This is a genomic window from Brevundimonas sp., from assembly GCF_036963785.1.
Taxonomy (GTDB): domain Bacteria; phylum Pseudomonadota; class Alphaproteobacteria; order Caulobacterales; family Caulobacteraceae; genus Brevundimonas.
Window position 1 is genome coordinate 59371 of sequence record NZ_JBALUS010000009.1, and the last position, 42481, is coordinate 101851.

Annotated in this window: 48 protein-coding genes and 1 tRNA gene (1 of these 49 cut by a window edge); 17 read left to right on the forward strand and 32 right to left on the reverse strand. The window is 66.4% G+C overall.

Features of this window, described 5'->3' with window-relative positions; translation table 11 throughout:
* Positions 1–612 carry the start of an Asp-tRNA(Asn)/Glu-tRNA(Gln) amidotransferase subunit GatB gene (gatB, locus tag V7672_RS14865; RefSeq protein ID WP_335625349.1) on the reverse strand. The gene continues 894 nt to the left of window position 1, outside the view, so 612 of the gene's 1506 nt are visible here — the first part of the coding sequence; the start codon lies at positions 610–612; its stop codon lies off the left edge, out of view.
* Positions 613–739: 127 nt separating this feature from the next.
* Here gatB and V7672_RS14870 point away from each other — a divergent pair, with 127 nt between their 5' ends.
* Positions 740–1063, forward strand: coding sequence for a hypothetical protein (locus tag V7672_RS14870; RefSeq protein ID WP_335625350.1), 324 nt, complete (start codon positions 740–742; stop codon positions 1061–1063).
* A gap of 234 nt (positions 1064–1297) precedes the next feature.
* Here V7672_RS14870 and V7672_RS14875 read toward each other — a convergent pair whose 3' ends face one another.
* The 4 genes from V7672_RS14875 to V7672_RS14890 all read right to left on the reverse strand — a co-directional run bounded on the left by V7672_RS14875 (position 1298) and on the right by V7672_RS14890 (position 4061).
* The gene (locus V7672_RS14875) at positions 1298–1537 is read right to left on the reverse strand and encodes a hypothetical protein (protein ID WP_335625351.1); all 240 of its coding nucleotides are present in this window, start codon (positions 1535–1537) and stop codon (positions 1298–1300) included.
* Positions 1538–1635: 98 nt separating this feature from the next.
* Entirely contained in the window at positions 1636–3114 is a 1479-nt protein-coding gene (gene gatA, locus V7672_RS14880) for an Asp-tRNA(Asn)/Glu-tRNA(Gln) amidotransferase subunit GatA (RefSeq protein ID WP_335625352.1), read from the reverse strand.
* A 1-nt stretch (position 3115) separates the two neighbouring features.
* Positions 3116–3403, reverse strand: a complete 288-nt coding sequence (gatC, locus tag V7672_RS14885; protein WP_123286599.1) for an Asp-tRNA(Asn)/Glu-tRNA(Gln) amidotransferase subunit GatC — start codon at positions 3401–3403, stop codon at positions 3116–3118.
* A gap of 94 nt (positions 3404–3497) precedes the next feature.
* Positions 3498–4061, reverse strand: a complete 564-nt coding sequence (locus V7672_RS14890; protein WP_335625353.1) for a hypothetical protein — start codon at positions 4059–4061, stop codon at positions 3498–3500.
* 71 nt (positions 4062–4132) lie between these two features.
* On the opposite strand from V7672_RS14890, the gene ruvX reads away from it, so the two are divergent.
* Genes ruvX through dprA form a run of 5 tightly spaced genes read left to right on the forward strand, consistent with a single transcriptional unit; the run spans position 4133 to position 8699 of the window.
* The gene (gene ruvX, locus V7672_RS14895; protein ID WP_335625354.1) at positions 4133–4597 is read left to right on the forward strand and encodes a Holliday junction resolvase RuvX; all 465 of its coding nucleotides are present in this window, start codon (positions 4133–4135) and stop codon (positions 4595–4597) included.
* Positions 4598–4648: 51 nt separating this feature from the next.
* Positions 4649–5635 carry an aspartate carbamoyltransferase catalytic subunit gene (locus V7672_RS14900; RefSeq protein ID WP_335625355.1) on the forward strand — a complete coding sequence of 329 codons (987 nt, stop codon included), beginning with the start codon at positions 4649–4651 and terminating at the stop codon, positions 5633–5635.
* Positions 5632–6918 carry a dihydroorotase gene (gene pyrC, locus V7672_RS14905; RefSeq protein WP_335625356.1) on the forward strand — a complete coding sequence of 429 codons (1287 nt, stop codon included), beginning with the start codon at positions 5632–5634 and terminating at the stop codon, positions 6916–6918. The genes V7672_RS14900 and pyrC overlap by 4 nt, the downstream gene beginning before the upstream one ends.
* Before the next feature lie 60 nt (positions 6919–6978).
* The gene (gene plsY / locus V7672_RS14910) at positions 6979–7617 is read left to right on the forward strand and encodes a glycerol-3-phosphate 1-O-acyltransferase PlsY (RefSeq protein WP_335625357.1); all 639 of its coding nucleotides are present in this window, start codon (positions 6979–6981) and stop codon (positions 7615–7617) included.
* Positions 7617–8699, forward strand: coding sequence for a DNA-processing protein DprA (dprA, locus tag V7672_RS14915; protein ID WP_335625358.1), 1083 nt, complete (start codon positions 7617–7619; stop codon positions 8697–8699). Before plsY ends, dprA begins: the two co-directional genes overlap by 1 nt.
* Here the strand turns inward: dprA and V7672_RS14920 are convergent.
* Positions 8647–8910: a hypothetical protein gene (locus V7672_RS14920; protein ID WP_335625359.1), complete on the reverse strand. Its 264-nt coding sequence runs from the start codon at positions 8908–8910 to the stop codon at positions 8647–8649. The genes dprA and V7672_RS14920 overlap by 53 nt on opposite strands.
* Positions 8911–9084: 174 nt before the next feature.
* Here V7672_RS14920 and topA point away from each other — a divergent pair, with 174 nt between their 5' ends.
* A complete protein-coding gene (gene topA, locus V7672_RS14925; protein ID WP_335625360.1) occupies positions 9085–11706 on the forward strand; it encodes a type I DNA topoisomerase in 2622 nt (873 codons plus the stop codon).
* Here the strand turns inward: topA and V7672_RS14930 are convergent.
* Positions 11693–12532 (reverse strand): NAD(P)H-hydrate dehydratase, encoded by an 840-nt coding sequence (locus tag V7672_RS14930; RefSeq protein ID WP_335625361.1) that lies wholly within the window; start codon positions 12530–12532, stop codon positions 11693–11695. The two genes, topA and V7672_RS14930, sit on opposite strands and share 14 nt — an antisense overlap.
* A 127-nt stretch (positions 12533–12659) precedes the next feature.
* Between V7672_RS14930 and V7672_RS14935 the strand changes: the two genes are divergently transcribed.
* Both V7672_RS14935 and glnA read left to right on the forward strand, forming a co-directional pair.
* Complete coding sequence (locus tag V7672_RS14935; RefSeq protein WP_322260019.1) at positions 12660–12998, forward strand: P-II family nitrogen regulator; 339 nt, start codon at positions 12660–12662, stop codon at positions 12996–12998.
* A gap of 69 nt (positions 12999–13067) precedes the next feature.
* Positions 13068–14474, forward strand: a complete 1407-nt coding sequence (gene glnA / locus V7672_RS14940) for a type I glutamate--ammonia ligase (protein WP_335625362.1) — start codon at positions 13068–13070, stop codon at positions 14472–14474.
* Positions 14475–14543: 69 nt separating this feature from the next.
* On the opposite strand, the gene V7672_RS14945 is transcribed toward glnA, so the two are convergent.
* Genes V7672_RS14945 through V7672_RS14960 form a run of 4 tightly spaced genes read right to left on the reverse strand, consistent with a single transcriptional unit; the run spans position 14544 to position 16472 of the window.
* Positions 14544–14792, reverse strand: coding sequence for a hypothetical protein (locus tag V7672_RS14945; protein WP_335625363.1), 249 nt, complete (start codon positions 14790–14792; stop codon positions 14544–14546).
* A gap of 59 nt (positions 14793–14851) precedes the next feature.
* Positions 14852–15739 (reverse strand): twin-arginine translocase subunit TatC, encoded by an 888-nt coding sequence (tatC, locus tag V7672_RS14950; protein ID WP_335625364.1) that lies wholly within the window; start codon positions 15737–15739, stop codon positions 14852–14854.
* Complete coding sequence (gene tatB, locus V7672_RS14955; protein ID WP_442889576.1) at positions 15736–16236, reverse strand: Sec-independent protein translocase protein TatB; 501 nt, start codon at positions 16234–16236, stop codon at positions 15736–15738. Before tatB ends, tatC begins: the two co-directional genes overlap by 4 nt.
* Positions 16237–16265: 29 nt before the next feature.
* Positions 16266–16472 (reverse strand): twin-arginine translocase TatA/TatE family subunit, encoded by a 207-nt coding sequence (locus V7672_RS14960; protein WP_322258847.1) that lies wholly within the window; start codon positions 16470–16472, stop codon positions 16266–16268.
* Positions 16473–16580: 108 nt separating this feature from the next.
* Between V7672_RS14960 and rnhA the strand changes: the two genes are divergently transcribed.
* A complete protein-coding gene (gene rnhA / locus V7672_RS14965; protein WP_335625365.1) occupies positions 16581–17036 on the forward strand; it encodes a ribonuclease HI in 456 nt (151 codons plus the stop codon).
* A gap of 209 nt (positions 17037–17245) precedes the next feature.
* On the opposite strand, the gene hutI is transcribed toward rnhA, so the two are convergent.
* Positions 17246–18472, reverse strand: a complete 1227-nt coding sequence (gene hutI / locus V7672_RS14970) for an imidazolonepropionase (protein WP_335625366.1) — start codon at positions 18470–18472, stop codon at positions 17246–17248.
* A complete protein-coding gene (locus V7672_RS14975) occupies positions 18469–19362 on the reverse strand; it encodes an arginase family protein (RefSeq protein WP_335625367.1) in 894 nt (297 codons plus the stop codon). Before V7672_RS14975 ends, hutI begins: the two co-directional genes overlap by 4 nt.
* A gap of 24 nt (positions 19363–19386) precedes the next feature.
* On the opposite strand from V7672_RS14975, the gene hutU reads away from it, so the two are divergent.
* The 3 genes from hutU to hutH are packed head-to-tail and all read left to right on the forward strand — an operon-like array spanning position 19387 to position 23486.
* Positions 19387–21057, forward strand: a complete 1671-nt coding sequence (gene hutU, locus V7672_RS14980) for a urocanate hydratase (RefSeq protein ID WP_335625368.1) — start codon at positions 19387–19389, stop codon at positions 21055–21057.
* Between the two features lie 33 nt (positions 21058–21090).
* Positions 21091–21963: a bile acid:sodium symporter family protein gene (locus V7672_RS14985; RefSeq protein WP_335625369.1), complete on the forward strand. Its 873-nt coding sequence runs from the start codon at positions 21091–21093 to the stop codon at positions 21961–21963.
* Positions 21960–23486, forward strand: coding sequence for a histidine ammonia-lyase (hutH, locus tag V7672_RS14990; protein WP_335625370.1), 1527 nt, complete (start codon positions 21960–21962; stop codon positions 23484–23486). The genes V7672_RS14985 and hutH overlap by 4 nt, the downstream gene beginning before the upstream one ends.
* Here the strand turns inward: hutH and V7672_RS14995 are convergent.
* The 4 genes from V7672_RS14995 to tig all read right to left on the reverse strand — a co-directional run bounded on the left by V7672_RS14995 (position 23483) and on the right by tig (position 27205).
* Complete coding sequence (locus V7672_RS14995) at positions 23483–24241, reverse strand: hypothetical protein (RefSeq protein ID WP_335625371.1); 759 nt, start codon at positions 24239–24241, stop codon at positions 23483–23485. The two genes, hutH and V7672_RS14995, sit on opposite strands and share 4 nt — an antisense overlap.
* 153 nt (positions 24242–24394) lie before the next feature.
* The gene (locus V7672_RS15000; RefSeq protein ID WP_335625372.1) at positions 24395–24814 is read right to left on the reverse strand and encodes a hypothetical protein; all 420 of its coding nucleotides are present in this window, start codon (positions 24812–24814) and stop codon (positions 24395–24397) included.
* Positions 24815–24863: 49 nt separating this feature from the next.
* A complete protein-coding gene (locus V7672_RS15005; protein WP_335625373.1) occupies positions 24864–25628 on the reverse strand; it encodes a hypothetical protein in 765 nt (254 codons plus the stop codon).
* 233 nt (positions 25629–25861) lie between these two features.
* Positions 25862–27205, reverse strand: coding sequence for a trigger factor (tig, locus tag V7672_RS15010; RefSeq protein ID WP_335625374.1), 1344 nt, complete (start codon positions 27203–27205; stop codon positions 25862–25864).
* 188 nt (positions 27206–27393) lie between these two features.
* On the opposite strand from tig, the gene V7672_RS15015 reads away from it, so the two are divergent.
* A complete protein-coding gene (locus V7672_RS15015; protein ID WP_335625375.1) occupies positions 27394–28107 on the forward strand; it encodes an MBL fold metallo-hydrolase in 714 nt (237 codons plus the stop codon).
* Positions 28108–28174: 67 nt separating this feature from the next.
* Positions 28175–28408 (forward strand): general stress protein, encoded by a 234-nt coding sequence (locus V7672_RS15020; RefSeq protein ID WP_335625376.1) that lies wholly within the window; start codon positions 28175–28177, stop codon positions 28406–28408.
* An 18-nt stretch (positions 28409–28426) separates the two neighbouring features.
* Here the strand turns inward: V7672_RS15020 and egtB are convergent, their stop codons facing one another.
* The 3 genes from egtB to V7672_RS15035 all read right to left on the reverse strand — a co-directional run bounded on the left by egtB (position 28427) and on the right by V7672_RS15035 (position 32371).
* Positions 28427–30586 (reverse strand): ergothioneine biosynthesis protein EgtB, encoded by a 2160-nt coding sequence (egtB, locus tag V7672_RS15025; protein ID WP_335625377.1) that lies wholly within the window; start codon positions 30584–30586, stop codon positions 28427–28429.
* A gap of 102 nt (positions 30587–30688) precedes the next feature.
* The gene (locus tag V7672_RS15030; RefSeq protein ID WP_335625378.1) at positions 30689–31900 is read right to left on the reverse strand and encodes an acyl-CoA dehydrogenase family protein; all 1212 of its coding nucleotides are present in this window, start codon (positions 31898–31900) and stop codon (positions 30689–30691) included.
* Between the two features lie 165 nt (positions 31901–32065).
* Positions 32066–32371, reverse strand: a complete 306-nt coding sequence (locus V7672_RS15035) for an SCP2 sterol-binding domain-containing protein (protein WP_335625379.1) — start codon at positions 32369–32371, stop codon at positions 32066–32068.
* Between the two features lie 160 nt (positions 32372–32531).
* On the opposite strand from V7672_RS15035, the gene V7672_RS15040 reads away from it, so the two are divergent.
* Positions 32532–34478 (forward strand): M61 family metallopeptidase, encoded by a 1947-nt coding sequence (locus tag V7672_RS15040; protein WP_335625380.1) that lies wholly within the window; start codon positions 32532–32534, stop codon positions 34476–34478.
* 22 nt (positions 34479–34500) lie between these two features.
* Here V7672_RS15040 and V7672_RS15045 read toward each other — a convergent pair whose 3' ends face one another.
* From V7672_RS15045 to V7672_RS15100, 12 genes are all read right to left on the reverse strand, one after another.
* Positions 34501–34893: a hypothetical protein gene (locus V7672_RS15045; RefSeq protein ID WP_335625381.1), complete on the reverse strand. Its 393-nt coding sequence runs from the start codon at positions 34891–34893 to the stop codon at positions 34501–34503.
* A gap of 71 nt (positions 34894–34964) precedes the next feature.
* Positions 34965–35645, reverse strand: coding sequence for a type 1 glutamine amidotransferase domain-containing protein (locus V7672_RS15050; RefSeq protein WP_335625382.1), 681 nt, complete (start codon positions 35643–35645; stop codon positions 34965–34967).
* A gap of 124 nt (positions 35646–35769) precedes the next feature.
* Positions 35770–36153 carry a 50S ribosomal protein L7/L12 gene (gene rplL / locus V7672_RS15055; RefSeq protein ID WP_335625383.1) on the reverse strand — a complete coding sequence of 128 codons (384 nt, stop codon included), beginning with the start codon at positions 36151–36153 and terminating at the stop codon, positions 35770–35772.
* Positions 36154–36219: 66 nt separating this feature from the next.
* Positions 36220–36735 carry a 50S ribosomal protein L10 gene (gene rplJ / locus V7672_RS15060; RefSeq protein ID WP_335625384.1) on the reverse strand — a complete coding sequence of 172 codons (516 nt, stop codon included), beginning with the start codon at positions 36733–36735 and terminating at the stop codon, positions 36220–36222.
* A gap of 316 nt (positions 36736–37051) precedes the next feature.
* Positions 37052–37555 (reverse strand): DUF2059 domain-containing protein, encoded by a 504-nt coding sequence (locus V7672_RS15065; RefSeq protein ID WP_335625385.1) that lies wholly within the window; start codon positions 37553–37555, stop codon positions 37052–37054.
* Between the two features lie 136 nt (positions 37556–37691).
* Positions 37692–38381, reverse strand: coding sequence for a 50S ribosomal protein L1 (gene rplA / locus V7672_RS15070; protein ID WP_335625386.1), 690 nt, complete (start codon positions 38379–38381; stop codon positions 37692–37694).
* 3 nt (positions 38382–38384) lie between these two features.
* Complete coding sequence (gene rplK, locus V7672_RS15075; protein ID WP_322258028.1) at positions 38385–38816, reverse strand: 50S ribosomal protein L11; 432 nt, start codon at positions 38814–38816, stop codon at positions 38385–38387.
* 160 nt (positions 38817–38976) lie between these two features.
* Positions 38977–39555, reverse strand: coding sequence for a transcription termination/antitermination protein NusG (gene nusG / locus V7672_RS15080; RefSeq protein WP_335625387.1), 579 nt, complete (start codon positions 39553–39555; stop codon positions 38977–38979).
* 10 nt (positions 39556–39565) lie between these two features.
* Positions 39566–39856 (reverse strand): preprotein translocase subunit SecE, encoded by a 291-nt coding sequence (secE, locus tag V7672_RS15085; protein WP_322258024.1) that lies wholly within the window; start codon positions 39854–39856, stop codon positions 39566–39568.
* Positions 39857–39928: 72 nt separating this feature from the next.
* A tRNA-Trp gene (locus tag V7672_RS15090) sits at positions 39929–40004 on the reverse strand.
* A gap of 144 nt (positions 40005–40148) precedes the next feature.
* Complete coding sequence (locus V7672_RS15095) at positions 40149–41474, reverse strand: hemolysin family protein (protein WP_335625388.1); 1326 nt, start codon at positions 41472–41474, stop codon at positions 40149–40151.
* Between the two features lie 95 nt (positions 41475–41569).
* A complete protein-coding gene (locus V7672_RS15100; RefSeq protein WP_335625389.1) occupies positions 41570–41701 on the reverse strand; it encodes a hypothetical protein in 132 nt (43 codons plus the stop codon).
* A gap of 121 nt (positions 41702–41822) precedes the next feature.
* On the opposite strand from V7672_RS15100, the gene V7672_RS15105 reads away from it, so the two are divergent.
* The gene (locus tag V7672_RS15105) at positions 41823–42401 is read left to right on the forward strand and encodes a YdcF family protein (protein WP_335625390.1); all 579 of its coding nucleotides are present in this window, start codon (positions 41823–41825) and stop codon (positions 42399–42401) included.
* Positions 42402–42481: the final 80 nt, after the last annotated feature.

Sequence of the window (42481 nt, forward strand, 5' to 3'; positions counted from 1 at the left end):
CTTCTCCATGTCGCCGTCGCAGGTGCCCAGATAGATCAGGATGGTCCGGATCTTCTTGACATAGGCGACCGCCTCTTCGGGCGTGCGCAGGTCCGGACGCGAGACGATCTCCATCAGGGCGGTGCCCGACCGGTTCAGGTCGACATAGCTCTCGGTCGGCGACAGGTCGTGGATCAGCTTGCCGGCGTCCTGCTCCAGGTGCAGGCGCTCGATGCCGACGTTGAAGAAGCTGCCGTCCTCGGCCTCGACCTCGACCACGCCCTCACCGACGATCGGGTGATACAGCTGGCTGATCTGATAGCCGGTGGGCAGGTCAGGATAGAAATAGTTCTTGCGGTCGAACTGACTGAATTTGTTGATCTGCGCATTCAGGCCCAGGCCCGTGCGCACGGCCTGTTCCACGCAGAATTTGTTGAGCGTCGGCAGCATGCCGGGAAAGCCCGCATCGACCAGCGAAACCTGTTCGTTCGGGCCGGCACCAAAGCCGACGGCGGCGCCCGAAAACAGCTTGGCCTTCGACGCCACCTGGGCGTGGATCTCCAGCCCCATGACGATTTCCCAGTCGCCCGTGCGGCCCTGGATCAGTTTGGTAGTGGTCGCGGTGTCAGTCATGCCCTGCTTCTAGGACGGTGTTTGCACGGGGTGAAGGTGTTTTCGCGGGCCGGGCGGGAATCCCGTCTTGAGCCTGTCGTGAAAACGGGGTTCTCTGGCTACGAGTTTAACCCCGGAGACGCCCACCATGTCCAAGCTCATTTCCGCCCTCGCCGCCGCCGCCCTCGCCACCGGCAGCCTCGCCGGCCTGACCGCCCCGGCCCACGCCACCGAAGCGGCCGTCGTGTCGGTGCGCGCCAATCCCACCGTCGACAGCCCGATCAAGGAGCTGCTGGCCGATCCGGACACCGCCGCTATCCTCGAAAAGCACCTGCCGGGCATCGGCTCTCACCCCGCCCTGCCCCAGTTCGAGGACATGACCCTGGCCGAGGTCATGCCCTATTCCGAGGGCGAAGTGACCGACGCGATTATCGCCGCCATCGACGCGGACATCAAAGCGCTGGAAGAGTAGTCCGGCCTCTACTCCGCTCATCCCCGCGGAAGCGGGGACCCAGCGTTTTGCCTGCGAGATCATCGATGTCCTGATCGGGCTTGATATATTTTTTGTAGGACTGGGTTCCCGCTTCCGCAGGAATGAGCGAGGGGATGATCTTCAAAGCCGAGTATCGTCGCCCGACCTGCGACGACTTTTCACCATTCGATTCGAGCCGAGATGGGTTTGAAATAGACGGGTCCTCGAACGTCTTTAGGAGCGCAAGTCCCGAATAAGAGCCTCGACAGCGCGCAGCTGAACAGGAGCGTTTTGCTGGGCATATTCTTCTCTCAGGACTTCAGCGAGTTCCAATATAACGGCTTTTCTCTTGCGATATGATTTGAGCTCATCAATCGCCAGCAGCTGTGCGCCCAATCCATACTGCTTCGGGGTGTTGTAAATTACTCGCTCCAAGTGCTCCACGCGTTCATTACGAAGGCGGATTTCGGTCAAGCGTGAGCTCTCAACATACCTGATGGCTGCCCACGCCAGTCCGGCCAACGGCACCACAAGCCCCGCCCAAGCCAGCCAATCCGAAATCGACACTGGAGTCACCACCACCGCTCCGGCTTCGCGACGAACCCTGCTGACTGTTCCAGCACATCTGCCACCTGGAAGACCGTCGCTTCGTCGAGCGCCTTGCCGATCACCTGAAGGCCCAGGGGCAGGCCGCCGCTGTCGACGCCGGCGGGCACCGAAATGCCGGGCAGGCCCGCGAGGTTGGCGGTAACGGTGAAGATGTCGTTCAGATACATCTGGATCGGGTCGATCTCCTTGTCCCCGAGGGCAAAGGCGGCCGAGGGGGTCGAGGGGGTCAGGATGGCGTCGACCTTGTCCCAGACGGCGTCGAAATCCTGGGCGATGCGGCGCCGAACCTTGAGCGCGCGGACGTAATAGGCGTCATAGAAGCCCGCCGACAGCACATAGGCGCCGATGGTCAGGCGGCGCTGGACCTCGGTGCCGAAGCCTTCGGCACGGCTGGTCTCGTAGAGGTCGGTCAGGGACTTGGCCTCGGTTGCGCGGTGGCCGAAGCGCATGCCGTCATAGCGGGCCAGGTTCGACGAGGCCTCGGCCGGGGCGATGATGTAATAGGCCGGCAGCGCATATTTGGTGTGCGGCAGGCTGATCTCGACGATCACGGCGCCCGCAGCCTTCAGCCACTCGACGCCCTTGTCCCACAGGGACTGGATCTCGGCGGGCATGCCGTCGACGACATATTCCTTCGGTACGCCGATGCGCAGGCCCTTCACGCCCTTGCCGAGGCTGGCGGTCCAGTCGGGGGTGTCGATGTCGAGGCTGGTGGAGTCCTTCGGATCGAACGAGCACATGGACCGCAGCAGGATGGCCGCGTCCTCGACCGTCTTCGTGATCGGCCCGGCCTGATCCAGCGAGGAGGCAAAGGCGACCATGCCGAACCGGCTGGCGCGGCCATAGGTGGGCTTGATGCCGACCGTGCCGGTAAAGGCGGCGGGCTGGCGGATCGAGCCGCCGGTGTCCGAGGCCGTGGCGGCCAGGCACAGGTCACCCGCAACCGCCGAGGCGGAACCGCCCGAGCTACCACCCGGCGTCAGCTCTGCGTTCGATGTCTTTGATTTCCACGGATTGCGGACGGGACCGAAGGCCGAGGTCTCGTTCGACGACCCCATCGCAAACTCGTCCATGTTGAGCTTGCCCAGCATGACCGCGCCGTCGGCCCAGAGGTTGGCCGTGACGGTCGATTCGTAGGGCGGGACAAAGCCCTTCAGCATGTTCGAGCCGGCAGTCGTCTGGACGCCGTCGGTGCAGAACAGATCCTTGATGCCGAGCGGCGCGCCTTCCAGCGCGCCACCCTCGCCCTTCGCCAGCCGGGCGTCGGAGGCGCGGGCCATGTCGAGGGCCTTGTCGGCCGTCTGGACGACATAGGCGTTCAGGGCCGGGTTGGCGGTCTCGATATTGGCCACAAAGGCACGGGCGATTTCCTCGGACGAGAAATCGCGGGCCTTGAGCCCGTCCAGCGCGGCCTTGAGGGTCAGTTTGGTCAGGTCGGACATGCTATTCGACCACCTTGGGCACGACGAAGAAGCCATCCGCCGACTTCGGAGCGTTGGAGAGCACCTCGGCGACCTTGTCGCCGTCGGTGACCACATCCTCGCGCAGGCGCAGCGGCTGGGCCACGTTCGAGGTCATGGGTTCGACACCGTCGACGTCGACCTCGTTCAGCTGCTCGATCCAGTCCAGGATGCCGCTCAGCTCGCGGGCCAGCGGCTCCAGCCGCTCTTCGGGGGTCTTGATACGGGCGAGATGCGCCACCTTGCGCACCGTCGCGGCGTCGATCGCCATTCCGGCCTCTCCACAACACGGGTGAACGGGCACGCGGCCCGACACGGCGGGATTAGCGGGACAGACCCGGTTTCACAAGGCGGCGGCGTACAGCCTAGCGCGCGGGCGTTACGGTCACCGTCTCGGGTACCGCCCCGTCCGGACCGGGGGTGAAGCTGAGGATGACGGCGGTCTGGCGGCTGCCGATCTCGCTGGTGGCCTGATCCATCACGCTTTCGCCGAGCCGCAGCTCGACACGCCCCGCCGAGACGGCCTGGATCTGGTAGTCCAGATAGTCGCCGATGCGGAACACCCGCCAGCCTTCGGCCGGGCTCTGGTAAAAGGCGACATAGGTATAGAGGCCGTTCATGGCCGGATCGCCGCCGGCAGTTCCGAACATCTTGGCGGTCAGATCACCCTGATCCGGCAGATAGTCGAGGGCGACCACGGCGGCGGCGGTCTGGAGCGCGTCGTCGGTCTCGGGTTGCAGAACGACGGCCTGACCGACCTCGACCAGGGCGCCGCCCGGGGTGGGCGCTGGCGGCGAGCCCGGCGCGACCGACGGGCGTTCGGCGGGCCCGGGGTTGTTGAACCCCTCCCACGCGGCCGACAGGCGATCACACCCGGCAAGCCCGCTGATCAGCAGCCCGCACGTGCCCGCAATCATGATCCGTTTCATACCCGTCCTCCCGTTTCCCGCGACCAGCTTCGGCCTTGCCAGCCCAAGCGGCAAGGCCTATCGCCTGCCGCGTGTCCGTCCATGCCCTGCCTGACCTCGCCGCCCACTGCCCGCCCGGCACCCCGTGGCTGGGTCTGGACCTCGGCAGCAAGACGATCGGGGTCGCGGCCTCGGACGCCACGCGCATGATCGCCTCGCCGTTCGAAGTGATCCGCCGGACGAAGTTCACCGACGACGCTCACGCACTGCTCCGGTTGATGGAAAGCCGCCGCGCGACGGCGCTGGTCATCGGCCTGCCGCTCAACATGGACGGGTCAGAGGGCCCGCGTGCCCAGTCCAGCCGCGCCTTTGCCCGCAATCTGGACCGCCTGCGGGATATTCCGGTCGCCTTCTGGGATGAGCGGCTGTCGACGACGGCTGTCGAGCGGTTTCTGATCGACGACATGGACATGAGCCGGGCACGGCGCGGTCAGGTGGTGGACCGCAATGCTGCCGCCTGGATCCTGCAGGGCGCGCTGGACAGTCTGCGCACCTGATCGCGGTTCGCGCTTCCGTTTTGTCGCACATGCGACTATAGCCGCCCGTCGATGGCTCGCCCTGACTCAGACCTTCTGACTGTCATTCAAGAACGGCTGAGGCCGTTTCCCCGCGACCATTTCCTGTCCGTCACAGATCTGAATGCCCAGACCGCGCGCGAGCTGCTGGATCTGGCCGACGGCTTTGTCGAGCTGAACCAGGGTTCGGCCAAGTCGCTGGACCTGATGGCCGGGCGCACGGTCGTGAACCTGTTCTTCGAGAATTCGACCCGCACCAGTGCGTCGTTCGAGATTGCGGCGCGACGGCTGGGCGCCGATGTCGTCAGCCTGAGCCCGCGTTCGTCGTCAGTGGCCAAGGGCGAGACCCTGATCGATACGGCGGCGACCCTGAATGCCATGAAGCCGGACATTCTGGTGGTGCGCCATTCGGCCTCGGGCGCCGCCGACCTGCTGTCCCAAAAGGTGGGCTGCGCCGTGGTCAATGCGGGGGACGGCCGGCACGAACATCCGACCCAGGCCCTGCTGGACCTGCTGACCCTGAAACGCGAGTTCGGCGACGTGGGTGGGCTGACGATCGCCATCTGTGGGGACGTGGCCCACAGTCGGGTGGCCCGTTCAAATGTGGCCCTGCTGTCGATGATGGGGGCCCGGGTGCGGCTGGTCGGGCCGCCGACGCTGGTGCCGGGCGATGCCGACCGCTGGGGCTGCGAGGTCTATCACGACATGCGTCAGGGGCTGGACGGCTGTGACGTCGTCATGATGCTGCGCCTGCAGCTGGAGCGGATGCAGGGGGCCCTGGTCCCGTCGACCCGTGAATACTACCGCTTCTGGGGGCTGGACCGCGAGAAACTGAAGGTCGCCGCGCCCGGCGTGCGGGTCATGCATCCCGGGCCCATGAACCGCGGCGTCGAGATCGACTCCGACATTGCCGACGATCCGGTGCTATCGCTGATCCAGACCCAGGTGGAAATGGGCGTCTCGGCGCGCATGGCCGTGCTGGCGGGGCTGTCCCTGCGGCGCGAGGAGGCCGGACTGTGAGCGCGTCGGTCTGGATCGTGAATGCCCGGCTGCTCGACCCCGAGAGCGGCTATGATGGCCCGGGCGCCGTGCGGATCGCGGATGGCCGGATCGCCGACGTGGTCCGCAGTGCCGCCTTTGTCCCGTCCGATGACGCGGAGACGATCAACGCGGGCGGCCTGTGCCTGTCGCCCGGCCTGATCGACATCCGGGTCAAGACCGGCGAACCGGGCGCCGAGCCCAAGGAGACCCTCAAGTCCGCCGCCCTGTCGGCGGCCGCCGGGGGCGTGACCACACTGGTGATCCAGCCGGACACCGCGCCGGCGGTCGATGACCCGGCCATGGTCGACTTTATCCAGCGGCGCGGTGCGGCGCTGGGGCTGGTCAACATCCTGACGGCTGGCGCAGCGACCCAGGGCTGCGAGGGCAAGCTGATGGCCGAGATCGGCCTGATGCAGGAGGCCGGCGCCCTCTATTTCACGGACGTCGACCAAGTCATCGCCGACAGCGGGACGCTGATGCGGGTCATGGCCTATGCCACGGCCTTCAACGCCCTGATCGCCTGTCGCCCCCACGATCCCTGGCTGTCAAAGGGCGCGGTGGCCACCTCGGGCGAACTGGCCACCCGGCTGGGCCTGTCGTCGGTGCCGGCCATCGCCGAGCGCATGCAGATGGAGCGCGATCTGGCATTGGTCGAACAGACCGGTGTGCGGTTCCTCGTCGACCAGATTTCCACAGCCGGCGCGCTGGAGACGCTGGACCGGGCCCGTCTGCGTGGGCTGGAGGTCGCCGCCAGTGTCTCGATCAACCACCTGCGCTTCAACGAGGTCGACATCGGCGACTATCGGACCTTTTACCGGCTGGACCCGCCGCTGCGCGACGAGAGCGACCGGCTGGCGCTGATCGAAGCCGTTCGGGACGGCCGGATTGACGTCATCACCTCGGCCCATTCGCCCGCGCCTGCCGAAGACAAGCGTCGGCCGTTTGCCGAAGCGGCACCCGGGGCTGTGGGCCTGCAGACCCTGCTTCCCGCCGCGCTGGGGCTCCATCACGAGGATGACCTGCCGCTGCTGGATGTTCTGAGGCCGCTTACGACCGGCCCGGCTGACCTGCTGGGACTGGCCGCCGGACGACTGGCCGAAGGCGCGCCCGCCGACCTGATCCTGTTCGACCCGGATGCCCCCGTGGTGATTGACGCCGACGCCCTGCGGTCGAAATCCAAGAACTCGCCCTTCGACAATCGCCGCCTTCAGGGACGGGTGGAGCGCACCTGGGTCGGCGGGCGGTCGATCTTCTCGACCTGACTTGCAGCCCCGCTTGCGAGGCCTCATCGTCTCCGCCTGAATTAAGGGAGACCGAATCAGGTGCAGGATCTGGCGGGAATCGCGGTGCTGACGCTGCTGGCCGCGGCGCTGGGCGGCTATCTGCTCGGCTCCATTCCGTTCGGGGTGCTCCTGACGCGCGCGGCGGGGGCCGGTGACGTCCGCAAGATCGGCTCGGGCAATATTGGCGCGACGAATGTCCTGCGCACCGGCCGCAAGGATCTGGCCCTGGCCACCCTGATCCTCGACGCCGGCAAGGGGGCCGTCGCCCTGCTGATCGCACGCGCCGTCACCGACAATGATGCGGTGGCGGCCCTTGCCGGGGGCGCCGCCTTCCTTGGCCATCTCTATCCCGTGTGGCTGGGCTTCAAGGGCGGCAAGGGTGTCGCCACCTTCTTTGGGCTGATGCTGGCCGCAGCCTGGCCGCTGGGGCTGGTTGCGGCGGCGGTCTGGCTGCTGACCGCTGCCGTGTTCCGGGTGTCGTCCCTTTCGGCCCTGGTCGCCACGCTGGTTACGCCGATCCTCGCCCTGATGCCCCTTGCTGTCCTGAACCTGCCGACCTCGAACAGTGTCTTCCTGCTGGCACTGGCGGCCATGGCGCTGATCTGGTTGCGGCACTTCGACAACATCATCCGGCTGATCAAGGGCAAGGAGCCCCGGATCGGTACGAAGTCGGCCTGATGGCCCCGGGGGCAGCCGAAAGGATTGCCCGGCTGCAACTGGCCCGCAGCGAGCGGATCGGCCCTGTCACCTTCGCCCAGCTGATCGCCCGATACGGCAGCGCGCAAGCGGCCCTCGTCGCCCTGCCCGGCGTCATCCGCAAGGCTGGCGGCGCCGCCTACACCGCCGCCCCCCGCGACCGGATCGAGGCAGAGATCGCCGCCGGCGAGGCCCTCGGCGCCAGACTGCTGGTCATCGGCGACGCCGACTATCCGGAGACACTTGCCGCGGTCGACCCGGCCCCGCCGGTTCTATGGGCGAGAGGCAGCCTCGATGCTCTTCAGACGGAGGCCGTGGCCATCGTCGGCGCGCGCATTGCCTCGGCCGGGGGCCAACGGATCGCCCGGGGGCTGGCATCGCAGCTCGGCGAGGCGGGAATGACCGTCGTCTCGGGCCTCGCCCGGGGGATCGATGCGGCCGCGCACTGGGGATCCCTGTCGACCGGCACGGTGGCCGTGCTGGGCGGCGGCGTCGACGACGTCTATCCCTCCGACAATCAGGATCTGTACGACCGGATCGTGGCCGAGGGCGGTATCCTGTCGGAGAGCCCGCCGGGCACCCGGGCCCAGGCCCGCGACTTTCCACGGCGCAACCGGATCATCTCGGGCCTGTCGCGCGGCGTGATCGTGGTCGAGGCCGAAATCCGCTCAGGCTCCCTGATCACCGCGCGGCTGGCCGCCGAACAGGGGCGCGAGGTGTTCGCCGTGCCGGGGTCGCCGCTGGATCCGCGGTCGCGGGGTCCCAATGCCCTGCTCAGGGACGGGGCAACCCTGTGCGAACGGGTCGAGGATGTGCTGGACGCGCTCGGCACCCTGCGGGCGGCGCGGATCAAGCCCCGTCCCCCGGCTCCCGTCGAGATTTCCGCCGATCTCGACAAGGCCACCCTCGGCGCGGTCGAAGCCCTGCTGTCGCCGACGCCGACGCCGCGCGACGATCTGGCACGCTCGCTGGGACTGCCGGTTGCCGTGGTTTCAGGCGCCCTGCTGGAGCTCAGCCTGGTTGGGCGTGCGCGCCTGTTGCCTGGTGGATTGGCGTCGCGGTGAGCCCCTCGTCGCGCGGGCCGGTCGCGAGCATCGCGGCCTGTTCCAGCACATTTGCCAGAACTTCGTCGCCGTCGCCCTCGGAGCGTGCAAGCTGGGCGAGTTGCCGCGCCATCGCGCTGATATACTCCCGGAAGGGATGGTCCGCCTGGACCCCAGCGCTGTCGTCGGTCGTTCGGGGAGCGGTGGCATGACGGGCGTCAGAGTTTTGCATGCATGTTCCTCGCTGGATGAACGACGCTACCTTAAAGCGCATTGACCGTATATATCAACCTTATCGCGTTTTGATGCCCGGCGATTGACATGGGGCGAGAGGCGAACCACGTTCCCCCGCCTTCTTCTCCGGCCCCGACCCTGGGCCCCTCCCCCCGAAAAGCGCCACGCCCGTATGAATCTCGTCATTGTCGAAAGCCCGGCCAAGGCCAAGACCATCAACAAATATCTGGGCTCCGACTTTGAGGTCCTGGCCTCTTACGGGCACGTTCGAGACCTGCCTTCCAAGGACGGCTCGGTGCTGCCCGACGAGGACTTCGCCATGTCGTGGGAGGTCGATGCCCGGGGGGCCAAGCGCCTGTCCGAGATCGCTGAAGCCGCCAAGCGCGCCGACCGCGTCATCCTGGCCACCGACCCCGACCGTGAGGGCGAGGCGATCAGCTGGCACGTGCTGGAGGTGCTGCAAAAGAAGAAGGCGCTGAAGGACACCCCGGTCGAACGGGTGACTTTCAACGCCATCACCAAGGCCGCTGTGCTGGAAGCCATGGCCAACCCGCGCCAGCTGGATATGGAACTGGTCGAGGCCTATCTGGCCCGCCGGGCGCTGGACTATCTGGTCGGCTTCACCCTGTCGCCGGTGCTGTGGCGCAAGCTGCCGGGCGCGCGCTCGGCCGGTCGGGTGCAGTCGGTGGCCCTGCGCATCGTCGTTGATCGCGAGCTGGAGATCGAACGCTTCAAGCCGCAGGAATACTGGTCGATCGAGGCCGATCTGACGGCCGACAGCCCGCCCTTCACCACCCGACTGGTCAAGCATGCTGGCAAGCGGGTGCAGCGGCTGGACATCAAGGACGAGGCAACCGCGACCGCAGCCCGCGCCGCCATTCAGGCCGGCCAGTTCACGATCCGCTCGATCGAGAAGAAGCCGGTCAAGCGCAACCCCTCGCCGCCCTTCACGACCTCGACCCTGCAGCAGGAGGCCTCGCGCAAGCTCGGCTTCACGGCGCAGCGGACCATGCAGGCGGCCCAGAAGCTGTACGAAGGCGTCGACGATACGGGCGGCCTGATCACCTATATGCGGACCGACGGCGTGTCGGTCAGCCCCGAGGGCATTGCCCAGGCTCGCGACGTGATCGCCGAGCGGTTCGGCCCTGCCTATGTCCCGTCCGAGCCGCGCTACTACAAGGTCAAGGCCAAGAACGCCCAGGAAGCGCACGAGGCCATCCGCCCGACCAATATCGCGCGCCATCCGGACTCGGTGCGTCTCGATGACGATCTGCGGCGGCTGTATGAACTGATCTGGAAGCGCATGGTCGCCAGCCAGATGGAGGCGGCCCGCATGGACCGCACGACGGTAGAGATCGAGGAGCCGTCGGGCCAGACCGGCCTGCGCGCCACGGGCCAGGTCGTCACCTTCGACGGCTTTATCGCCGCCTATGAAGAAGGGCGTGACGACAAGCCCCGCGCCGGGTCGTCGGACGATGACGAGGATGACGCGACCCGCCTGCCCGCCCTCAAGGAAGGCGCGGCGGCCAGGGTCGAGGCCGTCCGCACGGACCAGCATTTCACAGAACCGCCCCCGCGCTATTCCGAAGCGACCCTGGTCAAGAAGCTGGAGGAACTGGGCATCGGGCGACCGTCCACCTATGCCTCGATCCTGACCACCCTGCGGGACCGCGAATATGTCCGCATGGACAAGAACCGCTTCTATCCCGAAGACAACGGGCGTCTGGTCACGGCGTTTCTGGAGCAGTTCTTCGGCCAGTGGGTCGAGTATGACTTTACCGCCGCGCTGGAAAACGAGCTGGACGAGGTCTCGGCCGGCCAGATGGACTGGAAGGCGCTGCTGCGCGAGTTCTGGGCCAAGCTGAAGCCCGCGACCGCCGTTGTGCTGGAGCGTCAGGGCGTCATCGACGAGCTGGACTCGGTGATCGGCCCCTTCCTGTTCCCCGAAAAGGACGACGGGACCGACCCGCGCCTCTGCCCTCTGTGCAAGTCCGGGCGGCTGCACCTGAAGGCCAGCTTCAAGATGAAGTCCTCCTTCATCGGCTGCTCGAACTATCCGGAGTGCCGCTACACGCGGGGATTCGGCGCCGGAGCCAATGCCGCAGGGTCGGCAGACGGCGGCGACCGTGAGCTGGGGCTCGACCCGGATACGGGCCAGCCGGTGCAGCTGAAAATCGGGCGCTTCGGCCCCTATGTCGAAACCACCCCGCCCGAGGCCGAAAAGCCGAAGCGGTCTTCCCTGCCCAAGGGGTGGAGTCCGGCGACGTTGACGCTGGAACAGGCGCTGACCCTGCTGGCCTTGCCGCGTCAGGTCGGGGCACACCCCGAGGACGGCAAGCCGATCACGGCCGGGCTGGGCCGCTATGGCCCCTTCGTCCTGCACGACGGCGTCTATGCCAATCTGCCGGACATCGAGGAGGTGTTCGAGGTCGGACTGAACCGCGCGGTTTCCCTGCTGGCCGAGAAGAAGGCCTCGCGCGGGGCCCGGGGTCAGACGGCACCGCTCAAGGAGTTGGGCGCCCATCCCGAGAGCGGTGACCCGATCCAGGTCATGGCCGGGCGGTTTGGCCCCTATGTCAAATGCGGCAAGATCAACGCCACCCTGCCCAAGGGAACGGCGCCCGAAGACCTGACGCTGGAGGCGGCCCTCGAACTGATCGCAGCCAAGGCGGCAGCGGGCGGCAAGGGCAAGAAGGCTCCCGCCAAGAAAGCAGCGGCCAAGAAGGCTCCGGCGAAAAAGGCGGCGACCAAGAAGGCCCCGGCGAAGGCGAAGGCCAAGCCTAAGACGGCCTGAGGTCTTCCGGGGCCAGTCGGGCCAGCACTCCGGGGATGAGGTCCGGCAGATCCTCGGCGATCAGGCCGGGGCCAAACCCGCGGGCGGCCTCGGCGTGAATCCAGGCTGCGGCGCGGGCGGCGTCGAAGCTGTCCATGTGCTGGGCCGCGAGGCCACCGATCATCCCCGCCAGCACATCGCCTGTGCCCGCCGTCGCCAGCCACGGCGTGCCGTTCGGATTGACGGCAACCCGGCCGTCGGGTGCCGCAATGACGGTCTCATGGCCCTTCAGCAGGACGACGGCATCCGCGCGCACCGCGGCCTGGGCGGCCGCTTCGGCTGGCGGAAGCTCGGCCAGGTCCGGAAACAGTCGCGCGAACTCGCCCCGGTGCGGCGTCAGCACATCATCGCGATCCAGCGAGGCGAACAGATCGTCAGGGTGACTTTCGAAGACGCTGAGCGCATCGGCGTCGACGACGAGCACGGCACCGGTTCTGGCCAGCGCATGCAGATTACTGACGGTCTCCTCGCCCAGCCCGGCAGCCGGGCCGATCACCACGGCATCCGCCTCCCTCAGACGGTGGCCCAGATCGTCGGCGCCGTCGAACGGCTCGACCATCACTGCCTCCAGTGACGTCGCAAGGACGGGAATTGCGGCGGACGTTGCCATGACCCTGACCAGTCCGGCACCGATCCGCAGCCCCGCCCGCGCCGCCAGACGGGCCGCCCCGGTGCGATGGGCAGGCCCCGAAATCACGGCCAGCCGCCCGCGCGCGTGTTTATGGGTCCCGGCTCCCGGCCAAGGCAGGCGGGTTCTCCAGTCTCCGGATTCAGGTGGGACGGTCATGACGCCTCCGTTCACGGATGATGATAATTATCAAAAGGGCCTTGCCTTATTGTGCAATGCAATGTCCCATTGCGTTCCGAGTGCACTGACCAATTCCGGGCCAATTCCGGGTCGCCTCGGGGACGCCATGAAAAAGATCGAAGCCGTCATCAAGCCGTTCAAGCTGGATGAAGTCAAAGAGGCCCTGCAGGACGTCGGGGTCCAGGGTATGACCGTCCTGGAGGCCAAAGGCTATGGCCGCCAGAAGGGGCATTCCGAACTGTATCGTGGCGCCGAGTACGTCATCGACTTCCTGCCCAAGATCAAGATCGAGGTGGTCGTCAGCGACGACCTGGCCCCCGCTGTGATCGAGGCGATCCAGACGTCGGCGCGTACGGGCAAGATCGGCGACGGCAAGATCTTCGTCTCGGACATCGTCGACGTCATCCGCATCCGCACCGGCGAAACTGGTGCCCAGGCCGTCTGACCCATTCACCGACCGTCCGTTGCGGACGGTTTCCCTGCCTTCCTCCCCCAGCCACAGGATACGAAATCCATGAGCGTCAAGGCCATCCTTCAGGACATCAAGGACAAGGACGTCAAATACGTCGACCTTCGCTTTACCGACACCAAGGGCCGACTTCAGCATGTGACCTTTGATATCGACCTGGTCGATGACGAGTTCCTCGAGGAAGGCACGATGTTTGACGGTTCGTCGATCGCGGGCTGGAAGGCGATCAATGAGTCCGACATGCTGCTCAAGCCGGACCTCGACACCGCCTATATCGACCCCTTCTACCAGCACACCACCCTGTTCCTGTTCTGCGATGTGCTGAACCCCGACACCAACGAGCCCTACAACCGCGACAGCCGCTCGATGGCCAAGAAGGCGCTGGCCTTCGTCCAGTCGGCCGGCGTGGGCGACAAGGTGTTCTTCGGCCCCGAGGCCGAGTTCTTCATCTTCGACGATGTCCGCTGGTCCACCCAGGCCCACGACACCGGCTATGCCTATGACTCGCTGGAGCTGCCGGCCAATACGGGCTCGGAATACACCGAAGGCAATATGGGCCACCGCCCGGGGCCCAAGGGCGGCTACTTCCCCGTCAATCCGGTCGACTCCGGCCAGGACCTGCGCGCCGAAATGCTGTCGGTGATGAAGGACATGGGCCTGAACCCCGAGAAGCACCACCACGAAGTGGCGCCCGCCCAGCACGAACTGGGCCTGAAGTTCGCCGAGCTGGTCACCATGGCCGACCGGCTGCAGCTGTACAAATACGTCATCCACAACGTCGCCGCCGCCTATGGCAAGTCGGCCACCTTCATGGCCAAGCCCATGTTCGGCGACAATGGTTCGGGCATGCACGTGCACCAGTCGATCTGGAAGGACGGCAAACCCCAGTTCGCCGGCGACAAATACGCCGGCCTGTCGGACATGTGCCTGTGGTACATCGGCGGCATCATCAAGCACGCCAAGGCCATCAACGCCTTCGCCAACTCGACCACCAACAGCTACAAGCGCCTGGTCCCCGGCTATGAAGCGCCGGTCAAGTTGGCCTATTCGGCCCGCAACCGCTCAGCCTCGATCCGTATTCCGTGGGTCAGCTCGCCGAAGGCCAAGCGTATCGAAGCCCGCTTCCCCGATCCGATGGGCAACCCCTATCTGACCTTCACGGCCCTGCTGATGGCCGGTCTGGACGGCATCGAGAACCGCATCGATCCGGGCGCCCCGGCCGACAAGAACCTCTACGATCTGCCGCCCGAAGAGCGCGGCAACATCCCCGAGGTCTGCGGCAGCCTGCGCGAGGCCCTCGAGGCGCTCGACAAGGACCGGGCCTTCCTCAAGAAGGGCGGCGTGATGGATGACGACTTCATCGACAGCTACATCGAGCTGAAGATGGAAGAGGTGATGCGCCTGCAACTGCACCCGCACCCCGTCGAATTCGACATGTACTACAGCTGCTAATCGGCAGTTTGAGTTGACGACGGCCCCGGTGAGCGATCACCGGGGCCGTTTTCAATTCTCTCGCCGGGATCAGCGGTTGGTCGTTTCGACCTCGATGCCGTTCTCGTCGGCCCGGACAGTAGTCGAGTCACCGGTTTCGCGTTCGACGACGACCGGCGGCGGGGTTTCGGTCTCGACCGGTACGGGGACGACCGTTTCCTTCTCGACAACCGTATGGGTCTCGGTGGTCGGCTCGGCCTCCTGCTCAGCGGGGGTGCAGGCGACGGCGCCGGCAACCAGGGCAGTCGAGGCCAGGACAGTCAGTGTAAGGCGGGACATGAGTGTCTCCTGTCGTGATAGGTCAGGACAGAACGGCGCCGCTTGTCTCCGGTTCCGCCTCAGACCGCGACGCCGTCCTCGATGTCGCGCTTGCGACGGCGCATCTCGATCAGCCGCACGCACCAGATCGAGACCTCATAGAGCAGCACCAGCGGGATCCCCAGCATGATCTGGCTGATCGGGTCGGGCGGAGTCACGAAGGCCGCGACCACGGCGATGGCGACGATCGCGTATTTGCGACCCTTGGCAAGCGCTTTGGAGCTGACGATGCCCGCCATGCCGAGCAGGGTCATGACCACCGGCAGCTGGAAGCACAGCCCGAACGCCAGCAACAGGGCCATCACAAGGTTCAGATAGTCGGACACCTTGGGCAGGAGTTCGGCCGAGATGCCGCCGCCGGTCACCTGCTGGCCGAGCGAGAACAGCATCACGAACGGCAGCATGACGTAATAGACCATCGCCGCACCGACCAGGAACAGCAGCGGGGCAGCGACCAGGAAGGGCAGGAAGGCCCCCTTCTCGTTGCGGTAAAGGCCGGGCGCCACGAACCGGTAGATCTGCCAGGCCAGCACCGGGAAGGTGACCAGCACGGCGCCAAACGCCGCCAGCTTCATCTTGGTAATCAGGAATTCCAGCGGCGCCGTGAAGATCAGGTTCACGGTCTCGCCATCGCCCCGGGGCACCGGGATCAGCCCGGCCGTACCCAGGATCAGGTCGAAGGGCGACACATTGCCCCCGGGGCCGGCCGCCTCGCGGAACTGGGCCGCGACAGCAAAGGGCTGGACCAGGAAGACATAAATCGGGTCGGCGACGATGAAACAGCCGATGAAGCCGACCACAAAGGCCACAACACAGACCACCAGCCGCCCGCGTAACTCGATCAGATGATCCATCAGGGGGGCGCGGGACGACTCGATTTCGTCCTCGTCGCGGTCGGAGCGGCTCACAGGTCCACCGCCTTCTTGCGGGCGACCTTGGGCCGGGCCGTCGTGGTCGTCTTCGTGGCGGGAGGTTTGGCCGCCTTCGCGCGAGGCTTGCGGACGGCCTTGGGCTTGCTGGCGGGCTCGGGCGCCTTCGCTTCAGGCTCCGGCAGGGCTTCGGGCTTCGCGTCCGGAACCGGCGTCACCACGGGCGGTGGGACGGCCAGCGGTTCTTTCAGGCTCTTGTCGATGTCGCGAAAGGCCTCTTCGGCCTCGGCGCCCAGCGGCACGGCCTGGGCATTGCGCAGGGCCTCGACCTCCTTGCGGAGTTCGTCGAGCTCCGCCTGGCGGGCCATTTCGTCAAAGCTGGAGCGGAACTCCGAGGCCATGGCCCGCGCGCGCGCCAGGAACTGGCCCACCTTGCGCATCATCAAGGGCAGGTCTTTAGGCCCGACCACGATCAGGGCCAGCAAACCGATTACAAGGATTTCCAGCCCGCCAATGCCGGGACCCAGACCACCCATGGATCACACGCTTCCGTTCTGAAGGACGATCAGCGCTTCAGGTCTTCTTTTTCAGCCTCGGTGCGGGGCAGAACGCTCTCGCCCGTCGACTTGTCGTCCTCACCCTTCAGGCCTTCACGGAAGGCGCGGATGCCCTTGGCGGCGTCGCCCATCAGGCCCGAAATCTTGCCGCGTCCCCCGAACAGCAGGAGGGCCAGAACGGCGATGATAAGAATTTGCCAGATGCCGGGCTGCATGATTCCACGTCTCAACACGAAGGGCGGCGGGATTGCCGATGATCTTTGATCACACCCCATATAGGCCTTGTGATGGCCACGCGCCAAGCGATCCTGTAGTGCGCCGCCATGGCTGCTGAACTTTCTCACGTGATCATCCACACCGACGGCGCCTGCAAGGGCAATCCCGGTCCGGGGGGCTGGGGCGCGATTCTGCAAACGGGCGGCGGGCATGAGCGGGAGCTGAAGGGCGGCGAGCGCGACACGACCAACAACCGCATGGAGCTGACCGCGGCCATCATGGCGCTGGAGGCGCTGAACCGCCCCTGCCGCGTCGATCTTCACACCGACAGTCGCTACGTCATGGACGGAATCACCAAATGGATCAGCGCGTGGAAGTCACGCGGCTGGAAGACCGCCGACAAGAAGCCCGTCAAGAACGAGGACCTGTGGCGCCGCCTGGACGAGGCCCGCGCCCGGCATCAGGTGAAGTGGCACTGGGTCAAGGGCCACGCCGGTCACGAACTGAACGAACGCGCCGATACCCTCGCCAACGAGGGCATCGACAGCTTGCGCGGTCGTTAGGCGGGCTGTGTCAGACGACAAGGCTCCAGACAACCAGCCCCGTCTGAAGCGACGTCATCACGACCAGCAGGATCGTCAGCCCAGTTTCCCCCCGGTCCGCGCCGAGCCTTCCCCGGGGCGCTGAGGCCGTCGCCGGTGGGGCCTTCGACTGGCTGATCTGCTCTTGCACGGCATCGCTCCTTCGAGCGCACCATAACGCGAATCAATCTCTAATTGTAATCAAAAGACGAATATCGAACGCCCCCATACCTCCGGTAGAGGAGCGGCTTGCCGAGCCAGTAGGACAGTTCGGCGGGGCGGGTTACGTCCCAGACGGCCAGATCGGCGGCCTTGCCGGCCTCCAGCGTACCGACCTGATCGGCGAGGCCGAGGGCCTGGGCGGCATGGCGGGTCGCGCCGGCCAGGGCTTCTTCCGGCGTGAGACGGAACTTCATGCAGGCCAGCGCCATGGAAAGCGTCATTGAGGCCAGCGGTGAGGTGCCGGGATTGCAGTCGGTGGCCACGGCCATGGCCACGCCCACGTCGCGGAAGGCCTGCACCGGCGGCAGTTGCGTCTCGTCCAGCATGACAAAGGCGCCGGGCAGCAGGACGGCCACGACCCCGGCCTCGGCCATGGCCTGAACGCCCTCGTCCGAAATATATTCGACATGGTCGGCCGACAGGGCCTGGTGGCGGGCGGCGAGCGCCGCCCCTCCCCCATCGCCCAGCTGGTCGGCGTGCAGCTTGACCGGCAGGTCGAGTTGGCGCGCCTTGTCGAACAGGCGGGCGACCTCCTCCCCGGTGAAGGCGATGGGTTCCAGATAGGCGTCGACCGCATCGACCAGACCCTCGGCATGGGCGGCGGGCAGGACCTGATCGACCATCAGATCGACATAGGCCGCGCGGCGGTCGGCAAACTCGGGCGGAATGGCGTGCAGGCCGAGGAAGGTGGTGCGGACCCGGACCCCGCCGGCCTGTTCCAGCCCCCGCGCGACGCGCAGCATGCGCAACTCGCTGTCGGCATCGAGGCCATAGCCGGACTTGATCTCGACGGTGGTAACGCCGCTGTCGGTCAGGGCCTTCAGCCGGTCCAGTGCCCGTCCGGTCAGGGTTGCGTCGCTGGCCTCACGGGTGGCGCGGACGGTGGAGGCAATGCCGCCCCCCTCCCGCGCGATCTGTGTATAGGGCACACCGGTCAGGCGGCGCTCGTACTCGCCCGAGCGGTCGCCGCCGAACACCAGATGGGTGTGACAGTCGATCAGGCCGGGCGTGACCCAGCGGCCGTCCAGCCGGTCGGTGTGTGCGGCCTCATGCTCCGGCAGGTCGACGCGGGGCCCGACCCAGACGATCTTGCCGTCGCGGATCAGGATCGCGCCGTCCTCGACCGCCCCATAGGGTTCGCCACGCGGGACCATGGTGGCGAGGCGACAGTCGGTGATCAGCCGGTCGACTTTCATCGGCCCTCGAACCCGGCCAGCAGCTCGCAGAACCAGCGGCCCACGGTGAGCGAGCCCAGATCACCGACCTCGAGCGAGGGGTCGTATTCGGTCAAATCCACGGCCCGCACCTTTGGATGCGACCCGATCACCCGGGTGGCCTCGAAGAAGGCGTGGACGCCCACCCCGCCGGGGCGTGCGCCGGGGCTGGCGGGCCACTGGCTGCGGTCGATGACGTCGATGTCGACGTCGACATAGATGCGGTCGGCGCGCGCGCTGAGCCGCTCCAGTTCCTCGGCCACGACGGCGGCAAAGCCCGTCCGGTGGCATTCGCCTGCGGTGCGCACCGAAATGCCGGCGGCCGTCGCCTTGTCGTGGGCCTTCTTCGTATTGGCGAAGGGGGCGAGGCCTACCTGGCTGATGAGGCTGCCATCCATGCCATCGTCGAGCAGGGCCTGGACCGGATTGCCGTTGGTCAGCCCCTGATCGGTATCGCGCAGGTCGAAATGGGCATCAAGGGTCAGAAGCGCCGTACCCTCCAGGCCCAGGCCGTGCAGTCCGGGGCGGGTGACGGCGTTGTTGCCGCCGATGAGGACGGTCAGGCGCCGGCTGGACTGGGCCGCGACCGCATCGCGCAAGGGCTGGAAGGCGGCGTCGGGGGCGAGCGCCTTGAGCGCCACATCACCCGCGTCGTGCACCCGCGTCTCCAGCAACTGGCCCGTCTCGACGTCATAGGTCGAAAAGCGCGGCAGGACGGCGCGGAAGGCGCGCGGTCCCAGGTCGCACCGGCCGGGCGTCAGCGAGCGCTCATTGAGGGGGGCGCCGATCAAGGCCACCGCCGCGTCGGGGTGATCGCCGATCAGGTCGGCCACCGACCGCCAGCCCAAAGCCTCTGAGTCTTCCATCGTCATGGAGGGGAACGTAGAGACGGGGCCATGACGACTCAACCGATCTCGAACACCCGCATCATTCGCAGCCCGCGCGGTCCGGAAAAGACCGCCGCCACCTGGGCCGCCGAAGCCGCCAAACGCATGCTGATGAACAACCTCGACCCTGAGGTGGCCGAGCGTCCGCAGGATCTGGTGGTCTATGGCGGCATCGGCAAGGCGGCGCGCGACTGGGCCGCCTTCGACAAGATCGTCGAGACCCTGGACGCCCTGGCCCCGGACGAAACCCTGCTGGTGCAGTCGGGCAAGCCGGTCGGCGTGTTCCGCACCCACGCCGATGCGCCACGCGTGCTGATCGCCAACTCGAACCTGGTGCCGAAATGGGCGACCTGGGAGCATTTTGACGAGCTCGATCGCAAGGGCCTGATGATGTACGGCCAGATGACGGCCGGATCGTGGATCTACATCGGCACCCAGGGCATCGTTCAGGGCACCTATGAGACCTTCATGGAGGCGGGCCGTCAGCACTATGGCGGGGACTGGTCCGGAAAGTGGATCCTCACGGCTGGCCTGGGCGGTATGGGCGGGGCCCAGCCACTGGCGGCGACCATGGCGGGAGCGTCCTGCCTCGCCGTCGAATGTCAGGCCAGCCGGATCGAGATGCGGCTCAAGACCCGCTACCTCGACGTCATGGCCGAGGATCTGGACGACGCCCTGGCGAAGATCGAGGCGGCCAAGGCGTCGGGCAAGCCTGTGTCGGTCGGCCTGCTGGCCAATGCGGCGGATGTGCTGCCCGAACTGGTGCGGCGCGGGGTGCGGCCGGATCTGGTCACCGACCAGACCAGCGCCCACGATCTGGTCAACGGCTATCTGCCGAAGGGCTGGACGGTGGCCGAGTGGGAAGACCGCCGCCAGTCCGATCCGGAGGCGGTCCGGACCGCTGCGAAAGCCTCCATCGTCGACCACGTGAAGGCCATGCTGGACTTCCAGCGAATGGGAATCCCGACCACCGACTACGGCAACAACATCCGGCAGGTGGCGCTGGATGAAGGGGTCGAGGACGCCTTTGCCTTCCCCGGCTTTGTGCCCGCCTACATCCGCCCGCTGTTCTGTCGCGGCATCGGCCCGTTCCGCTGGGCGGCGCTGTCGGGCGATCCGGAGGACATCTTCAAGACCGACCGGGCGATGAAGCGGCTGTTCCCGGACAATTCCGGCCTGCACCGCTGGCTGGACATGGCGGGCGAGCGGATCGCCTTTCAGGGCCTGCCGGCCCGCATCTGCTGGATCGGACTGGGCGACCGGCACCGGGCGGGGCTGATGTTCAACGAGATGGTGGCTTCGGGAGAGCTCAAGGCCCCGGTCGTGATCGGCCGCGACCATCTGGACTCCGGCTCGGTCGCCAGCCCCAACCGCGAGACCGAGGCCATGATGGACGGCTCGGACGCCGTGTCCGACTGGCCGCTGCTGAACGCCCTGCTGAACACGGCCTCGGGCGCCAGCTGGGTGTCGCTGCACCACGGCGGCGGGGTCGGCATGGGCTATTCCCAGCACTCGGGCGTGGTGATCGTCGCCGACGGCACGCGGGAAGCGGCGAAGCGGCTGGAGCGCGTGCTGTGGAACGACCCGGCCACGGGCGTCATGCGCCACGCCGATGCGGGGTATGAGATCGCAAAAGATGCCGCCCGCGAGCAGGGCCTGAACCTGCCGAGCCTGAGCTGACCTGACCCCACGACCTTCGCCTGAGGACCCCGCATGGAATTCGCCGCCGTCGCCCTGCCGATCGCCCTCGGGATCATCATGTTCGGCCTCGGGCTGGACCTGACGCCCGCCGACTTTGCCCGCGTGGCGAAACAGCCCAGGGCCGCAGCGGTCGCCCTCGCCTGTCAGCTGTTCCTGCTGCCGGCGATCTGCTTTGCGCTTGTGCTGCTGTTCCGGCTGCCGCCGATCCTCGCGGTGGGGATGATGCTGCTGGCGGCCTCGCCCGGCGGGACGACCGCCAACCTCTACAGCCACCTGTTCCGGGGCGATGTGGCGCTGAACATCTCGCTGACCGCGATCAACTCCGTCATCGCCGTCGTCACCCTGCCGATCCTCACCAACCTGGCCATTGCCTGGTTCCAGCCGGGTGACCTCAGCGTCGGACTGCAGTTCCGCAAGACGCTGGAGGTGTTCCTGATCGTCCTCGTTCCGGTGGCGCTGGGGATGACCGTGCGCAGGCTGAACCCCGGGTTCGCTTCGGCCATGGACAAGCCCGTCCGCATCGCCTCGGTGGCCATACTGGTGCTGGTCATTGCCGGATCGGTGGCGAGCAGTTTCGACCTGCTGGCTGCCAATTTCCTGCTGCTGGGCGGTATCTCGGCCGTCTTCTGTGTGCTCAGCCTGACGGTCGGCTATGTCGTGCCGCGCCTGATGAAGATCGAGAAGCCCCGGGCGGTGGCCAGCGCCTTTGAGGTCGGGATTCACAACGCGACCCTCGCCATCGTCATCGCCCAGGGCGTGCTGGAGCGGCCCGATATGTCCCTGCCGGCGGCCGTCTACGGTGTGCTGATGTTCCCGATCGCGGCCCTGTTCGGTCTCTGGGTGAGTCGACGCAATCCCGTGCGGGAGGCTAAGGGGAGCGCATGACCCTGACCCTCGGACACTCCCCCCTGACCCTGGCCCAGCTTCGTGCCGTGCTGGACGGCCCTGTGCATCTGTCGCTGACCGACACCGCATGGAACGCCGTCGACCGGGGGGCCGCCACCGTGGCCGCCATCGTGGCCGAGGGACGCACGGTCTATGGCGTGAATACCGGGTTCGGCCTGCTGGCCAACACCTCGATCAGGTCGGAGGATCTGGAGACGCTGCAGCGCAATCTGGTGCTGAGCCACGCCTGCGGCGTCGGGCCGGATCTGGAAGACCGGGTCGTGCGGCTGATGATGGTGCTGAAGGTCGCCAGCCTGTCGCGGGGGGCCTCGGGCATCCGGCGCGAGACGCTGGAGATGCTGATCGCCCTGCTGGACGCCGAGGTGCTGCCGTGCGTGCCGTCCAAGGGATCGGTCGGGGCGTCCGGGGACCTGGCGCCGCTGGCCCATATGAGCTGCCTGTTGCTGGGGGTCGGCGAGGCCCGGGTGAAGGGCGAGCGGATGGCCGCGACCGAGGCGCTGGCGACGGCCGGACTCGCGCCCCTGACTCTGGGGCCCAAGGAAGGTCTGGCCCTGCTGAACGGGACCCAGTGTTCGACGGCTCTGGCGCTGACCGGCCTGTTTGCGACCGAGGACGCCTTTGCCGCCGCCCTGGTGGCCGGGGCCATGTCGGTCGACGCGCTGAAGGGGTCGGATGCGCCGTTCGATGCCCGCATCCACGCCCTGCGCGGCCAGCCCGGACAGATCGCGGTGGCCGAGACCCTGCGCGACCTGATGGCGGGATCGGCGATCCGGGACAGCCACCGGACGGACTGCTCCAAGGTGCAGGACCCCTATTCGCTGCGCTGCCAGCCGCAGGTCATGGGCGCGATCCTCGACCTGATGCGGTCCTCGGCGACGACGCTGGAGCGCGAGGCCAATGCCGTGACCGACAATCCGCTGGTGTTCGTCGAGGAGGGCGACGTCATTTCGGGCGGAAACTTCCACGCCGAGCCGGTGGCCTTTGCCGCCGACCAGCTGGCCATGGCGCTGTGCGAGATCGGCAATCTGTCGGAGCGGCGGACGTCGATTCTGGTCGACCCGAAGATGAGCGGCCTGCCCGCCTTTCTGGTGCGCGAGTCGGGCCTGAACTCGGGCTTCATGATCGCCCAGGTGACGGCGGCGGCGCTGGTCGCCGAGAACCGCATGGTGGCCCACCCGGCCAGTGTCGACACCGTACCGACCAGCGCCAATCAGGAGGACCATGTGTCGATGGCGACGCATGGGGCCCGGCGCCTGCTCGACATGGCGCAGAACACGGCGACCGTGGTCGGGATCGAGCTGCTGGCCGGAGCCCAGGGCCTCGATTTCCACCGTCCGCTCACATCATCGGCGGCGCTGGAACGGGCCTGGGCCCTCGTGCGCGAGGCCGCGCCGGAATATGCGTCCGACCACTATTTCGCGCCGGACATTGCGCGGGCGACCGACGGGGTGACCGCCGGCCGCTATCGCGACTTTGTGCCGGGCCTGTTGCCCTCGGCCTAGAGGCCCGAAGCGCCGAGGCAGGCGGCGCGGGTGGGTACTGGCGGCAGTTCGGTCAGGGCGTCCGGGTCCGTAAGCAGCCCCGCTGCCAGCCCGGCGACCTCGTTGCCCACCTCGTCCGATGACTTGCCGATAGCCGCGCCGGACTCTTCGGCGTTGGTGATGAGGACGTAGTTGTCCGCCAGGACCTTTTGCAGTTCCGCATCGCTCAGTTCGCCCTGCATCAGCTCCATCATGCCGATCGTGCCGAACGCGGAGCAGGTCATGTCGAACTCATAGCGGTCCTCGGGATCGCGAGGGCGTTCCAGGTTCGGGATGTGGGCCGTCGAGGTGGTCGTCCCGCGCTCCGTCACGATCAAGCGGTAGGCACCGCTCTCGCCGGCCGCATAGCTGTTGGCGAGAATGAAATAGTCGCCGCCCGAGGAGGTGAAGATCAGGCGCGAATTGGTGTTGTCCTCGCTGACGTCGTCATTGGTCTGCTCCACCGGAGGCTGGCAGGCCCGGCCCGGCCCCATGCCGATGAAGGTGTCGAATTCGGTGGACGTGAGATCGATGGCATAGGACTGCCCGGCCCGGGTCGAGACGATGTAGCAGTCATAATTGCTGCCATCGACCTCCATGACCGGGTCGCTGGCGCTCAGCGTGCCCCTGACAGGCTCGCCGAGGCGGATCGCCGTCTGGGCCGAGGCTGCGCCGGCAAGCGCTGAGGCGGCCAGCAAGGTGGCCAGGCCGGTTGAAATCAGGGTTCCGATACGCATGAGGGTCGCTCCCGCCCGGGCGCCCCGCGCGCCCGTCCTGACGCAAGCCTAGCCAAAGTCAGCGTGACTGTAACTGACGAGCCCTGACGACGTCAGAACCCGCGTCTGAATGCCCCGGCGAACACAGACCCGGGTGCCCCCCCGGCGCTTCCGTCAGGTGCCGCCGACCTGGATACCGGACGCACTGAGGCAGGCGGCGCGCGTCTCGACGAGGGGCAGGTCGGCCAGCAGCTCGGGCGAGCGCGTCAGACGCTCGTCATAGAGGGTGACGTCCTGACCGACCTGTTCCGCAGACTTGCCGAGGGCTGCGCCCGACGCCTCGGCATTGGTGTAGAAATGCAGGTTGTCGAGTTCGAGCTGGACATAGGCCTGACGGCTGGTGTCGGCGGTCACCATCTCGGGGATGGCGCGGGACGAGACCAGCCAGCAGGTGATGTCGAACATGTAGCGGCCTTCCGGATCGGAAGGACGGACGAGGCTTTCCTGGGCAACGGCCGCCGGAGCCACCGCCAGCCCCGCCAGCAGGCAAAGGGCGGCGGCAGCGCCGATGCGGTTCAGGGGTCTCATGGACATGGGCACTGCTCCTGTGGGGATGCCGGAGATCCCTGTGCGAGGTGCCGGATCAGCGGAAGCGCGTGACCGGTGTGAAGCCATTGGCCCGATCACAGTCGGCAAGGGTCGTCAGATACTCGGACACTTGCTGCGGCTTGTCATCGATAAAGCCGCCCAAGGCGATCAGCACGAAATTGCTGGAGGTAAAATCGATGGCGGCGCGCTCGTTTGCGGCCATCTGGGCGGTCACCTGACGGTCGCGGGCAGCATAGTCAATTGTGCCGACGTTGCCGTAGCGACCCACGTTGCGGGCCAGGTCACCCATGGCGCGATAGGCCCCTGCGCAGACATAGGCATCGGTGCCCCATTCGCTGACCACTTCAGGCAGGGCGTCCATCGAACCCAGACGCTCCTCGACCTCCGGCAGGCCCGCCTTGACCTCGATCCAGTAGTTGCCCTCCTCGCCTGCATTGAAGGCGTTGGCGCGGATCAGCAGACGGCGTTCACTGAAGGTGCCACTGATGCGGGCATTGGTATTGTTGCCGCTGTCATCGTCGGCAGCGAGCGGGACCATGGATTCACCGCAGTCCGATCCGGTCCCGACGACCATGAAGGCGTCGAAGAACCCGGTCATCATCTCGATCGTGATGGGACCTGAACCCGGCTCCACGACCCAGCAACCGTAATAGCTGCCGTCATCCAGCTTGGGGGACTGGGCGTTGAGCGTCGCGCCTGACCGTTCGCCCACGGCGATACGGGTCTGGGCCGAGGCGGCACCGCCGGCCGCGACAAGGGCGAGGCCAACAGCGGTGGCGGTAACGAAGCGTGCGAGCATGAGAGTCCCTCCAGATGTGTGCAGGAGCCTAGTGCCGGCGTCGCCGCAAAGCTTCTGACGGAGTCTGACGAGACACGGGTCGGCGAAGGCCCGCCCACGCCCAAGCTCCTCTCGCTCCTGGCGCAGTGGGCGTGGCGCCACCCTTCGGGTTTCCGGGAAGCGGCCCCCGGACAGCAAAACGCCCGGCGCAGGGGCTGCGGCCGGGCGTTCAGGTCGTCGGGACGGCGGGGGGATCAGCCCTCGTCGTCTTCCTTCATCAGCTCGTCCTTGCTGATCGGCTTGTCGGTCATTTCGGCCTGGCTGAAGATCAGTTCGCAGACCTTTTCCTCATAGATCGGCGCGCGCATCTGGGCGGCGGCCTCGGGGTTCTGGCGGTAGAAGTCCAGCACCTGACGCTCCTGACCCGGATAGTTGCGGGCTTCGGCCATCAGGGCGTTGTTCAGTTCCTGGTCGGTGACGCCGACATTGTTCGAGCGACCGATCTCGGCCAGCACCAGACCCAGGCGCACGCGGCGCTCGGCGATCTTGCGGTACTCTTCCTTGAGGGCCTTGTCGGACTTCTTGGCGTCTTCCTCGGGCAGGCGACCGGCTTCCTTGTCGGCCTCGACCTGACGCCAGATGCCGTCGAACTCGGCCTCGACCATCTTGGGCGGCAGGTCAAAGCTGTGACCCTCGTCCAGCTGGTCCAGCAGGGCGCGCTTCAGCTTGAAGCGGGCGGCGTTGGCGTATTGCTGGTTCAGGTTGTCCTTGAGGATGCCCTTGAGCTTTTCCAGGTCTTCCAGACCCAGACGCTTGGCGAACTCGTCATCGATCTTCGTCTCGGCCTCGGCCTTGATCGCCTTGACGGTCACGTCGAAGGCGGCCTTTTTGCCGGCCAGATGGGCGGCTTGATAGTCCTCGGGGAAGGTCACCTCGACGACCTTTTCCTCGCCGACCTTGGCGCCCTTCAGCTGCTCTTCGAAGCCCGGGATGAAGCGGTTGGAACCGATCACCAGATCGGCGTCCTCGGCGGAGCCGCCCTCGAAGGCCTCACCGTCGATCTTGCCGACGAAATCGATGGTCAGCTGGTCGCCGTCGGCGGCCTTGACCGTCTTGCCGGTCTTGTCCTCGTAGGACTTGGACTGCGAGGCCAGTTCCTTGAGTGTCTCTTCGATGTCGGCGTCGGTCGCCTCGTACACGGGGCGCTCCAGCTTGAGCGTCTTGGGGTCGACCGGGGTGAAGTCGGGCATGACCTCGAGCGACATTTCATAGGCGAGGTCGGCCTGGCCGGCGACGACCTTGTCCATGTCGCTGGTCAGCTTCATCTCGGCCGGGGCGGCCGGGCGCAGCTTGGCGTCTTCCAGCGCCTTCTGGCTGGATTCATTCAGGGTGGCGTTGACGATCTCGCCCATGAAGTCACGGCCATAGGCCTTGCGCACGTGCGAGGCCGGCACCTTGCCCGGACGGAAGCCCTTGAGCTTCATCTGGGGGGCCACTTCCTTGATACGGGCATCCAGCTTTTCGTTCAGCTCAGTGGCGGGAACGATAACCTCGATCACGCGGCTGAGGCCGGCGGCGGACTTTTCAACGACTTGCATGGACGATCTGACGCTCTGGGGCGCGACCGTCATCGGGCCGCGCGCGTGGGAGAATAAACGAACAGGGCCGCCCCCTTCGGAGCGGCACCTCGAAGCCCGCCCTTATGTCGAGAACGCCGCCAAAGGTCAACGCGCAGCGCATCCCGAGGGCGGTTCACACGCGCGCCGCCCCGCCCTATGTCTGGGGGATGAGCGCATCCCCCTCCCCCCTCGGCCTGTTCATCAGCCCGGTCACGCCCCTGCAACAGAACTGTACCGTCGTCTGGTGCACGGCGACGAAGAAGGCCGCCGTCATCGATCCGGGCGCATCCGGCCCGGCCATACTGGCGGAAATCCGGCGACGCGGGCTGGAAATGGAGCAGATCTGGATCACCCACGGCCATCTGGACCACGCAGGCGGGGCGGCAGAGCTGCACGAGATTTCCGGAGCCCCGATCATCGGGCCGCACCCCGATGACCAGTTCTGGATCGACGGCATTCCGGCGCAGGGCCAGATGTATGGCCTGCCCGGGGCGCGGAGCTTTACGCCCGACCGCTGGCTGGACGAGGGCGACGAACTGACGCTGGGCCAGACGCGCTGGCAAGTGTTTCGCACCCCCGGCCATACGCCCGGCCATGTGATCTTCTACTGCGAGGCGGCGCGCTTTGCCCAGGTGGGCGATGTGCTGTTCAAGGGTTCGGTCGGACGCACGGATTTTCCGCAGAGTGATCCGCGGGCGCTGGTGACCAGCATCGTCACCAAGCTGTGGCCGCTGGGCGACGATGTGACCTTTGTGCCGGGACATGGTCCGCACTCAACCTTTGGCGCCGAGCGGCGAGACAATCCGTTCGTGTCGGACCGGGCGCTGTCGGGACAGGGCGTGCACCTATCCCCTGAGTCGGAACGTCGCGGCCCGCCGTAAGCGGAACCGGACGGGAGCCACGGGGTTCTTTCTGCACAGTCTTCGATTAGTCAGAAAGGTCAACACCATGGCCGAGGCCAAGCCCCCCGCCCGCCCGTCCGGAGTCTCGAAAAGGGGCTTTGCCTCCATGGATCCGGAGCGTCAGCGCGCGATCGCCCGCAAGGGCGGCGCCAGCGTGCCCAGCGAAAAGCGCAGTTTCTCTCAGGATCGCGCGCTGGCCGCCCAGGCCGGCCGCAAGGGCGGCGAGGCCTCGCACGGCAGCCGCCAGCCCGAAACCACGACGGGCGCTTCCAAGCCCTAGTAATCGTGATGTCGGCCCTCAGCCCTGAAGCAGGGCGAGGGCCACGCTGGGCAAGGCGGACTCGCGCCAGTCGACCAGCCGCCAGCCGGCCTTTTCCACCAGTTCGGTCACCGCCTCCCGCGTGAACTTGCGCGAGCTTTCGGTGTGCAGGGTTTCGCCCTCGGCAAAGCGGAAGCGGGTGCCGTCCAGGGTGATGACCTGATCCCGCATCGAGACCAGATGCATCTCCATCCTGGACCGGTCCGCGTTCCAGACGGCCCGATGCCGGAAGCTGTCGAGATCGAAATCGGCCCCCAGCTCGCGGTTGGCGCGCTCCAGCAGGTTCAGGTTGAAGGCGGCGGTGACGCCCTGGGCATCGTCATAGGCGGCGACCAGCAGCTCGACCGGCTTGACCAGATCCACCCCCAGAATGAAGTGCGAGCCCGGGCCCAGCCGCTCATGCGCCGAAGTCAGGAAGTGGATGGCCAACTCGCTCGTCAGATTGCCGATGGTCGAGCCGGGGAAGAAGCCTGTGCGCGGTCCCTTGCCCAGCTCCGGCAGGGGCGGCAGGTCGAGGAAGTCGCCGGCGACGGGGCTGACCTCAAGTTCGGGATAGGCCTCGCGGATCCGGCCGGTCGCGGCCTCCAGCGCGTCGGAGCTGATGTCGATCGGCATATAGGTGGCGAGGTCCCTGGCGTGGTCCAGGACGATCCGGGTCTTTTCGCTGGCGCCCGAGCCGAACTCGACCAGCACGGCGTTCGTGCCCATGAAGCGGGCGATGTCGGGGGCCATGTCACGCAGCAGGGCGGTTTCCTGACGCGTCGGATAGTATTCCGGCAGGCGGGTGATGTCCTCGAACAGGCGCGAGCCCTCGGCGTCATACAGCCATTTGGGCGACAGGGATTTCTGCGGCTCTGACAGACCCTCGACCAGATCGGCGCGGAACTGGGCGGTCTCGTCATCTACAGGCATCCGGGCTCCGGGCTGGGGGTCAGCATCGCGCGCCAGACGCAGACCGGCGAAGGCCCAGCGCTGATGCGGATAATAGAAGTTGCGATAGGTCAGGCGGCGGTGATCGGGCGGGGTGGCGAAGCAGGAGCCGCGCAGCACGCCCTGATTGGCCATGAACTTGCCGTTGTACTCGGCGGCGACGCCGGGCGTGGCCCGGAAACCGGGATAGGGGGCGTAGGCGCTGGCGGTATGCTGCCAGACCTGCCCGTCGAGGCCGGTGAAGGCGTCGGGGCGGGTGCGGGCCGCGTGTTCCCATTCGGCCTCGGTCGGCAGGCGGGCGCCGGACCAGCGAGCGAAGGCGTCGGCCTCGTACAGGCTGACATGACAGACGGGGGCGTCGGGATCGACGGGCTGACGGCCGGTGAGGGTCATGACGGTCCAGCCGGCGTCACCGGACTGCCAGTAGAGGGGGGCCTGCCATCCCTCGGAGCGGGCGGTGGCCCAGCCGTCTGACAGCCACAGCTCGGGACGGCGATAGCCGCCATCGGCGATGAACTCCAGCCACTGGCCGTTGGTCACCAGATCGCGGGCCAGCTGGAAGGGCTGGAGGTGGACCGGGTGAGCGGGGCCTTCATTGTCGAAGGCGAAGCCTGCGCCGTCATGGCCGAGCGTCACGAGGCCACCGTCGAAGGCCTCCCAGCCGCCGCGCGTCGCGGGGTCGCTGCGCCAGCCGGGCTCGCGGTCATAGGCCGCAGGGTCGAGCGGCGAACAGGACATGAGGTTCAGCAGGTCCATCAGGAACAGCTCCTGATGCTGCTGTTCGTGGTTGAGGCCGAGCACGAACAGATAGCGCCCCTCCCCGTCCGTCAGGCCGGCACGAAGGCGCTCGACCATGCGGCGGTCGATCTCGCGGCGATAGGCCATGACATCGTCCAGCGAGGGCCGGGTGATCAGGCTGCGCTGATCGCGGGCGATCCGCTCGCCCACGCCGTCATAGTAGGAGTTGAACAGGGTGAACCAGACCGGATCGAAGGGGCGGTAGTCCGGGTCGCGGCTGAGGATCAGCGCCTCGTAGAACCAGGTGGTGTGCGCCAGATGCCATTTGCCGGGGCTGCAGTCCGGCATGGACTGGGCCTGCAGATCCTCGGCCGAGAGGCCCTCGGCCAGGGCCGGCATGACCCGACGCGAGGCCTGGTAGCGGGCCACATCCCGGGCACTCTGATCCTGAACGGGGGCCGGCGCGTTCATGGGGGTCTCCGGGGTCTGGCGCAGGAGGATCGAGCCCACGAGCCCGACGCGAGTCGACCTAACGTATCAGCCGATGAAGCGTTGCCGCAAAAACGGCGGTGTTCAGCGGACCGGACGCCCGCCGTGTTTGGCGTATTCGAGACGGGCGATGGAGCGGTTGTGAACCTCGTCCGGGCCGTCGGCGATGCGCAGCGTGCGGACCATGGCGTACATCTCGGCCAGCGGGGTGTCGCCGGACACGCCGGCCCCGCCATAGGCCTGGATGGCGTCGTCGATGATCTGCAGGGCCATGCGCGGTGCGGCGACCTTGATCTGGGCGATCTCGGACCTGGCGTTCTTGGCACCACCGTTGTCCATCATCCAGGCGGCCTTGAGCACCAGCAGGCGGCACATCTCGATCTGGGTGCGGGCCTCGCCGACCCGCTGTTCCCAGACCGAATGCTCGGCCAGCGACTTGCGGAAGGCGGTGCGTGACAGCAGGCGCGCGCACATCAGTTCCAGCGCCCGCTCGGCCATGCCGATGACGCGCATACAGTGGTGGATACGGCCCGGCCCGAGACGGCCCTGGGCGATCTCGAAGCCCCGGCCCTCGCCCGCGATCAGGTTTTCGACCGGCACGCGGACGTTTTCCAGCACGACCTCGGCGTGGCCGATCGGCTTCTCGTCATAGCCGAACACCGACAGCATTCGCTCGACGCGGAAGCCGGGGGTGTCGACGGGGACGATGATCTGAGACTGCTGGGCGTGGGTGGCGGCCTCGGTGTCGGTCTTGCCCATGACGATGGTCACGGCGACGTTCGGGTGGCCCATATTGGTCGACCACCATTTCCGGCCGTTGATCACATAGTGGTCGCCGTCGCGCTCGATCCGGGTCTGGATGTTGGTGGCGTCGGACGAGGCGACCTCGGGCTCGGTCATCAGGAAGGCCGAGCGGATCTCGCCCGCCATCAGGGGCTTGAGCCAGCGCGCCTGCTGGGCCTCGTTTCCGTACATATGGAGTACCTCCATATTGCCGGTGTCGGGGGCGTTGCAGTTGAAGACCTCGGCCGTCCACAGGTGGCGGCCCATCATCTCGGCCAGCGGGGCGTATTCGAGGTTGGTGAGGCCGGCGCCGTGATCGCCGGGCAGGAACATGTTCCACAGGCCCGCCTCGCGCGCCTGGGCCTTCATTTCATCCATGGCGGGGGGCTGACGGGTCGAATCCTCGTGGACCTGGGCCCAGTATTCGGCCTCGCGCGGCAGGACCTTGTCATCCAGGAAGCGGCGGACACGCTCCTGCCAGTGAAGAGCCTTTTCGCTGTGCTGGAATTCCATGGAGAGGTCTCCTTCTCCCTCCCCTTCATGGGGAGGGTGGTCGCGAAGCGACCGGGTGGGGAAGGGTGAAGCCGGCCACCGGCGGTGCATGACCGGTGTTCCCCACCCTGTCGTCGCTTCGCGCCGACATCCCTCCCCATGAAGGGGAGGGAGAACGCAAACAGCCTAGCGCTTCAGCAGCGGCGCCAGCTTCTGGGCGATCATCATGTCGCCGGTGATCTTCAGCTTGCCCTGCATGAAGGCCATCATCGGGTCCAGCTTGCCTTCCGACAGGGCCATGAAGTCGTCCCAGGCCATGGAGACGGTGGCGTCCGCGGGCTTGTCTTCGTTGGTGACGGTGTTCGGCACCGAAGCGCCGTCGATGTAGATGACGCCCTTGTCACCCAGGTCCAGCTTGACGGTCTTGCCGAGGCCGGAGTTGTCGCCCACGGCGGCGCGGATGTGTTCGGTCACGGATGCCAGATCGGCCATGTTGTTTCTCCCTGAGAGGTGTTGCTGATGGCGTAGCCCGCCAGCCGCCCCCTGCCAAGATCACGTGACGTAAAGAAGGGGTGAGCGGTCATCAGGGTTGACCCGGGGGGCGGAGTGGTCCGAACTGGCGCCGACCCCTTCCACGATCCGCGAGTGTTCCATGCGCCTTCGTCTGACCGTTTCCGCCCTGGCCATCGCCCTCAGCCTCGGCGTGGCCGCACCGGCCCTGGCCCAGGTCGGCACGCCCGCCCTGCCCCGCGCCCTGCCGGAAATCCCGGCCCCGGTCGATCAGGCCTATCCGGGTGTGATCCGCTATGAGGTCGATGCCACCGACATCGACCGCAAGATCGTCAGCGTGCGCCAGACCATTCCCGTCAGCGCCGGGCCGCTGACGCTGCTGTATCCGAAATTCATCCCGGGCAATCACGCTCCGACCGGCCCGATCCAGCTGATCGCGGGGCTGACCATTCATGGCGACGGCGAGCGGATCGAATGGCTGCGCGACACGATCGACCCCTATGCGTTTCACGTCGATGTGCCCGAGGGCGTCGACGAGATCGTGGTCGAGTTCCAGTGGCTGACCCAGCCCGACGCCAGCAACTGGCGCGTGGTGATGGCGTCATCCATGCTGAACCTGCAGTGGGAAAAGGCCGTCCTCTATCCTGCGGGATATCGTCACAGCCGCATCACCTTTGCCCCCTCGATCCGCCTGCCCGACGGATGGCAGTATGGCGTGGCCATGGACACGGTCTCATTCGAGGACAGCGTGGCGACCTTTGCCCCCGTCAGCCTCGAGACCCTGGCCGACAGCCCGATGTTCGCGGGAGCGCACTACAAATCCTATGATCTGGATCCGGGCGGTCGCTCGCCGGTGACCCTGCATATCGTCGCCGACCAGCCCGAGCAGATCGCGCCGACGCCCGAGCAGCTGGCCAATTATGAGGCGCTGGTCGATGAGGCCGACCTGCTGTTCGGGTCGCGCCATTTCGACCGCTATGAGTTCCTGCTGGGCCTGACCCGCGAGATGGGCGGCATCGGCCTGGAGCACCACCGATCGAGCGAAAACACCGCCCCGCCCAACTTCTTCGGCGACGGATGGGAGGCCAGCCACGGCACGCGGACCCTGCTGCCGCACGAGTTCGTCCACTCCTGGAACGGCAAGTTCCGTCGGCCCAGCGATCAGCTGACCCCGAACCTGAATGAGCCGGTCCAGAACACCCTGCTGTGGGTCTATGAGGGGCAGACCGAATACTGGGGCGAGGTTCTGACCGCGCGCTCGGGTCTGGGCACCAAGGAGGAGGCGCTGGCCTCCTTCGCCGGGATCGCGGCCTTCTATCAGTATCAATCCGGTCGCGAGTGGCGCTCGCTGCAGGACACGACCAACAACAACCTTCTGGGATACCGGGCGTCCAATCCCTGGCCGTCGTGGATGCGGGGCACGGGCGACTACTACCGCGAGTCCGCCCTGATCTGGCTGGATGCCGACACCCTGATCCGCGAAAAGACCGGCGACACCAAATCGCTGAACGACTTTGCCGCCCTGTTCTTCGGCATCGACGACGGATCGTGGACGGCGACCCCCTATACGTTCGACGACATCGTCACGGCCCTGAATGCGGTCGTGCCCCACGACTGGGCAGGCTTCCTGCGTGACCGTCTGGACGCCGTCGGCGCCGACGCCAAGGCGCCGCTGGATGGCATCGAGCGCAGTGGCTATCGCCTGGTCTATACCGACAGCCCGAGCGAGGTGGAGACCCGCATCAACGGCAGCGGACCGGGCGACTACCTCTACTCGCTGGGCTTCTATCTGGCGGGCGGCAACCGGATTGTGGCCGTGCAGTGGGACAGCCCGATCTTCAACGCCGGGATCGGCGCGGGCTGGACCCTGGTGTCGGTGAATGGGGAGCGGGCCTCGGCCCAGGTGCTGTCGGAAGCCATTACGGCCGCGACGACCTCACCCGAACCGATCGTGCTGGAAGTGCGCAACGCCCGCGGCAGCCGGACGCTGGAAATCGATTACCACGACGGCCTGCGCTATCCGCGCCTGGAGCGGATTCCCGGCACGCCCGACCGGCTGGGTGACATCCTGTCGCCGATGCGGGACTGACGAACGCCCCGTCCCGGGTCTGCTACCAGCAGGCCCGGGGAATGGGTGTGGCGCCCAGCTCATTGTAGATGGCCGTGCAGCGGGCCTGGACGTCACCCTCCGGCAGGGCCTCCAGCTCTGTGCGCAGGCTGCGGAGCGAGTCGATCAGCGGCTGGTCACCCTCGACCAGGCCCCGCTTCACGTCGCACTGGTGCATGTCGAACTTCATGCTGGCGATCGGCTTGCAGGCCAGCGGCAGGCCCTGCATCAGGCTGATGGCCCCGGCCTGGGTCAGCGGCCCCTCCGGCAGGGCCGGTGCCTCGGCCTTGGGCGCCGGCGCCGGAGTTGCGGGAGCCTTGGCCTCCTGCTCGGAACAGGCCGCTTGGGCGACAGCCCCTGCGACAGCGGCCAGCAAGGCCATGCTACGGATCGACATATGTAGTTCCCCCCTCGTGGATCTACGGATGTGACGGGGTCAGGGGCCGTTTGTCCAGCGACATCGAGGCCCTAGCGTCTCAGGACTTCGAGCAGCTTTTCGGCCGTGATCGCTGACGACGCCGGGTTCTGGCCCGTGACCAGCGTGCCGTCGACGACCGCGAAGGCGGCGCCATCATCGCCCCGACGATAGTCGGCACCGGCTTGCTTCAACATGTCCTCGACCAGGAAGGGCACGACGTCCGTCAGGCCGACGCTGTCCTCTTCGCTGTTGGTAAAGCCGGCCACCGTGCGCCCCTTGACCAGCAGGCCGCCGTCCTTGCCCTTAACCGACTTGAGAACGCCCGGCGCATGGCAGACGAAGGCCGTCGGCTTGTCGGCACGGGCGAAGGCCTCGATCAGGGCGATGGAGTCGGCGTCTTCGGCCAGATCCCACAGCGGGCCGTGCCCGCCCGGATAGAAGACGGCGTCATAGTCCTCGGCCTTGACGTCGGACAGTTGAAGGGTGCTGGCCAGTTGGGCCTTGGCCTCAGCATCGTCCTTGAACCGGCGGGTCTCGTCAGACTGGGCGTCCGGGCTGTCGCTCTTGGGGTCGATCGGCGGCTGGCCACCTGCGGGCGAGGCCAGGGTAATTTCGGCGCCCGCGTCCTTGAGCAGATAATAGGGGGCCACGAATTCCTCGAGCCAGAAGCCGGTCTTGTTGCCGGTGTCGCCGAGCTGGTCGTGTGAGGTCAGAACCATCAGAATTTTCATGCGGGTCTCCTTTGTCGGGGGAGAGCCCCCGGGCGCCGGGAAGGTTCCGGGTCGCCCGCACGAAAACGGCCCCGGCGGAGATCCACCGGGGCCGTTCGTCGTTACAGTGCCGAATGGCGCCAGATTACTTGATCTGGACCTTGGCGCCGGCTTCCGTCAGCTTCTTGGCGATTTCGTCGGCGTTCTGCTTGGAGACGTTCTCGACGACGTTCTGCGGAGCGCCTTCGACCAGGTCCTTGGCTTCCTTCAGACCCAGGTCCGAACGCACGCCACGGACTTCCTTGATGACGTTGATCTTCTTGTCGCCGCCGTCGATCAGGACAACGGTGAACTCGGTTTGCTCTTCGGCGGCTTCAGCCGGAGCAGCGCCACCACCGGCGGGCATGGCCATGGCGACCGGAGCAGCGGCGGACACGCCCCACTTTTCTTCCAGCAGCTTGGACAGCTCGGCGGCTTCCAGGACGGTCAGGGCGGACAGGTCTTCAACGATTTTGGCGAGATCGGCCATTTGAGTTTTCCTTCGGAGGATAGGGGTTCAGTAGAGAGGTTGCAGAGATGAAAGAGGTCGGTCCGCTTACGCGGCGTCCTTGCTGGCATAGGCGCTGAAAACGCGGGCCAGTTGAGACGCCGGAGCTTGAACGACGCCGGCGACCTTGGTCGCGGGAGCGTTGAGCAGGCCCAGCAGCGAGGCGCGGATCTGATCCAGCGACGGCAGTTTGGAGAGAACCTCCACGCCCTTCGCGTCCAGAACCTTGTCACCCATGAAGCCGCCCAGAACGACGAACTTGTCGTTGCCCTTGGCGAATTCGGCGGTGACCTTGGCGGCCGTCACCGCATCGTCGGCATAGGCGATGCCCACGGGCCCCTTGAACAGGCCGTGGTAGTCGCTGCCTTCGTCGGCTTCGAGCGCCTTGAGCGCCAGGCGATTCTTGATCACCTTGAACGCGCCACCTTCTTTGCGAAGGCGGCCACGCAGGTCTTCCATGTCCGCAACGGTCAGACCCAGGTTGTGGGTCACGACCACGGCGCCGGCGTCGGCGAACACGCCCTTCAGCGTCTCGATCGACTCGGCCTTTTGTGCGCGGTCCATTGCGGTCTCCAGTCTTGAGGTTCATCGCCGGGCTTATTCCCGACGACGAGATGGCCCATACGCGTTCGCGTCGCCGCGAGGCGTCTGTGCCGGTCGTAATGTCCGAAGGAAGCTCGGAGGCCATGCCGACCGCGCGAGCGCAGGCCGGAGGGCATCGTCTGCATCCCCATCTCCCCACGGTGCCAGAGGGCTCTCTGACGTTTATGGCATGGGTGGCCCCCACGCCCCGAAGTTCTCGGACAGGCAGATCGGACCCGAGAGCCCGATCAAGGCGCGCCCTATACACAGGCGCGCAGGGAAACTCAAGCGTGGACCGCTACTTCGTCGAGGGCACGACCTGCAGAAGGTCGTCGCATTCGAAGGCGGCGCAGTATTTGGTCTGGATATCGAGGGCCATGGCTTCGGCCGCCGTATACATTTCGGTCTCGAAATCAACCTGCAGCATCAGCTCCTTGCGGGCGATGGAGCGCCCCACGGGCGAACTGTAGAATTCGATGGCCGCAGCCAGTTCTTCCTCGGTCATGGAGGCGGCGTAGCGCGGCGCCATATCCGTGATGAGGACGTCCATGAAGGCCTCGAAGAAAACCGGAATATTCTCCCGGTGCCACGACCGCTCTTCCGGGCTGAGATGCGGTTGTGCGGCCAGTTCCTCCTCGATCAGGCTTTCGATCAGGGGGCGCATGTCGTCACCCAGTGTCAGGCGAATGTAGCGCTCTGCCATCGCGGTCCGTCGCTCGAGGCCCGGATCGTCCTGCGCCTGCGCGGCCGGCGCCGCCATGAACAGGCCCAGGCAAAGGGCCAGTGCCGCCAGAATACGCATGAAACTCTCCTGATAGACCGGGCGCAGCGTCGCGGTCCGGGCCACAACCGGCAAGTGCAGGCGCGACACGGCGGGCAAGAAAAAAGGGCGGTGGTTGCCCACCGCCCTCAATCTTGTCGTCAGCGATCCCGAAGGATCAGGCGCCCAGCGAAGCCGGGTCGACCTTGACGCCCGGTCCCATGGTCGAGGACAGGCTGATCTGCTTGACGTAGGTGCCCTTGGCGCCCGACGGACGGGCGCGGACCAGGGCATCGACCATCGCCTTGACGTTGGCTTCCAGGGCGTCCTGGGCGAACGAGGCCTTGCCGATGCCGGCGTGGACGATGCCCGCCTTCTCGACGCGGAACTCGACCGCACCGCCCTTGGCGTCCTTGACGGCCTGGGCGACGTTCGGGGTCACGGTGCCGACCTTGGGGTTCGGCATCAGGCCGCGCGGGCCCAGCACCTTACCCAGACGACCGACCAGCGCCATCATGTCAGGCGAGGCGATGACGCGGTCGAACTCCATGAAGCCGCCGTTGATCTTCTCGTACAGATCCTCGGCACCCACGTGCTCGGCGCCGGCGGCGCGGGCTTCGTCGGCCTTGGCGTCCTTGGCGAAGACGGCGACGCGCACGTCGCGGCCCGTGCCGGACGGCAGGTTCACGACGCCGCGGACCTGCTGGTCAGCGTGACGCGGATCGACGCCCAGGTTGACGGCGATCTCGATCGACTCGTCGAACTTGGCCGTGGCGTTGTCCTTGACGGTCTTGATGGCTTCGGCGAACGGCAGGGCCGTGTCACGGTTGCCGGTCCAGGCCTTGGTACGCTTGGTTTGCTTGGTCATGGCTTAGGCCTCCACCACGTTCAGGCCCATGGCGCGGGCGGAGCCTTCGATGATCTTGGCCGCGGCCTCGATGTCGTTGGCGTTCAGGTCCTTCATCTTCTTCTCGGCGATCTCGCGCAGCTGGGTGCGGGTGATCTTGCCGACGGTCTCGCGACCGGTGGCCTTGGCGCCCGATTTCAGCTTGGTCGCCTCCTTCAGGTACCAGGTCGCCGGGGGCGTCTTGGTGATGAAGGTGAAGCTCTTGTCCTGATAGACGGTGATGACGGTCGGAAGCGGGGTGCCCTTGGCTTCCTTCTCGGTGCGCGCGTTGAACTCCTTGCAGAAGCCCATGATGTTGACGCCGCGTTGACCGAGCGCCGGCCCGATCGGGGGCGAAGGCGTGGCGGAGCCCGCAGGCACCTGCAACTTGATGAAGCCGAGAATCTTCTTGGCCATTGGTCTCTCCTATGAAGCGGGGAAATCAATCCCAGCGGATGAGCCGTGGTCCGGCATGGCTGCCTCCCACGGTTTTATGCGAGCAAGCCCGCACCGCCCTGATCAGAGCGAGGCGCGCGTATAGCGGACGCGGCACCGATTGGCAAATGGGTGACGGGGTCTAGCCCGAGACCTTTTCCACCTGGCTGTATTCCAGATCGACCGGGGTGGGCCGGCCGAAGATGGAGACGGCAACGCGCAGGCGGGCGTTGTCCTCGTCCACGCTTTCGACCTGTCCGTCGAAGCTGGCGAACGGACCGTCGACGACCTTGACGGTCTCGCCGATGTCGAAGTGGATCCTGGGCTTGGGCCGCTCGACGCCCTCTTCCGAGGTGCCGATGATGTTCTGGATCTCTCGCTCAGAGACCGGCAGCGGCTTGGTGCCGCCCTGGGCGCCGAGGAAGCCCGTGACCTTGGGCGTGTTCTTGACCAGGTGATAGGCCTCGTCCGTCAGCTCCATCTTGACCAGCACATAGCCGGGCATGAATTTGCGTTCCGAGTTCACCTTGCGGCCGCGCCGGATCTCGACGACCTCTTCGGCCGGGACCAGGATTTCCGAGAAATAGTCGCTCAGGCCCTGCTGGCGCGCCTGGTCTTCCAGGTGCTGCTTCACCTTCTTTTCGAAGTTGGAGTAGGCGTGGACGATGTACCACTTGTGGCGCGGATTGGCGGGCGCTGCGGCGGGGGCGGCATCAGTCATGTCGAAATCCTCAGGAGCCGATGGCGAGAATGCGCTGCGAGATCGCGCTCAGGCCGAAATCGACCACGAAGAAGAAGGCAGCAGCCAGCGCCACCATGATGAAGACCATCACCGAGGTGATCCAGGTCTCCTTGCGGCTCGGCCAGACGATCTTGCGACCTTCGGCCTGGACCTGCGAAAAGAACTGGACCGGCGAGGTCCGCTTTTTCGGCGCCGGGGTATCGACGGAAACGGTCTGGGCGGCGACCGGGCCTTTGCCCCCCGCCGTCCGACGTCCACCCGGTGTTTTCGCCTTGGCCATATGCTGTCTCTTCAAAACTTTCAGTCTGTCACCACCCACATGGGCATTCCCAGGCGATGGCAACAGGGGAAATGGCAGGAGTGGAGGGACTCGAACCCACGACCCTCGGTTTTGGAGACCGATGCTCTACCAGCTGAGCTACACTCCTGTGGCCCGGACAATGAACAACGCGCCGTGGGCGGACCCATCGGCGCGCGGTCTTGACCAGAAGGGGCGTATGCCCCAGCGCGCGGCGCATTTCAAGCAGACATTCATGCGCCAGGGCGCATTATGACAGCCCGGCGACGGGGGCTCAGTCGCGCTCCGGAGCGGGTGTCGATGCATCCGGCGCGATCACCGCCCGGAACAGCAGCTTGTCGATGCGGCGGTCGTCCATGTCGATCACCTCGACCTCGAACCGGCCCACCTGCAGGACCTCGCCCTCGTCGGGCACGCGCGACAGCTGGTGCAGGATCAGGCCGGCGACGGTGTGGAACCCATCCACCTCGCCGAAGTCTTCGCCAAGGGCGTCGGCCAGTTCCTCGATATCGGCCTGGCCGTCGACCAGCCAGCTGCCGTCCTCGCGCTGGCGGATATAATCCTCTTCCTCGTCGTGGCCCTCGTCGAAGTTGCCGGCGATCATCTCCAGCAGGTCGGTGGCGGTGACCACGCCCTCGAAGGCCCCATACTCGTCGACGAGGAAAGCCATGTGGACCTTCGACGCCTTCATGATCCCCAGCGCCTTCAGCACCGAGGTCGACTGGGGAATGAAGGCGGGCTCCTGCACCAGCTTCTCGACGTTGAACTCGCCATTGTCGAGCAGGCTGTCCAGCAGGTCCTTCTTGTGGACCACGCCCAGCGGATTATCGACGTCGTTCTCACGCGCGACGACGATCCGGGAATAGGGGCAGGTGCGGATTTCCTCGCGAAGGGCCCCCTCCTCCTCGTCGAGCGCGATCCAGAAGACCTCATGGCGCGGAGTCATGGCGACCCGGATCGGCCGGTCGCCGAGGCGCAGGATCTCCTCGATCATCTCCTGCTCTTCGGGCTCGATCAGGCCGGACGCCGTACCCTCGGCGATCATCGACTCGACCTCTTCCTGGGTCACGTCCGACCCGTCCCGGTCCTTGACGCCCATGATCTTGAGAATGCCCGAGGTCGAGGCCGTCAGCAGCAGCACGAACGGGTGCAGGATGATGGCCACGGTCGAGATCGGGGCCGCCATCTTGGCCGCGATACTCTCCGGGAAGATCAGGGCCAGCCGCTTGGGCACCAGTTCGCCGACGATCAGGGAGACATAGGTGATGCAGATGACCACCAGCATCGTCGAGAAGATTTCGGTATAGGCGCTCAGCGCCGGAAAGGCCGCCTCAAGAATCCGGTTCAGGTCCCCGGCAATGGCCGCCTGGCCATAGGCACCCGCCAGAATGCCGATCAAGGTAATGCCGACCTGGACCGCTGACAGGAAGTGAGTGGGATCTTCCGACAGCTTGAGCGCCGAGCGGGCGCCGCGATCGCCGCGTTCGGCACGGCTCTGGAGCTTGGACCGGCGGGATGTCACGACCGCAAGTTCGGTCATGGCGAAAAGGCCGTTCAGCACGATGAGAAGCAGAACGACGACGATGGCGATGAGTAACATTTAGGGGGGCGGGAACCATAACGCGGCGCGATCAGCGAGAGCCGCAGGGTCAATGATAGGGAGGTTTTCCCCTGTCCGCCACGAATTCCTTCGTCTTACCGCTCGCGTCCGGCCTCGACCGATCCATAGGGCCCGGCCACGGTGCCGTCATGAGGCCCGGGCGCGGCACAGGCCGACATGCCCAGCAGGGTGCCGATGAAGATTCCGATGTGAAGCGAGCGGCGCATAGGGTTATCAAATCCTTAATGACCCCCAACTAACCTCCCGACTTCGCGCCGCGCAAGCGTGCACCCCGCAGAGTTGCGAGTTAACCCTACCGCGCCCTCCAGCAGACGAAGGTTGGTTGCCATGGCCCCTCTCCTGTCACGACGGCTCACGCTCATTGGTGCGGTCATGGCGACGGTCCCGCTCCTGGGTGCCGCCGCCATCGTGATCGACGGCCTGACCGACACCGTCGCGCCGAGCGATGTGGCCGTCGTCCTCGGCAATACGGTTCAGCCGGACGGCACGCCGTCGAAGCGGCTCGCCGCGAGACTCAACCGGGCGCTGGATCTCTGGGAGAACGGCACGGTCGAGGCCATCATCGTCAGCGGGGCGACCGGCAAGGAGGGCGTTCCGGAAGGCGATGCCATGCGTCGCTATCTCGTTGGACAAGGCGTTCCTGTTGACCGGATCATTGTCGACAATGCCGGTGTCGACACCGCAGCCACGGCGCGGAATACCGCCAGAATCATGGCGACCCGGGATTACGACAGCGCCATTGTCGTGACCCAGTATTTCCATATCCCGAGGGCGAGATTGGCCATGCAGCGAGAGGGGATAGAAGCCCGGACCGCCCATGCGACCTTCTTTGAGGCACGGGACCTGTACTCCACCGCCCGGGAACTGGTGGCCTATCCGGTGTATTTCCTGCGCTCGCGCGACTGACACGCCCCAACGAAAACGGCCCCCGGATTGCTCCGGGGGCCGTTCTGTCTTTTATCAGGCCTATGCTCGCCTCGCGGAGG

Coding starts and splice junctions, on each gene's coding strand:
- V7672_RS14870 (WP_335625350.1), top strand. CDS start 740: ATGTCCAAGCTCATTTCCGCCCTCGCCGCCGCCGCCCTCGCCACCGGC.
- gatA (WP_335625352.1), bottom strand. CDS start 3,114: ATGTCCGACCTGACCAAACTGACCCTCAAGGCCGCGCTGGACGGGCTC.
- gatC (WP_123286599.1), bottom strand. CDS start 3,403: ATGGCGATCGACGCCGCGACGGTGCGCAAGGTGGCGCATCTCGCCCGT.
- V7672_RS14890 (WP_335625353.1), bottom strand. CDS start 4,061: ATGAAACGGATCATGATTGCGGGCACGTGCGGGCTGCTGATCAGCGGG.
- V7672_RS14900 (WP_335625355.1), top strand. CDS start 4,649: ATGGCTCGCCCTGACTCAGACCTTCTGACTGTCATTCAAGAACGGCTG.
- dprA (WP_335625358.1), top strand. CDS start 7,617: ATGGCCCCGGGGGCAGCCGAAAGGATTGCCCGGCTGCAACTGGCCCGC.
- V7672_RS14920 (WP_335625359.1), bottom strand. CDS start 8,910: ATGCAAAACTCTGACGCCCGTCATGCCACCGCTCCCCGAACGACCGAC.
- topA (WP_335625360.1), top strand. CDS start 9,085: ATGAATCTCGTCATTGTCGAAAGCCCGGCCAAGGCCAAGACCATCAAC.
- V7672_RS14930 (WP_335625361.1), bottom strand. CDS start 12,532: ATGACCGTCCCACCTGAATCCGGAGACTGGAGAACCCGCCTGCCTTGG.
- V7672_RS14935 (WP_322260019.1), top strand. CDS start 12,660: ATGAAAAAGATCGAAGCCGTCATCAAGCCGTTCAAGCTGGATGAAGTC.
- glnA (WP_335625362.1), top strand. CDS start 13,068: ATGAGCGTCAAGGCCATCCTTCAGGACATCAAGGACAAGGACGTCAAA.
- V7672_RS14945 (WP_335625363.1), bottom strand. CDS start 14,792: ATGTCCCGCCTTACACTGACTGTCCTGGCCTCGACTGCCCTGGTTGCC.
- tatB (WP_442889576.1), bottom strand. CDS start 16,236: ATGGGTGGTCTGGGTCCCGGCATTGGCGGGCTGGAAATCCTTGTAATC.
- V7672_RS14960 (WP_322258847.1), bottom strand. CDS start 16,472: ATGCAGCCCGGCATCTGGCAAATTCTTATCATCGCCGTTCTGGCCCTC.
- rnhA (WP_335625365.1), top strand. CDS start 16,581: ATGGCTGCTGAACTTTCTCACGTGATCATCCACACCGACGGCGCCTGC.
- hutI (WP_335625366.1), bottom strand. CDS start 18,472: ATGAAAGTCGACCGGCTGATCACCGACTGTCGCCTCGCCACCATGGTC.
- V7672_RS14975 (WP_335625367.1), bottom strand. CDS start 19,362: ATGACGATGGAAGACTCAGAGGCTTTGGGCTGGCGGTCGGTGGCCGAC.
- hutU (WP_335625368.1), top strand. CDS start 19,387: ATGACGACTCAACCGATCTCGAACACCCGCATCATTCGCAGCCCGCGC.
- V7672_RS14985 (WP_335625369.1), top strand. CDS start 21,091: ATGGAATTCGCCGCCGTCGCCCTGCCGATCGCCCTCGGGATCATCATG.
- hutH (WP_335625370.1), top strand. CDS start 21,960: ATGACCCTGACCCTCGGACACTCCCCCCTGACCCTGGCCCAGCTTCGT.
- V7672_RS14995 (WP_335625371.1), bottom strand. CDS start 24,241: ATGCGTATCGGAACCCTGATTTCAACCGGCCTGGCCACCTTGCTGGCC.
- V7672_RS15000 (WP_335625372.1), bottom strand. CDS start 24,814: ATGTCCATGAGACCCCTGAACCGCATCGGCGCTGCCGCCGCCCTTTGC.
- V7672_RS15005 (WP_335625373.1), bottom strand. CDS start 25,628: ATGCTCGCACGCTTCGTTACCGCCACCGCTGTTGGCCTCGCCCTTGTC.
- tig (WP_335625374.1), bottom strand. CDS start 27,205: ATGCAAGTCGTTGAAAAGTCCGCCGCCGGCCTCAGCCGCGTGATCGAG.
- V7672_RS15015 (WP_335625375.1), top strand. CDS start 27,394: ATGAGCGCATCCCCCTCCCCCCTCGGCCTGTTCATCAGCCCGGTCACG.
- V7672_RS15020 (WP_335625376.1), top strand. CDS start 28,175: ATGGCCGAGGCCAAGCCCCCCGCCCGCCCGTCCGGAGTCTCGAAAAGG.
- egtB (WP_335625377.1), bottom strand. CDS start 30,586: ATGAACGCGCCGGCCCCCGTTCAGGATCAGAGTGCCCGGGATGTGGCC.
- V7672_RS15030 (WP_335625378.1), bottom strand. CDS start 31,900: ATGGAATTCCAGCACAGCGAAAAGGCTCTTCACTGGCAGGAGCGTGTC.
- V7672_RS15035 (WP_335625379.1), bottom strand. CDS start 32,371: ATGGCCGATCTGGCATCCGTGACCGAACACATCCGCGCCGCCGTGGGC.
- V7672_RS15040 (WP_335625380.1), top strand. CDS start 32,532: ATGCGCCTTCGTCTGACCGTTTCCGCCCTGGCCATCGCCCTCAGCCTC.
- V7672_RS15045 (WP_335625381.1), bottom strand. CDS start 34,893: ATGTCGATCCGTAGCATGGCCTTGCTGGCCGCTGTCGCAGGGGCTGTC.
- V7672_RS15050 (WP_335625382.1), bottom strand. CDS start 35,645: ATGAAAATTCTGATGGTTCTGACCTCACACGACCAGCTCGGCGACACC.
- rplL (WP_335625383.1), bottom strand. CDS start 36,153: ATGGCCGATCTCGCCAAAATCGTTGAAGACCTGTCCGCCCTGACCGTC.
- rplJ (WP_335625384.1), bottom strand. CDS start 36,735: ATGGACCGCGCACAAAAGGCCGAGTCGATCGAGACGCTGAAGGGCGTG.
- V7672_RS15065 (WP_335625385.1), bottom strand. CDS start 37,555: ATGCGTATTCTGGCGGCACTGGCCCTTTGCCTGGGCCTGTTCATGGCG.
- rplA (WP_335625386.1), bottom strand. CDS start 38,381: ATGACCAAGCAAACCAAGCGTACCAAGGCCTGGACCGGCAACCGTGAC.
- rplK (WP_322258028.1), bottom strand. CDS start 38,816: ATGGCCAAGAAGATTCTCGGCTTCATCAAGTTGCAGGTGCCTGCGGGC.
- nusG (WP_335625387.1), bottom strand. CDS start 39,555: ATGACTGATGCCGCCCCCGCCGCAGCGCCCGCCAATCCGCGCCACAAG.
- secE (WP_322258024.1), bottom strand. CDS start 39,856: ATGGCCAAGGCGAAAACACCGGGTGGACGTCGGACGGCGGGGGGCAAA.
- V7672_RS15095 (WP_335625388.1), bottom strand. CDS start 41,474: ATGTTACTCATCGCCATCGTCGTCGTTCTGCTTCTCATCGTGCTGAAC.
- V7672_RS15100 (WP_335625389.1), bottom strand. CDS start 41,701: ATGCGCCGCTCGCTTCACATCGGAATCTTCATCGGCACCCTGCTGGGC.
- V7672_RS15105 (WP_335625390.1), top strand. CDS start 41,823: ATGGCCCCTCTCCTGTCACGACGGCTCACGCTCATTGGTGCGGTCATG.